The following is a 51,976-nucleotide window of genomic DNA, read 5'->3' as shown; positions in this document are numbered from 1 at the left end:
GTACCCGAACTCCGGCTCGGCGTTCGGGTACGCCGGCCGAGAACCGATCACGCCCCGCGGAGCCTCGCTCGGATCGACAGCCGGGACGGATGGGATAGACGGGACGGATGGGATAGTTGAGTCGGATGGGATAGTTGAGGCGGATGGAATAGATGGGATAGATGGGGCAGGCGCAGCGTCGAAGTCCCGATGCGCAGGGAAGGGGTACTGCGGCTCGCGCCCCCGGGTCTGGCGCGGCGTGTCCAGCGGGTCCGGCGCGGCCACGGGTGGCCACGGCATGCCTGGTGGCGGCTGTGGTTGCCGATACCGGGGACGCTCACCCGGACCCCCGTGCGGTCCCACCGCCGGCGATCGCGCCGGTACGGGCCCGTACGGCCGGGACTGGGGTTGGCTCGGCGGCACAGACGGCTGTGCTCCGGCCTGCGGGTGAGGCGCGGCCTGCCGCTGCGGTCCGGCCTGCGGGTGGGGCGCGGCCTGCGGGTGGGGCGCGGGCATCCGGGACGGCGGTTTGGCGGGCTCAGATCCCGCCTCCGGCGCCGGTGACCGTGCCTGCTGCGGGGAGATCCGCACAGCGGGACGTTCCGGGGAACGAGGTTGCGCCGCCGCGGGCGACCCGCCGCCGGAGGGTTTGGCCGGCCCGGGCGCCGCGCCATCCAATCGACGATCACCTGATACATGATCATCCTGCCTACGATCAACCGCCCGGCGCCCGATCGGTTCCGGGGGTTGGGGCCGCCGATGTTCAGCCTGGCGAGTTTCGACCCGCGGCGGTTCCGCGCGCGACGCCGACGGCACTACCGGCGCGGGTCCAGGTGTCGGACCCGGCGCCGCCGGTCGCACGGGTGCCGGAGTGGCGTTCGGACGGCTGCCCGTGCCGCTTGAGCCCTTCGCGCCGTCAGCATCGGCACGGTCAGGTTCAGGCTGGGAGGTCTGGCCGATCTCCGACCCAGGCCGGGATGGCCCACCGGCACGTTGACCGGTTGACGCCGCCGTCGCGCTGGTCGTCGCCTGAGGCGGTTGGGACGCAACCTGGCGCCGGGCCGGCGGCGCCTGGCCGCCGGCGGCGGGACGCGCGTGGGGCGACCCGACCGCACCCCGCGTAGCCGACGACCCAGCGGCACCCGAAGAAGCCGGGCTCCCCGGAGACGAGCGATGTGCCCCGGACTGTCCACGCGGGTCTGGCGCGCCTGCCCGGCGAGGCCCGGGCGTCTCGGTCGACCGGGCCGGCTCATCCGCGGGACGCACCGATGGACTCTGCGGGCGCATCGCACGGGACGGGGTCTGCGCCGGCGACGCCCCGGCCTCCCCGCCGGCATCGTCGTCCCGGTCTGTTTCGCGAGGCCGCCGCGCCGGCTGTTCGGTCATTGCACACGCTCCCGGGTCAGCTGGGCCGGGTCGGGGTCCGGCGAGTGGCCCAGGGACATAGTGGTCGACGCCGGAAACTGCCCGCAAACTGCCACAGCCCCGATCCGGCTGTGCCATGCGTTCGCCTGGCCAGCGCGTGCGCCCTGACCAGCCAGTGTGCCTGGACGGAACGGACAGAGCGCAGGTGTCCGCCCGACCCCGGGCCCCCCATCATCGTGCCGCAGACACTACGGGCTGGTCCGCACCTGCGCGGATCGCGGCCAACCCCAGAGCACTGCGGCGCCGACCACTATGGCTAGACTTCCTCCCCGATACGGTGCACCCGGATGGTGTTGGTCATCCCGGCCACACCCGGCGGTGTCCCCGCGACGACGACAACCAGCTCACCGGGCCGACAACGCTCCAGCTGCACCAGTGCGTTGTCGACCTGCCGGACCATCTCGTCGGTGCTGTGCGCGAACGGGACCAGGAAGGTCTCGACGCCCCACAGCAGCGCCAGCTGGCTGCGGACGGCCGGCACCGGCGTGAAGGCCAACAGCGGGATGGGGCTGCGGTACCGCGCGAGACGGCGCGCTGTGTCCCCGCTCTGGGTGAACGCGACGAGGTAGCGGGCACCCATGGCTCCGCCGACGTTCGCGGCGGCCTCGGCCAGCGCCCCGCCGACCGTGCGTGGGCGGGTCCGCAGCGGCGGAATCCGAGAAAGATCAACCTCGACCGTCTCGATGATCCGTGCCATCGTGGAGACCGCCTCGATGGGGTAGTCACCGACGCTGGTCTCCGCCGACAGCATGATCGCGTCGGCACCGTCGAGGACGGCATTGGCGCAGTCGCTGGCCTCGGCACGGGTGGGCCGGGGGGCGTGGACCATCGACTCCAGCACCTGGGTGGCCACGATCACCGGCTTCGCACGCTCGCGCGCCCATGACACGGCGCGTTTCTGGACCAGCGGCACGACCTGCAACGGCATTTCCACGCCGAGGTCACCACGGGCGATCATCAGGCCGTCGAACGCTTCGACGATCTCCTCGAGCTGGTCGACTGCCTGCGGCTTCTCAATCTTGGCGAGGACGGGGAGGCGCACGCCGACCTCGTCCATCACCGCTCGAACCTTTTCGATGTCGGCGGCCGACCGGACAAACGACAGAGCGATCATGTCGGCAGGCAGACCGAGCCCGAAGCGGAGGTCCTCGGTGTCCTTGTCGGTCAACGCGGGCACCCCGAGGGCTGCGCCCGGGATGTTCATCCCCTTGTGATCGCTGACCGGACCACCGATGGAGACCGTGGTGTGGACGTCGGTGCCGACCACGTCGGTGACGTCAAGCACCAGCCGGCCGTCGTCGACGAGGATGTGGTCACCCTTGGTGACGTCGGCGGTCAGCCCTGAGAACGTCGTTCCAACCCGATGCTGATCACCGACGACGTCATCAGTGGTAATCGTGAACTGTTGGCCGGGCAGCAGGGTGACCTGCCCGGACCCGAACTTCCCTAGCCTGATCTTCGGCCCCTGAAGATCGACAAGGATGCCGACACTGCGTCCGGCAGCGTCAGCAGCGGCGCGGATGCGCAGGTAGGTCTCGGCATGTTGGTCGTGGGAGCCATGGGAGAGGTTGAGACGGGCGATGTCCATACCGGCTTCGACCAGCGCCCGGATCATGTCGGGTGAGCTGGTGGCAGGACCGAGTGTACACACAATTTTCGCGCGACGAGACACGGGATAAGCCTAGGAAATGATGCCGGGGGCTTGGACACCGCCCCCACTATCGACTGAACGACACCTGGAACCTTTTACGTCTACAGGAAATAGGACCCAGCCACGCCACAAGCTGCGGTACGTGGTGCGACGGCGTACGGTCGACGTGTCCGCACCGCGGCGCAGCGCGTGGATACCGAACCGGACCAGGGCGTCGGCAAGGGAGCCGAGCGATCCCTACGAAGAGCTCTCCAATGGGTGCACAGGCCGGCAGGTCCAGGTAACTTCCCAGGTCACGGTGGGCAGACAGATGAGCGAAAACCCGGCGATCCACCGCCATCCATCCGGCGATGTAGACATCGCCCTCCCGCATGACGACCCCGACGCGACCGCGGTGAACGGTGACGACAGCTCGGATGAGGCGCTTCCCGACAGCGGAAGGGGACGCCCGGCGTAGGCACGCCGGCGATCCGCGCGTCGACCACGTGACGCCGTTGGTCCCGGGGCAACGGCCCGGACAACACCTGTGAAATGACCCGGATGGTCCGCGGGTGAAATCAGGCACACATGTGTGAAAACACCGCCCGACGTGACCGACGCTGCCCGGGCGCGGTTCAGCCGACGGCCGCGGTTTCCTGTTCGCCGCGATTGCCGACGGTCAGATCCTCGACCGCCGGCGCTGGAGCCTGGCCTTCGAACTGAGTGCGGTACAGCTCCGCGTACAGGCCGCCGCTGGCCAGCAGCTGGGAGTGCCGCCCGCTCTCGACTACCCGTCCACCATCGATCACCAGAATCCGGTCGGCGTCGCGAACCGTGGACAGGCGATGCGCGATCACCAGTGATGTCCGACCGGCCAGAGCGGTGGCCAGCGCCCGCTGGACCGCCGCCTCGGACTCGCTGTCAAGGTGGGCGGTGGCCTCGTCGAGAACGACGATCGACGGCTCCTTGAGCAGCAGCCGCGCGATCGCCAGCCGCTGCTTCTCACCGCCGGAGAGCCGGTAGCCACGGTCCCCGACGACCGTGTCGAGGCCGTCGGGCAACGCCCGCACAACGGATGCGATCATGGCCGCCTCCATCGCCGACCACATCTGCTCCTCGCTCGCCTCCGGACGGGCGTAGACGAGATTCGCCCGGATCGTGTCGTGGAACAGATGCGCATCCTGTGTGACAACGCCCACGGCATCGCGCAATGAGCGAAGAGTGACGTCGCGGACGTCATGGCCGCCGACCCGGACCGTCCCGGTACGTGCGTCGTACATCCGGGGCACCAGTTGACTGATCGTCGTCTTGCCTGCGCCGGACGGCCCCACCAGGGCCACCAGCTCACCGGGTGCGATGCGGAACGAGATGTGATGCAGGACGGGTTCAGGTACCCGCCGGTCGAGGATGGCCACCGACTCCAGCGACGCCAGCGACACCTCGTCCGCGGCCGGGTAGCCGAACCCGACGTCGTCGAACTCGACCGTCGCCGACCCGCGGGGCAGGTCGACCGCGTCCGGCCGGTCGGCGATGGCCGGGCTCAGGTCGAGCACCTCGAACACCCGCTCGAAGGAGACCAACGCGGTCATCACGTCGACGTTGACGTTCGACAGCTGGGTCAACGGCCCGTAGAGGCGGGACAGGTACGACGTCAGCGCGACGACTGTGCCGACCGCGAGGATGCCCTCGGCCGCGAACCGGCCGCCGACTCCGTAGACGATGGCGGTCGCCAGTGACCCGACCATCGTCAACGAGACGAAGAAGATCCGGCCGTACATCGCCTGGGTCACACCGATGTCACGGACCCGGGAGGCCTTGGCGGCAAAGCTGTGGTTCTCCGTCGACGGCCGGCCGTAGAGCTTGACCAGCAGTGCCCCCGACACGTTGAACCGTTCGGTCATCGTCGTGTGCATCTCGGCGTTGAGCCCGTAGCCCTCCCGGGTGAGCGCGGCGAGTTTCGGACCGAGCAACCGCGCCGGGATGACGAACACCGGCAGCAGGACCAGCGACACGATGGTGATCTGCCACGACAACGCGATCATCGCCGCAAGGACGAAACCGACGGACACGACGTTCGACAGGACGGCGGACAGCGTCCCGGTGAACGCCGACTGCGCGCCCAGGACGTCGCTGTTCAGCCGCGAGATCAGGGCACCGGTCTGGGCGCGGGTGAAGAAGGCGAGCGGCTGACGTTGGACGTGGTCGAAGACCCGGGCCCGCATGTCGAAGATGAGACCTTCGCCGATGCGAGCCGAGAACCAGCGTTGCGCCAGCGCCAGCAGCGCGTCGACGATGGCGATCGCACCGACCAGCGCCGCGAGCGCCTCCACGACGCCCACCCGCCCGGGAATGATTCCGTCATCGATGATCGATTTGAAGATGAGTGGCGTGGTGGCGCCCAGCGCGGCGTCGATGACGATCAGCACAAGGAAGCCGGCCAGCATCCGGCGGTACGGGCGTGCGAACCCCACGATCCGGCGCAGAGTGCCCGGCCGCAGTTTCTGGTGCGCGATCGAACGGTCACGCTGGAAGGCCCGTGCGCTGATGGGCGGCCCGCCGTCCGCGATTCTCATCAGTCCACCTTGGCGTCGATGTCATTACAACTACAACACTGTAAGCAGCCTGCGGCTACGGATCATTCCCGCGCCGGCGGCCCGTCATCCCGGCGGCACTGCCTCAGCTGACGTGCGGAGCTGGACATCCCGTTCGGCACGCAGCTGGGTATCCCGTTCGGCACGGCGCTGGTCTGGTCGGGAGCGCTCGCGGCTGTGCAGCAGCAAGGCCTTGACCTCGACGGCCAGGCCCCGGGGCGGGGCAAGCAGCGCGGCGGCGAGATCCTCCACCGCATCCGCCAGATCGACGGGGGCCGCGACCCGGTCCGCGAGTCCCAACATGTACGCCTGCGTGCCGGATACCGCCCGTCCGGTCACGCAGAGGTCCAGCGCCCGGCCATAGCCGACCAGATCGACCAACGTGTCCGATACCCCGAGCGCCGGAACGCGACCGTGCCGGATCCCGTCCATGGCCAGGTACGCGTCCGCACAGAAGACCCGCAGGTCGCAGGCGAGTGCCAGGCGCAGAGCGCCCACCGCCCACCCGCTGACGACAGCGATGCTGAACAGGTCGGGCCGGGACAACCAGTCGAGCGCGCGCTGGCGGTCGCCAACGAAGCCAGGGCTGCCAGGGCTGGCAGGGCAGTCACCGGCCATGCCGGGTCGGTCCCGGCCGCCGGCAGCGGTCGGGTCGACCCGGACATGATCAAACGGTGGCAAACCGCCGATGATCCGAAGAAGCACAAGCCGAATGCTTCCGGGCAGACATCTCCCGATATCGGCCAGCACTCCCACGGCGGGCACGGCGCGCGCGCAGGCGGCGCCGCGATCCTGACGATCGACGGTGACGGTCGCCCGCGAACCCTCGATCGTCAGGGTCAGACCGGCCGCCGCCAGATCGGCGGCGGCCGGTTGCAACATGATCAGACGCTCTTCTTCTTACTGCCGCGGGTTGCGCCGCCCCGGCCTCTCAGAGTTGTTCCGGACTCCGAGAGGATCCGGTGAACGAACCCGTACGAACGACCCGACGACTCAGCGAGGAGGCGGATGCTCTGACCCGCCTCATACTTCTTCCGAAGCTCTGATGCAAGCTTGTCGCGCTCCGCGCCGGTGATCCGGGTTCCTTTCCTAAGCTCGGCCAATGTGGCCCCCTCCGTGATAGATGATCTGCGAACCGATCTTCACTCAGTCGCGGTGAACGCGCCACTCGAAGCGCATGTGATCCATCACACTGTCCTCTTCACGCGCCCGACCAACCCCCCGGCTGCGCTCGGCTTTTCCCTTCTTCCCATCACCGGACCACCAACGCCCGGCCACGGGACCGATGGCTGTTTCGCCCACCGCAGCAGGAGAATCGGCACATCCACCAACGTCAGCGAAGGCCAGTGTCCCTAATCGCCCCTGTCTGGTCCGACAGTGACTTCGGCGCGTCGCGACGACCATCGCCGAATCCGCGCCGGTGAACATCGTGCACCACCCGAACCCGGCACCGTCGACCTGGCTACGGTGCACATGTGGGCATCGCGGCGGGCATGCAGCCATGAGAGCGCCTTTGCGGCCCGCCGTTCGATCGGGGAGCTCCGATCCGCGGGGATGTCGCAGCCGTCTGCCACGACTACCGTTCACCGGCGCAGACCCGACCGAGTTCGGCGAAATCGCAATCTGGATGGGGGCGCTGATTGCCTGTCTGGGCCTGACCGCGCTCCTGCGCGCCGGCGGAGGCGAAGCCGAACCGCTGCCGACGCTGCTCGCCGGCATACCGTTCACGGCGGACCGGCGCCCGCACATTTCGCCGACGTCCCTTCTCGCCCCGGCAGTCCTGGCCGTGGTCATCGTCGCCGCATGGCGAGACGTTCACATCCGGCTGCGGTGGGGCACGCTGCTCATCACCGCCTACGTGGCGTCGTTGGCATGGACGCTCGCGTTGGCTTCCGTGCACGGCCTGAGCGGCCTTGCCGGACCGCTGGGCAACGGGCCGGGCTACCTGTCGGATGTGGCCGCCGCGGACGCCGACCCGGTGGGCTTCCTGCGGAGTTACACCCACCAGGAGGCCCACCAGGGGGCCGCTTCCGGCAGCGGCACCCGGGCACATCCCCCCGGGCTGGTGCTGGTGCTGTGGGCGCTGACACGGCTGGGCATCAGGGCCCCGAGCGCGCTGGGAGTCGTGCTGACGGTCGTGGGCGCGGCCACCGTCCCGCTCGCCGCGATCGCGGTCCGGTCGTTGTGCCACGACCGGGCCGCCCGCCGCTTTGTGCCGGTGCTGGTGCTGGCACCGTGGGCGGTGTGGATACCGGCGGCGGACGCAGTGACCGCGACCCTGGCCGCCGCCTTCGTCACGCTCGGGGTGATCGGATCCGAACCGGGTAGACACCTGCGGTGGGCAGCGGGATGCGGCCTGGGAATCGGCGTGGCGACGCTCTGCGGCTACGCGGTGCCGTGGCTGGGAATCACGGTGGTGGCCACGTACTTCGTCCGGCGGCGACCACTGCTCAACGTGATCACCGGCGGCTGCGTCCTGCTGCCGCTGTCCGTGGCCGCGTTCCTGGGGTTTTCCTGGCCGGACGGGCTGGCGGTCGCGCGCGACCAGGTCGTCCACGCCACCACGCACATCCCCGGTAGCACCGCGGGTGTCCCGGCGTGGGTCGCCCGCGTCCCTCCCGGTCTCGCGGTCGTCCTGGCCGCCTGCGGACCGACGATCATTCGGGCGGCACGGCGGGTCCGGCTCACACCCGGCTGGCCCTTTCTGGTCGGCGCCGTCCCCGCGATCGGCTTCGGGATGGTGACCGGCCTGACCGGCGCCCATCCCGAGCGGTCCTGGTTGCCGTTCTACTGCTGGCTGCTGGTACCCGCGCTGGCACCGAGCCCACGCCCGCAGGGCCCGGGCGACATGACCCAGGCGGGCACCCTTCCGCTGGGCCTGACCACTGTCGGGGCCCTCAGCGCGATTGTCGCCCGCGCCTTCCTGCCCGGGGCCCTGTGACTGACCGGCAACGCGCCTGCCGGCCTCCTGGTCAGCCGGTCAGCCGGTCAGCCGGTCAGCCGGTTGGTGGACGATGTCCGGCTCCAGGTAGACCCTGCACGCGATCGGCACAGCCGCCCGCAGCGCCGCCTCGGCGCCGTCGATCGCGCGCGCGACAGCGGGCAGGGTCAGCTCGACATCCATACTGATCTTGGCTGCCACGAGGAGTTCATCCGGGCCGAGGTGCAGCGTGCGCAGATGAATGACCCGCGTGACATGCGGCGACCCCGCAAGAGCGCTACGGATGGTGGCGACCATCGCCGGAGTGGCCGCCTCCCCTACCAACATCGCCTGGGTCTCGACCGCCACGACCACTGCCACGGTCAGCAGCAGGATGCCGATCGCCAGCGTGCCCGCCCCGTCCCAGATCGGGTCGCCGGTTGCCAGCGTGAGACCCACGCCGGCAAGGGCGAACACGAGGCCCACCAGCGCGGCAAGGTCCTCCAGAAGCACCACGGGCAGTTCCGGGGCACGGGCGGCGTGGACGAACCCCCACCATGAGGCGTCACCCTTGAGCGGGCGGGCTTCGGCGATCGCGGTGCGCAGGGAAAACCCCTCCAGGACCGTCGCCACGAGCAGGACGACGATCGCCACCGCAGCGCTGTCGAGCTCGTGGGGGTGGCGCAGCTTCGCCACGCCCTCGTGGACCGAGAACAGGCCACCGATGCTGAACAGCACGATCGCGACGAGGAAGCCGGCGATGTAGCGCGAGCGCCCGTAACCGAACGGGTGTTCCTCATCGGCCGGACGGGTGGCGCGCCGCTGACCGAGCAGGAGCAGGACCTGATTGCCCGAATCCGCGACCGAGTGGATGGACTCGGCCAGCATCGACGACGACTGAGTGATGACAAACGCGACGAACTTCGCCACCGCGATCCCCAGATTGGCCGCCAGTGCGGCCAGAACCGCCTTCGTGCCACCTTCCGCGCTCACACGACCATCCTTGCTCAACGCTCCTGCTCGCTCCTGCACGACGCTCCTGGACAGCTACACCTGGTATGGCCGACGGCAGCGGGTTGCGGTTACCCGGTCAGGCGAGAGTGATCAACTCGGCGAGGTCCGCGGACCAGGAGTCCTCGACGCCGTCGGGCAGCATGAGCACCTTGTCCGGAGCCAGCGCCTCGACCGCGCCCGGGTCGTGGGTGACCAGCACCACCGCCCCTCGAAACGTGGCGAGGGCCGCGAGGACCTCGCCACGCGACGCCGGGTCGAGGTTGTTGGTGGGCTCGTCCAGTAGCAACACGTTCGCGGCGCTGCACACGAGCCCGGCAAGTGCCAGCCTGGTTTTCTCCCCGCCCGAGAGCGTGCCCGCCGGCTGGGCGACGGTGTCTCCGCTGAACAGGAAGGCACCCAGGATGCGGCGCAGCTCCACATCGGAGGTGCCCGGCGCGGCGGCGCGCATGTTGTCCAACACCGACTGGTTGGTGTCCAGCGTCTCGTGCTCCTGGGCGTAGTACCCCAGCCGCAGCCCGTGACCATGGTGGACCTCGCCGGTGTCCGGGGACTCGACGCCCGCGAGCATCCGCAACATGGTCGTCTTGCCGGCACCGTTGAGGCCGAGAATCACGACCCGCGCGCCGCGGTCGATGGCCAGGTCGACGCCGGCGAAGACCTCCAGGGATCCGTAGGACTTCGACAGGCCGGTGGCGGTCAGCGGGGTCCGGCCGCACGGCGCCGGATCGGGGAACCGGAGCTTGGCGACCCGGTCTGCGACCCGTACGTCGGCGAGACCCGCGGCGAGCCGGTCGGCCCGGCGGTCCATCTGGTGGGCCGCACGGGCCTTGGTGGCCTTCGCACGCATCTTGTCGGCCTGGGCCTTCAACGCGTCGATCTTCTTCTCGGCGTTGGCCCGCTCCCGGCGGCGGCGGCGTTCGTCGAGATCCCGTTGGGCCAGGTAGGTCTTCCAGTTGACGTTGTAGACGTCGAGGGCCGCGCGGGTGGCGTCGAGGTAGAAGACCTTGTTGACGCAGCGGTCGAGCAGGTCGACGTCGTGGCTGACCACAACCAGCCCGCTGTCGTGGGAGCGCAGGAACTCGCGTAGCCAGGCGATCGAGTCGGCGTCGAGGTGGTTGGTGGGCTCGTCGAGCAGCAGGGTCGCGTCGCTGTCACCGGCGCCGGCGAACAGGATGCGGGCCAGCTCGACCCGGCGGCGCTGGCCACCGGACAGCGTCTCAAGCTGCTGGCCGAGCACCCTGTCCGCAAGGCCCAGCGCGGAGCAGATCCGGGCTGCCTCGGCCTCGGCCGCGTACCCGCCGAGGGTGCCGAAACGCTCCTCCAGGCGACCGTAGCGGCGGATCGCCACGTCCCGTGCGGCATCGTCGACCAGCTCCGCCATTTCCAGCTGGAGCTTCTCCATCTCCCGCACGAGCACGTCGAGGCCGCGGGCGGACAGCACGCGATCACGAACGGTGTCGGCCGGGTCACCGGCCCGCGGGTCCTGCGGGAGGTAACCGAGGTCACCACGGACGTCGATCTTTCCGGCGAACGGCAGCGTCTCGCGAGCCAGCGTCTTGAGCAGGGTGGTCTTGCCCGCGCCGTTGCGTCCGACCAGCCCGATCCGGTCACCCGGCTGGATGCGGAACGACACCGCCTCGATGAGTGTGCGGGCGCCGGCCCGCAGCTCCAGATCGGACGCGATGATCATAGGTGCACGTGGCCTTCCGGGAAGACGTCAGCAAACGCGGCAGCAGGACGGCACGGCCCGCGTCACGGCCCCTCACGAAGCCGTGAACGTCAACGCCGGGAACTTTCAGGGCGACGGACCTGGACGCTGCGAACGTCACCACCGAACCCATACTCACAGAGTACGGATACCCGCGCCCGCGTCGGTGTGCCCCGGTGATCGGCGCCACCGGGTCATGAGAGGGTGGCGCAGGGCTGCGCCGGATTCCAGGTGGCGCGTGCCCCGTGCGCTCCAGTCGGCTGCCGCGGCCGCCGATCTCGACTTTCATTCCAAGGGGGACGTTCACACCATGTCGACGCTGCTGGTGACCGGAGCCGCCGGGTTCATCGGATCGAACTTCGTCCGCTACTGGCGTGAGCGGCACGCCGGCGACCGCCTGGTAGCGCTGGACGCGCTGACCTACGCGGGCTGCCGGGAGAACCTCAGCGACGTGTTGGACGCGATCACCTTCGTGCACGGCGACATCCGCGACCGCGAGCTGGTCGAATCGCTGCTGCGTGAGCACCACGTCGACATCGTGGTCAACTTCGCCGCCGAGTCGCACAACAGCCTGGCGATCATTCGCCCGGGTGAGTTCTTCTCCACCAACGTCATCGGTACGCAGACGCTGCTGGAAGCCGCCCGCACGGTCGGCGTGGCGCGCTTTCACCAGATCTCGACGTGTGAGGTCTACGGCGACATGGCCCTCGACGACCCGGGCGCCTTCACCGAGGACTCCCCCTACCTGCCCCGTACGCCGTACAACGCGGCCAAGGCCGGCGGCGACCACGCGGTACGGGCGTACGGCCTGACCTACGACCTGCCCGTGACCATCACGAACTGCTCGAACAACTACGGGCCGTACCAGTTCCCGGAGAAGGTCATCCCGCTGTTCGTCACCCGGGCGCTGCAGGGGGAAAACCTGCCGCTGTACGCCTCCGTGCGCAACCGGCGGGAATGGCTGCACGTCGCCGACCACTGCGCCGCGATCGACGTGGTTCTCCAACGGGGCCGGGTCGGCGAGACCTACCACGTCGGCAGCGGGGTGGAGGCCGACATCGAGACCATCGCCGACACCATCCTCGGCGAACTGGGCCTGCCCGCGTCGCTCAAGACGATCGTGCCGGACCGGCCGTCGCACGACCGGCGTTACCTGCTCGACTCGTCCAAGCTCCGGGCCGAGCTCGGCTGGGCACCCGAGATCGGCTTCGCCGACGGGATGAAGGAGACCGTGGCCTGGTACCGCGACAACGAGTCGTGGTGGCGCCCGCTCATCGGCCGCTCCCCCGTCTCCGAGACCGCCTGGCGCTGAGACTGCCTGGCGCGGAGACTGCCTGGCGCGGAGCCGGCACACCCCGACACCGGCACGGTCGTCGACTCCTCGCGGTCAGGCTGGCGCGCTCCGCGCCAGCCTGACCTGACCGCCTACTCGCTGCTGGCCAGCAGGCTCGCGCGCAGCATTGCCACGTTCGGCATCCTTACGAATACCTTTGTATTATTTGTTTGATATCCAGATTTAACCCAAATTTAACACTTGGCAAGACTGCTTTAATCTAATATTCAGTGCACACCAGCGGTTATTACGTTTTTCCGACCAAGAACGTCGACCCGAAGCAAGCCTTTCGCGTCTCAATTCACCATGGCACCCAGGGATGACATCTGGCGATCACGCGGATGCCGTTGTACACAATTAAGAATTCCGACTGCCCCGGCGCGTGAATCCGACGATGTGACGACCCGACAACCTGAGTCGTTCTTCATGTCTCACGCGATACAACCGAGACCCATCTACCAGCGCCGGAAAACGATTCAACGAGATCCCGCAAAGGATGATCGTTATGGCTTCTGGAAACGCCCGCCTCGGTATGTGGATGATCGGCGCACGGGGTTCCGTCGCCACCACCACCATGGTTGGCATGGCTGCTATACGTGCCGGGTTGACCTCGCCGGTCGGGTGCGTCACCGAGCTTTCGGACTTCCGTCCAGCGGCGCTCGCGCGCTTTGACGACCTGGTGTTCGGCGGCCATGACATCGCCACCGTCCCATTAGTGAAACGCGCCGAGCAGCTCGCGCTGGCCGGCGTCGTGCCCGTGCATCTCCTCGACCATGTCAAGGACGAGCTGGTTGCGGCCGACAAAGAGATCAAGCCTGGTGTCACGGACCTTCCGTCCGGGCGGACCCAGGCCGAGGCGGCTGCGGGGCTGGTGGCCGATCTGGTTTCGTTCCGACAACGACACCGGCTGGCACGCGTGGTAGTCGTCAATGTCGCGTCCACCGAGCCGACGCCCCCGGAATCAGCAGCCCATGCATCCCTGAGCCGTCTTCGGGAGGCGATGTCGTCGGCTGGATCGGTCGTTCCGACGAGTTCGCTCTACGCCTATGCGGCATTCACCGCGGGCTGTTCATACATCAACTTCACGCCGTCCGCAGGCGCTGGGCTGCCAGCCCTCGACGAGCTTTCCCGCGCCTGCGCCGTCCCCTACGCCGGTAACGACGGCAAAACCGGGGAAACCCTGGTCAAGTCCGCGCTCGCACCAATGTTCGCGCACCGCGCGTTACCGGTGCGTTCGTGGAGCGGAACGAACCTGCTGGGCGGCGGGGACGGCGCCACGCTGGCCGAACCGGCCCGAGCGCACAGCAAGACCAGATCGAAGTCGCGTGTCCTCGAATCCGTTCTCGGCCATCCGGTCGAGGGAATCGTCCACATCGACAACGTACCGGAACTCAGCGAATGGAAGACCGCCTGGGACCACATCCTGTTCGAAGGTTTTCTCGGTGTCCGGATGACGCTCCAGTTCACCTGGCAGGGCTGTGACTCGACGCTGGCCGCACCACTGGTGTTGGACCTCGTCCGTCTCCTCGGCCGGGCCCACGAGACGGGGCATGTCGGCCCCCAGGGTCAACTCGCGTTCTTCTTCAAGGATCCGGTTGCTACCGACGAGCACCGGCTGGTCATGCAGTACGAGGCACTCCGCTCCTGGGCGCGGTCACTGGGACCGCACCGATGACCGCGGTTGCGCATCTGGCGGCCCTGGTCGAGCTGGTGCGAGCGCCCGCCGCACTGACCGTCCCCGGGGATACCATCGCCGGCGCGGCGATCGTGGGCCGGCGGTTGGACCCGGCGAGCGTGGGTCTCGCCGCTGCCTCCATCTGCCTGTACTGGGGCGGAATGGCACTGAACGACATGGCGGACCGCGATGTCGACGCCGTGGAACGGCCACACCGGCCGATCCCATCGGGCCGCGTGACCCCGCGGACCGCTTTCGCACTGGCCACCGGCCTGACCGCAGCCGGGATCGGTATCGCAGGCCTGGCCGGTGGGCCCCCGGCGCTCATCGTCGCGGTTCCCCTGGCCGCCACGGTGTGGGCCTACGATCTTGCCCTCAAGTCCACCCCGCTCGGTCCCGCCGCGATGGCCACCGCCCGAGCCCTCGACGTCATGCTCGGCGCAGGGCCACACCAAAGCCGCCGTTGCCTCCCCGCAGCGCTCGTCGTCGCCGGCCACACCTACGTGGTCACCGAGTTGAGTCGACGGGAGGTACAGGGCAGCGGCAAGGCGCTACCGAAGGTCACCCTGGGCGCGACCACGCTGGTCATCGTGGCAACCTCGGCCGTCACCCGCCGTCGGGGTACCCGGCGCCACCAGATCGCCGGCATGGGCCTGCTGGGTGCCTACGCCGGGACCTTCGGCGCGGCTCAGGCCGCTGTCGTACGCGACCCGGGCGCGCGCCACGTCCAGCAGGCGGTCGGCGCGGGGATCCTCGGGCTGGTTCCACTCCAGGCTGCGATCACAGCATGCAGCGGCAGGCTTCGGGCGGCCGGCGCGCTGGCCCTGCTCTTCCCGGTAGCCCGGACCCTGGCCAGACGGGTGTCACCGACATGAATGGGCCGCTGCGCTTCGGCTACGGCACCAACGGCTTTGCCGACCATCGCATCGACGATGTCATCGCCGTGCTGGCCGGCATGGGCTACGACGGGATCGCACTCACGCTTGATCATCAGCATCTCGACCCGTTCGACGCCGACCTCGCCCGCCAGGTGCGGCGTGTCGGTGCCCGGCTCGCCGCGGCCGATCTCGCGGTCGTGATCGAAACGGGCGCCCGGTACCTGCTCGACCCCTGGCACAAGCACAGCCCCACCCTCACATCTCCCGACGGCCGGGAACGGCGACTGGACCTGCTGCGGCGGGCGGTCGGTGTCGGAGCGGATCTCGGCGCCGAAGCGGTGTCGTTCTGGAGTGGGACGGTGCCGGCCGGGGTCCCCCGCACCCTCGCCTGGGAGCTGCTGGTTGACGGCTGTGCCAGCGTGGTCACGGCGGCCGAGCAGGCAGGGGTCCAGCTCGGATTCGAACCCGAACCGGGAATGATGATCGAGGATCTCGCCGGCTACGAGCGCCTGCGAAACGCCCTCGGCGCGCCTGCTGCCTTCGGCCTCACCCTCGACATCGGCCACTGTCGTTGCCTGGAGTCCGCGCCTGTGCCCGAGTGCATCCTGGGGTCGGCGGACCGGGTGGTCAACGTGCAGATCGAGGACATGCGCCGAGGTGTCCACGAGCACCTGGAGTTCGGCTCAGGCGAGATCGATTTTCCCCCGGTCCTGGATGCGCTGATCAGGATCGGATACGGCGGTCTGGTATCGGTCGAGCTACCCCGGCACAGCCATGCCGCGCCGCTGGTGGCCCGGCGTTCCCTGGCCTTCCTGCGGCAGGCGTGCGCGCCAGGGCCACAAGTCCTCCCGGAAACGATCCATCCACGGTGAGCCTGGGAGGTGACATCACATGACAGCTGGCGACAGAGCAACTGGCGAGCGGGCAACTGGCGAGCGAGCGACCGGCGACGGGGGGCTGTCCGTCGACGGACTTGCCTCGACGCTCGCGCTCAGGCTCACCGGTGCCGGGCATGCGTGGTTGACCAACGCGGTCAACGCGGTCAGCGCCGTCGGCGGTTCCGCCGACACGATTGACCAGCTCTTCCCGGCGGTGCGTCGGCACTGCGGCCACGGCCCGCTGCTCGCGTCCACCGGCCCGGCCACCGGCCCGGGGCTGCACGGCTGGACCGTCGACGAGGCAGCCCGAGTACTGCTGCTCACGGTGCTGCCGATATCCGGCGACACACTGGCCGGCACAGTCGCGAGGTTGTACGAACGCGGCGACGCCGCCGAGCGCCGCGCAGTGCTGCGGGCACTGCCGCTGCTGGACGTCGGCCCGGACACCGTCGCGATCGTTCGGGACGCCCTACGCACGAACGACGCCACGCTGGTGGCCGCAGCACTCGGCCCGTACGCGGCCCGACACCTCGACGACGCCTCGTGGCGTCAGGGGGTGCTCAAGTGTGTCTTCCTCGGTGTCCGGCTGAGCGAGGTCGCGGACCTGACCCGGCGGGCGGACGAGGAACTCGTGCGGATGCTGGTCGCGTTCGCGCACGAACGCATCGCCGCCGGCCGGGATGTGCCGCCCGACGTGCTGGCTGTGGTGGAGAGCTTTCAACCCTGACCGATCTCGCCCTGACCGATCTCGCCCTGATCGATGTCGTTTTGATCGATGTCGTCCGTCGGAAGGCAGCGCATGCGTATTTTCGACCCCCACATCCACATGACGAGTCGAACCACCGACGACTATGAGGCGATGTACGCGGCGGGAGTCCGTGCCCTGGTGGAGCCGGCGTTCTGGCTCGGGCAACCCCGCACGTCCATCGGCAGTTTTGTCGACTACTTCGACGGGCTGCTCGGCTGGGAGCCGTTTCGAGCCGCCCAGTTCGGGATCGCACATCATTGCACGATCGCGCTGAATCCGAAGGAAGCCAACGATCCCCGCTGTAAGCCGGTTCTTGATCTACTTCCCCGGTACCTGGTGAAGGACCGGGTGGTCGCGGTCGGGGAGATCGGATTCGACTCGATGACCTCCGAGGAGGAGCGTGCCTTCGCCACCCAGCTCACGCTCGCTGTCGAACACGACCTACCCGCGCTGGTACACACCCCGCACCGCGACAAAGCAGCTGGAACATCGCGAAGCCTTGAGCTCATCGATGCATCGGGCATCGCGCCGGAACGGGTCGTACTCGATCATCTCAATGAGGTCACGGTCGGTCTGGTTGCCGGCACCGGCTGCTGGATGGGTTTCTCGATCTACCCGGATACCAAGATGGACCCCGACCGGATGGTCCGCATCCTCACCGAGTACGGAACCGAACGGATGCTGGTGAACTCGGCCGCCGACTGGGGACGCAGTGACCCGTTGCGCACCCGGGCCACCGGCGAGGCGATGCTCGCCGCGGGATTCGACGCCGACGACGTCGAGACTCTTCTGTGGCGCAACCCGGTCACGTTCTACGGCCAGAGCGGACGCCTGGAAATCGACGGCCTCGACGCCGTGGGCACCGACAGCACGGACAGCACCGACAGCGCGGACGGCACCGACACGGCCGCGCCCGCCCCTGCCGCGGACGCCCTGTTCGCCGGCAATTCGGTGCTGCGCGGTGTCCGATGACCCGGCCCATTGCACGATCATGCAGGTCAGGCCGGTGCCACGGGTCAGCCCGGTGCCACGGGTCAGCCCGGTGCCGCGATGTCACGTCCGCCCGGCGTGGATGAGGGGCCGTCACCATGCGCTTTCGACACCGCGACGGCACCGTCGTCCATCTGGCGTACTGCACGAACGTCCATCCCGCCGAAGATCTTGCCGGTGTTCGGGACCAACTGGTCAGATACGCCGAGCCGATCCGCGAACAGCTCGGCGTCGACCGGCTCGGGCTCGGGCTGTGGCTCGCCCACGATGTCGCCACGGCGCTGGACACCAACCCCGCCGACCTGGCCCGGCTGCGAGCCGAGCTGGTCGCCCGCGGTCTGGAGGTCGTGACCCTCAACGGCTTTCCCTACCGGCACTTCCACGCTCCGGTGGTCAAGCACGGCGTCTACACACCGGACTGGTCCCAGCCGGACCGGCTCGTCTACACCACCGTGCTGGCGCGCCTGCTCACCGGGCTGATGCCCGACGACGCGGCCCGCGGGAGCATCTCCACCCTTCCCCTGGGCTGGCGGAGCTGGTGGAATGACAGCCGCCGGGATGACGCCGCCCGCCAGCTCGCCGCGCTCGCCGACGAACTCGCCGACCTGGAGCACCGGACCGGGCGCACAGTTCGGGTCGGATTCGAGCCGGAGCCCGGCTGCGTGGTGGAGAGCACCGATGACGCCGTGCGCCGCCTCGCCGGCATCGACACCTTCGACACGTCCAGGCTTGGAATCTGCCTGGACGCCTGTCATCTCGCGGTGGGCTTCGAGGATCCGCAGGCCGCCCTGGGCAGACTCGCCGCGGCCGGTCTGGCGGTGGTCAAGGTCCAGGCGTCCTGCGCGTTGCATGCTCCTGATCCAGCCGCGCCGGGCGCCCGCGACATCCTCGGGGGGTTCGTCGAGCCCCGGTTCCTGCACCAGACTCGCGAACTGGCCGAGCCCGGACCGGACAACGGGTTCGGCGGCGGGTCCGACGTTGGGTCGGGCAGCGGGTCCGAGCGCCGCCTGCACGCCCGCGACGATCTACCCGACGCGCTCTACGGACAGCGCGCACTGCCCGCCCGCGGGCCCTGGCGTGTCCACTTCCACATCCCGTTACACGCCACGCCGGCAGGGCCGGTTGGCAGCACCCGGGACGTCCTGGACGATGTTCTCGCCAACGTGTTCGGTGGGCGACATGCGGTTACCGACCATGTTGAGGTGGAGACCTACACCTGGACGGTCCTACCCGAACGGGACCGCCCGACCGATGAGAAGTCCCTTGCCGCCGGGATCGCCGCCGAGCTGGACTGGACGCGGCGAGCGCTGGCCCGCCACGGGCTGGTGGAGGTGTCATCATGAGCGCGTCCCCGACGGCCCCCACCGCCGTGCTCGTCCTCGACGTCGTCGGGCTGACCCCGGCGCTCCTTCCGCACATGCCGCATCTGCGCGCGCTCGGCGCCGAGGGTTTCACGGCCACGCTGGACCCGGTGTTTCCCGCGGTCACCTGCTCGGTGCAGTCATCCATGCTCACCGGATTGCCACCACGGGACCACGGTGTGGTCGGGAACGGCTGGTACTTCCGGGATCTCGGCGAGGTCCTGCTGTGGCGCCAGCACAACGGTCTGGTCGCGGGCGAAAAAATCTGGCATGCCGCCCGCCGGCAGAACGGCGACTATCGGGTCGCGAATATCTGTTGGTGGTACGCGATGGGCGCGGACGTCGACATCACCGTCACGCCCCGACCCATCTATCACATGGATGGCCGCAAATCACCGGACTGCTACACCGTCCCCCCCGAACTGCACGACGAACTGACCGATCACTTTGGTCCTTTTCCGCTGTTCAAGTACTGGGGCCCGGGAGCGGGCCTACCCTCCTCGCAGTGGATCATTGACGCAGCCGGGCGAATCCTGGACCGCAGCCGGCCGGATCTCACGTTCGTCTACATCCCGCACCTCGACTACGATCTGCAGCGCTACGGGCCGGACTCCCCCCAGGCCGTGACCGCGGCCGGCAATGTCGACACGGCGCTGGCGCCACTGCTGACACAGGCCCGCGCCGCGGGCACCACCGTCGTCGCACTCAGCGAATACGGGATCACCGATGTGCGCGGAACGATCGACATCAACCGGATGCTCCGCCGCGAGGGTCTGTTACGCGTGTACGTCCAGGCCGGCATGGAGTACCTCGACCCGTGGACGTCGAAGGCGTTCGCCGTAGCCGACCACCAGGTCGCCCACGTCTACGTGGCGGATCCTGCCGACGTGGCGCGCGTGCAAGCCATGATTGCCATGCTGCCCGGGGTGGACGCCGTTCTTGACCGTGGCGCCCAGGCGACGTTCGGTATCGACCACGAACGCGCGGGCGAGCTGGTGGCGATCGCCGAACCCGACCACTGGTTCACCTACTACTACTGGCTCGACGACGACCGTGCCCCTGACTTCGCCCGCTGCGTCGAGATCCACCGCAAGCCCGGCTACGATCCCGCCGAACTGTTCCTCAATCCCGCCGACCCGTGGGCCAAGGCACGCATCGCGCTCGCGCTCGCCCGCAAGGCGGTCGGCCTGCGCTACACCATGGCGGTGATTCCGCTCGTCCCGTCCATGATCCGGGGAAGTCACGGCCGACTGCCCGACGATCCGGGCAACGGGCCGGTACTGCTGTGCTCCGACCCGAGCGCCGCACGGGAGCGTTACCGCGCCACCGAGGTGAAGGACCTTCTGCTGCGTCTGGCGGGAATGACAGAACCCAACCCGACTTCGCGGCACAGCACAGTAACGGCACAGTAATGGCACAGTAATGGCACAGTAATGGCACAGTAACGGCACAGTAATGGCACAGTAATGAAATAGTGACGGAATAGCGACGGGACAGCGGTGGCAGACGGTGGCAGACGGTGGGACAGCACAGTGACCGATACGGCGGGAGCGGGCATGTCAGCGAATTCTGACGCGAACACAGACGGCGAGGGAAGGGACGTAGGTGGATGGCTGGTTGATTTCCTAAGCGCGCACGGTGGGATTGCCGGTTCGGTACATTTCCGCAACGGGGACGATCTTGTGCTGGTCGCCGCTCACAATATCCCGCCGCAGGTTCAGAAGATTACCGCGGTCGTTCCCCGCGGCAAAGGTATGGCGGGCCTGGCGCTGGCCCGGGGAGAAGCTGTACAGACCTGTAACCTGCAGACCGACGACTCGGGCGATGTACGACCCGGTGCCCGGGAGGTGAACGCGAACGCCGCGGTCGCCCTGCCGGTTACCGATTCGGCGGGGCGGGTTCGCGCGATCGTGGGTATCGCCTTCGGCACCGAACGGGAGATCCCGACGCAAGAGATGATCACCCTGCTGGCCGGCTCGGCTGATCTGCCCACCTGACGGCGCCCGTCAGGAGCCATCCGGAGGCCGCTCCCACGCCATCGGGGAGCCCGCGGCCAGCGGGGTGGTGGTGGGGCCGGCGGACGCCACATCGGGGGTATCGGGGATATCGGGGATATGGCCGGCGGCCTGCATCCGGACGCGCCGTGCCCCTCCCGCCAGCCACCAGCGCGAGCGCACACCAAGGCCACGAAGGCGCCGGCGATGACGAAAGGCCGTCCAGGCGATCAGTAGGACGCCCAGAGCGACGAAGCTGAGCACGGTGTCGTGGGAGATGGCGGTAGCGAGATCAACCGCGTCGTCGCCGAGCGCGTAGCCCAGACCGACGACGGCCGCGGTGCGCAGGAACGTGCCAATGGCATCGCCGATCACGAACCGGAGCAGCGACATCCCGTGCCATCCGGTGGCCGCGTAGATCAGCTGGTTCGGGACGGGCAACCATGGTGCGAGCACCAGCGCACCGAATCCCCAACGCCCCGTCAGTCGGTCGACACGGTCGGCGAACTCGACGCTCCTGGGATGCCCACGGGTGATGAGATCGACCGCCGAGCGCCCGTACCGACGGCCCGCCCACCAGCCGAACGCGTCCAGCGGCACCCAGCCCAGCGTCGGCGCTGTGAGGGCAGCGACGAGACCGGCCTTGCCGGCCCGGGCGAATGCGCCGGCGGCGACCATGGCCGGCGAGGTGGCACCGAGGAGCTCGAGCAGGACCGGGTCGGTGCCGATCAGCTGTGGGATCAGCAGCACGCTGGCCGACGCCCATACCGTCTGGGCGACCAGGCCGCCGACGCACATGGCGTCCACCGGCCGTATCCGGGCCCACCACCGGCGCCCGGACGCGCGTGCCGGGTCAGCTGGCTCCGCGGCCATCACGACACATGCCGCGCTTTCCGCGGTTTTCGGGTTTTCCGCGGTTCCCGGGCTTTCCGCCGTGGCGGTTGCGAGCGGAGCCACGGTGTCACCCACCCCACTATGGTCGATCGGCCAGGCATGACGCGCCCGGGAATCCCGTGATCCGAGCGCACGGCCACCGAGGCCGCTGCGAGCCGACGGACGATTCTTCGCTCATCGTCGTAAATCAGTCACTCATCGACGTATGCTTCACAGCAAATGTGCCGTCCGAATCCGAGGAGGAGTGGCACCATGACAGCTGTGGCGGTGAACCGTGACCCGGTGGCGCAGAAGCCGCAGGACAGGCCGCTCGGTCGGCCGCTGGACATCACCGGCCTCGTCGAGTGGCCGCTGCCGGTCGGCCGGGTCGACTTCGACGAAGGTCTGGCCTACCTCCATGCCGTCGACCCCGGCGGCTACACCACCGACCACCTCGACCAGGCGACCACCGACCACCGACCACCGACCACCGACCACCGACCACCGACCACCGACCACCGACCACCGACCACCGACCACCGACCATGATCAGCGAAAGTTTGTCGCTGTGTACGCTTTCCGGGCCGGTACGCGTACCGACCGACAAGCAGACACCGATCAAGGATGCTGGCTGCTCGTGGCAAGGACGTGCGCAACAGTCCGGGACACGTAGTCGGCTCGCCGTGTCACATCGGCCCAGGTGAAGCGGAGTACGGTCCAGCCCAGCGTCGTTAGCATGTTCTGTCTGTGACGGTCACGGTACAGCGCGTCCGGACCGGCGTGAACGGCCACTCCGTCGGCTTCGACGTCGAGCCGTCGGCTCGGCCAGGCCAGATCGAGGCGGGCGACGATATGCCCGGCCGCGTTCCGGACCGGCCACTGAAGCTGTTCAGGGACCAGCCCGCCATCGGCGAGTAGCAGCCGTAATCGTGTTTCCAGCGGGGACTCGGCCCGGCCGTCGGCACACTGCCACCAACCCGACCGCGACGGCGCGCCATGCCGGCCGACGGCAAGGCTCCGGGCGGCGTGGAGATCGATAAGCTTGCCGGTACGCAGCGCCGCGTCCATGAGGGCGACGGCGTCATCCCGTCCGCGGCGCAGCACCATGTCGGCGAGCGTGCGGGGTGCCGAGGTCGTCGGAATGCCACAGACATCTGTGACTTGGGTCGATGGTAGGTCATTCCAGTGCAGTACGACGCCGTCGGGCTGCCTTCGCGCAGACCTGCGCGGCAACAGTAGGTGGACCGGTTCGTCGTGCCGCGCGGTCGGGAGGCAGCCGAACCCGAGCAGCCGCGCCGCGGTGATCTCGCACGCGACGGCATCCGGTCGGAGTAGCAGAGCCGCGCGAACCCGACTCCGAAGCGGGTGGGCTCCGGGCACAAGGTACGTGCCTCGGCCAGGGCGTTGCCACTGACCGGTCCGGACGAGGTGCGCGATCTGCCGGCGGGTCAGGCCCGCGGCCCGCGCCTGGGAACTGCTGATCATTCCGTCCTGCTTCCATACCTGACGAAGCAGCGCCGGAGGCGGACCGGGACAGGGGTCGACCATCGCCTGATCGTGCCGGGTCCGGCCATTGTGGCGCCATACCCGACCTGGATCTGTGGATAACCGTCGATGATTGCTTATAACCGCCGATAGCCACGATTCAAGATCGGCAGCTGTTTGTTGCTGGGTACGCTTTTCGGGCCGATTTGCGTACCTAACGACAAACTCGCGCCGATCATCGACCGCAGCATGGACCGCCTGTACTGCCGTCTGTGGACAGGACCTCGGCAGCGGGATGGGCTGGTCGCCTGTGGATCGTCGAACACTCCAGCGATCCACAGAGGCGCATACCGCAGTATGATCGAAGCATGTCTGCTACCACCCGCATCACGATCACGCTACCCAGCGACCAGGTCGCCGAGCTGAAAAAGATCACGGACAATGTTTCCGGATACGTCGCCGCAGCTGTCGCGCGCCAGATCCGACACCGGCTACTCGTCGACGAGCTTCAGCGCTACCAGGAGGAATCCGGCGCGTTCACGCAGGAGGAGCTGGCCGAGGCGCGGGCCAAACTCGACGCCGCAGACATCACCGAAGACACGGCAGCGTGACCAGGCGCATCGAAACGGTCATCCTGGACTGCGCGGGACTGTCCGCCTGGATCGCTCAAGATCGAAAGGTCGCCGCCATCCTCCAGATCTTCAGCGAAATGGAGTCCGACCTCGTCATCAGCGCCAACACAATCATCGAGGTCAGCCACGCGGGCGTGAACATCACTCGGCTGAACTGGCTGCTCTCGCGGATCAAGGTCGAACCGGTCACCAAGGAGACCGCGACGGCTTCCGCGCAGCTACTCAAGAAAGCCAATCTGCACGGCCACAGATACGCGATCGATGCCACAGTGGTCGAGGCTGCACTGCGGCAGCCTCGACCGGTCGCCATGCTGACATCGGATATCAACGACATGTCCAGACTCTGCGGCCATCAGGTACATCTGATCGCCGTCTGAATCAACCCCGTACACCGGCGTCAATCCCTCCAGGGATGATCACGGACGCTGCGCTCCTCCTTGACCCCCCTGGCCCGGCTGTCGTTTCAATCCCTCCAGGGATGATCACGGACCTGGCGGTGCCTGCGTTCTGGCGGTTCATCACACGTTTCAATCCCTCCAGGGATGATCACGGACCGGGGATGCGGGCGGATCTTCTACTGTTGGCGGGTTTCAATCCCTCCAGGGATGATCACGGACTTGATCAGAACCGGATTGATGCACGGCCCATAGACGTGTTTCAATCCCTCCAGGGATGATCACGGACCAACTCTCTCCCCCGACAGGCCCTCCCGGCGAGCTGCGTTTCAATCCCTCCAGGGATGATCACGGACCGCCCTCGTGGCGGCGCCTGTGGATCTCCGACTACACGTGTTTCAATCCCTCCAGGGATGATCACGGACCTGGCTGCTGCGCCACACCGGCAGTCCCCGCTTCGCGTTTCAATCCCTCCAGGGATGATCACGGACAGGACATGACTTCGGAGCCGCGGTAGCCGGTGTCGTGTTTCAATCCCTCCAGGGATGATCACGGACTCGAGCTCTTGCTGACGCCAGAACGCGCGGAGAACTTGTTTCAATCCCTCCAGGGATGATCACGGACAAGCGGCGGCAATGTGGGCAGAAGCCGGTCGCCTGTTTCAATCCCTCCAGGGATGATCACGGACTTTATACGACGCTTGGCCCGTTCCTCGCGAAAGTTTCAATCCCTCCAGGGATGATCACGGACTCGAGACCGGGCCGTTGAGTGCCGGCGGCCTCACCTGTTTCAATCCCTCCAGGGATGATCACGGACGGACCTGCTCGATCGGCTCACAGGTCGCGAGATCAGTTTCAATCCCTCCAGGGATGATCACGGACCTTGTGCAACGTGGCCCGTCCCGACGTCCGGGCATGTTTCAACCCCTCCAGGGATGATCACGGACTGGACCCTCAGGGCACCGGGACGGCCGGTGCCCGGTTTCAATCCCTCCAGGGATGATCACGGACTGGTTGCCCGGCAAGATGTCGGCCCAGGCGTCCTGTTTCAATCCCTCCAGGGATGATCACGGACTGACCTGAAGATCCTGACCCGGACCGCCTGATGCCGTTTCAATCCCTCCAGGGATGATCACGGACGCGAAGGTCAACGCCGAGATCTCGAAGCTGATTGCGTTTCAATCCCTCCAGGGATGATCACGGACAGGGCTGACCCGTGGTTTTCTCTCACGTTCCGCGTGTGTTTCAATCCCTCCAGGGATGATCACGGACTTCGGAGCGAATGGGCCCTCCTCGTCAACCCATGCAGTTTCAATCCCTCCAGGGATGATCACGGACCCATCGACCTGGGATGGACGCCCCGCCCGTTCACGTTTCAATCCCTCCAGGGATGATCACGGACACCGGGGTCGAGCAGGAGCCCGCGCCCGGTGCCCCAGTTTCAATCCCTCCAGGGATGATCACGGACCTATGCCCCCGACAGGGAAGCGCGTTTCCAAGCCTGTTTCAATCCCTCCAGGGATGATCACGGACAAGCGGATAGGTGATCCTCGGCAGGGAGACCGACTGGTTTCAATCCCTCCAGGGATGATCACGGACTCGCCGTGTTCCATGCACCCGCCGTAGGCGAGGGTTTCAATCCCTCCAGGGATGATCACGGACTCGCCGAAACAGGCGCCAAAGCGTGGGCCATCGCGTTTCAATCCCTCCAGGGATGATCACGGACCTGTCCCGGTCGTGGCACCGATCATTCTGCGGTCCTGTTTCAATCCCTCCAGGGATGATCACGGACGGTGGCTCGACAGCTCGGTGACCGTGGACTGCTGGAGTTTCAATCCCTCCAGGGATGATCACGGACATGTTCTCCGGGTACACTGCGCCCTTCTTGTTGCGGTTTCAATCCCTCCAGGGATGATCACGGACACTGGAAAAGGCGGAGCAGTCCGGGAAGGGGATGGCGTTTCAATCCCTCCAGGGATGATCACGGACGGTGGAGTTTCCCGACGGAACGCGTCCAGGGATCACGTTTCAATCCCTCCAGGGATGATCACGGACCTGGCCGTCCCCGTAGGGGGCGGCCATCCCACCATGTTTCAATCCCTCCAGGGATGATCACGGACACGGGCCACCATCCGCCCGACTCACCGGAGCGGTCACGTTTCAATCCCTCCAGGGATGATCACGGACTCCCGTCACCCAACACCATGTCCGAGCTGGTCTTGTGTTTCAATCCCTCCAGGGATGATCACGGACGCCAGCGCGTTGGCCTCAACCCCCCACGCCCGGCGTTTCAATCCCTCCAGGGATGATCACGGACGACATTGGGCAGCAGCCGGAACACCGCGCCGACGGAGTTTCAATCCCTCCAGGGATGATCACGGACCCCACGGTGTGGGAGCCGAGTGCCCCGGCGCGGTCGTTTCAATCCCTCCAGGGATGATCACGGACAATGAGGCCGCCGGAGCCTATCGAGACCTTCAGAGCGTTTCAATCCCTCCAGGGATGATCACGGACCTGGTGCTCCTCTGCCGGCCCGGAGGGCTGTCACAAGTTTCAATCCCTCCAGGGATGATCACGGACCCCACGTGGACGACCCGGATATCGGCCCGCGCTCGAGTTTCAATCCCTCCAGGGATGATCACGGACACCGCGATGACGATGGGTGCAGGCGCGCCGCTCGCGTTTCAATCCCTCCAGGGATGATCACGGACGTGATCCCACCTGCCCGATAGCCGTTGACCATGTTCGTTTCAATCCCTCCAGGGATGATCACGGACGCGTACTCGCCGTCAACGTCGTGGTGTTGTCATATTCGTTTCAATCCCTCCAGGGATGATCACGGACTGCAAACGGTGCGCAAGCGGACTATTGCGCTAGAAGTTTCAATCCCTCCAGGGATGATCACGGACATGCTGTAGTCTCATACCAGCATCGTAAAGTTCGGTTTCAATCCCTCCAGGGATGATCACGGACACACAGATTACAGCGTTGACGGTGATCATCCTCACCGTTTCAATCCCTCCAGGGATGATCACGGACTTTACTGGACAACAAAGATACTAAAAGAGACTCGGTTTCAATCCCTCCAGGGATGATCACGGACCCGGCCATAATTCAGAAGATGTGACAATATGGTTGTGTTTCAATCCCTCCAGGGATGATCACGGACTTGACTGTTCCGGTTTGGTGACATGGGTTCTGCACAAGTTTCAATCCCTCCAGGGATGATCACGGACTAGGTGCCGTTAGGTCGCAGCGTGACCGTAGTTCCGTTTCAATCCCTCCAGGGATGATCACGGACCCGCACCCGAGACACCCCCCGCCGTACCCACACCACGTTTCAATCCCTCCAGGGATGATCACGGACCCGGCTCGTGGGTGTCGTCCGGCCCTAGCAGGGAGGTTTCAATCCCTCCAGGGATGATCACGGACGAATATGATGTGGGTAATATTCAACAGAGTGACAGGGTTTCAATCCCTCCAGGGATGATCACGGACACGAAGATAAACTCGCAGGTCACAGGCGGTTTGCGGGGTCGATCCGGGGCCTGTTCTGCAGCGGTCCGGCGGTAGTGCAACGCCGCAGGTCAGAGCCTTGATCGTCATTCTAGAGGATGGAGTCCTGGTTGCCCGTCTCGCGTCCGAGCCACTCGGTCTCCACCAGGTGCGGCGACCGCGTCCGGTAGACCCGGATGCTGTCATAATCGAGATCAAGATGGGCGCGAAGGGCTGCGAGAAGCGCTCGGTACTGCGCGGCGGACAGCTCCCCTTCGAACACGCTGCGCTGTGTCCAGTTCAGATACTTGCGGCAGGTCTTGAGGACGACCGGGTTGCGTTCGGCCACGGTGTCGTAGACGAGCACGACGAACATGCGTCACCACCAGGGCCGGAACGGCTTGTAGGGGGTGTCCTCCAGACAGAGTCGGACAAGCTTGAGGGCCTCGAAGTGGATGAGCTCCTCGTAGGAGACCTTCCGGCGCAACGTCCGATGGTAGACGGTCGTGGCGAGCTCTTCACGGATCATGATGGCAACCTTCTTACGGCCGTCACGGCTGAGCGAAGCCTTGCCGACGTCGCTTTCGAAGTCGGAGGGACGCAGGGTTTTCTGCGCGGCGGCGCGGCGCAGCAGGCGTTCGGCGAACAGCGGTTTGAACGGTTCCGCCAGATCGAGAGCGAGGGTGTTGCGGCGGCGGTCGGTGTCGGCGTGCAGAAAGCCGAGCGCCGGGTGCAGCGGCGTGCAGCGGATTGCAGTGAGAACACGAGCGTAGACGATGCTGTTGACGTAACTGATGAAGGCGTTTCCGGCATTGGTCGGTGGGCGGCGGGTACGGCCGTCGAGGCGCAGCCAGGCCGGCAGGATCGTGTCGAACACGCCCCAGGCCGTCCGGCGGAAGTTCCCCTCGGCGCCCATAAGTTGCTCAGCACTGTGACAGTCCGGGAGCTGGGCGGTAAGGGTGTCCAGGGCGCGATCGAGATGTTCGGTGTCCAGCGCCCAGCGCACATTTGCCGCGGTGGTGGCTACCAGTGAGCGGGCGACGGCGACACGTCGCTCCGGGTCCGCGGTGAGAGCAACCTGGCAGCGGACCACCTGAGCCGACGACATGTCCTCATCCGGTGTCACGGCGCCCGCATAGTTGCCGTAGTGGTCCAGGATGTGGACCATCACGCCGTGCCGGCCCAGCAGCGACACGGCCGCGGTGTTGATGTCGACGTGGTCGAAGGCCACCAGGTCACGGACGTCGGTGATCGGGACGTGTACAGGGCTGGCGTCGGCCCGTTCGATGCGCAGGCTGTTGTCCTCGCGGCGGATGCGGCACGGTTCGGTCAGCCAGTAGGTGCGGCCGGCCGCGCTCATGCCTGGCGCCAGGATGCCCGACGGTGGTTGATCATATGAACTACCCCCAGCAGTAGTCGATGTAGGAGCAGCCACGGCAGCGCCGGCGCTCCAGTCGTGGCGGTATTGCCGGCGCGGCGATGACGGCTCGGGCCTGCCGCTCGGTCTCCAGCGCGGTGGCGCGCGCCTCGGCGTCCCAGGTCACGGTGACCGTCCGGCGGATCAACGGGTAGTGGACGGTCCCGCCTCGCACGTTGACCCCACGCCGTTCCAGGAGCAGACAGTAGTGGCGGACCTGGGCCTCATGGTCGGCTGATGGGGCGCGCGAGGACTTGGTCTCGTGGACGACCGCGCCGGTGGTGACCCAGTCGATTTTCGCCTCGCCAAGGTCGATGTCGCGGCGGCGAGTGTAGGTGGTGTCGTCCACGACCTCACCGAAGGCGACCAGATCGCTGGAAGCCTCCGGACGGTAGCCGCGCATGTAGAGCCAGAGCTGGCGTGGGCAGTGCAGCAGATACTTGATGTGAACCCCGCCGAGCCCACCGTCGACGGCGTCGCTCCCAGCCTTGCCAACGTCGCTGCCAGGGTTGATGTCGCTCACCGGACGGACGTCGCTCACAGGACGGTGTCCACGGACACGGCCGGTTCACGACCGCCGGCATCCTGGCCGGTGGTCAGGTCCAGCCCGGCATCCGATGTGTACGGCAGATCGACCACGGCCAGTTTCAGTGCCCGGTCGAGGTGGGCACGCTGGTCGCGCAACAGCCCGGCATACTGCCCGAACCGGATGGGGATGAGCAGCCCTTCGGCGAGTAACGGGTCACCGTCGCGTTTGTCTGACAGCGTCCAATAGTCGTCGACGTCGTCTTTGTGCAGGACATGCATGGTGTCGAAGCCCTCGTCGAGGCGTTCGGCGAACTCGCTGCGGTCCTCGAAGGGTTTGCAGAAGGTCAGGAATGCGGCGCTGAACTCCTCGCGCGCCTCACGCGCGGTCTGTGCCCACCGCCGACCCCAATCCGTGGCGTAGACGTCCGCCAGCCACGCGTCGATGGTGTGCTCCGAGATCCTCGGATCACCGGTCACGGTGCGTTGCATGGCTGCCCATGCCGCGCCCAACGCCTCCTCCTCGTAGGGCAGGTGGGCGGATACCGCGTGAACGCGGAACTCGACAGGACCGTCCGGATGGCATCCGCGCCGGTTGACTCGGCCGGCGCGTTGGGCGACCGCTTCGATCGGGGCGAGTTCGCTGGCCCCGCGGTCGAAGTCCAGGCACAGCGAGACCTCCAGCACCTGGGTCGACACGACGAGCCCGCCGCGCCCCTCCCGCACCGCCGGCTCGCCTGGCCCCCGCTCGGGATACCGGGCGCGGATTCGCTGTTCGATCGCGGCGCGGTCGCGGGCCTTGAACCGGGAGTGCAGCAGCAGGGCCGCGTCATCGTCACCTGGATGAACGTCGCGGACGGCCGGTGCCAGCGCATCGAACAGAGCCTGAGCGGTACGGACGGTATTGGCCACGACCAGGACGCTGCGCCCCTCGGTCAGCCAGCCAGTGATGGCCGCCAGGCTCGCCGGCGAGGTGATCGGCTCGTCGTCGAGGACGAGCCGATGGCGGTCGGGCGCGGTGCCCGCGGCGGCGTGTACGACCGTCACCGGTTGGCCGAGGCTGTCCCCGACCAGGAGGCTCTCTTCGACCAGCTCGATCATCGGTGGAGCGAGGGTCGCGGACAGCACCGCGATCCGACTCCCGAGTCGCGCCCACAGCTGCAGCGCCGCGCAGATCCGGCCGAAGGTGACCGGATCGTAGGCATGCAGTTCGTCCAGAACGAATCCACCTCACCGGTCAGGACGGCCGCGTCCCGGGGCCGGCTCGCGTGGGTCGGTTTCGCGTTCGGGAACAGTGCGTACAGGACTTTCCACCAGTCATAAGCCGGATGGTCCTTGGCCGCCATGGATGCCCGCACGACATCCCGCACGATCCGGGCCGCGACAGCGTCGAGATCCGCCGCGGTCACCTCATCGGGACGGTCGCGGCCCGCAAGGGTCGTCACCGCCCACGCACCGCTCCGCTGGATCGGATGATGCGTACAGGCCAGCACGTCCGTCCGTAACTGCTCGCCGGAATACGGTGGTCCGGTCACCGGATCCAGCCGAATCCCTGGTTCGTGTTGAGCCCCAGACCCCATTCATAAAGGGCGTCAAGCAACGAGCACGATGCCTGCACGCGCAGCTGGACGGTACTTCCGTGTCGAGGTGCACGTTGCACCAGGAACTTGCGTGGTGGTCCGCTCGACACAACGTCGACCTCGACGTCGTTAGGCAGACCCAGCACGTCCGCCTTGTGCCGCAGGTTGTGGCACAGCTGCTCCACATACCGCGGATCGTCGGGATGAATGAACCGGTCCTCGACCTTCACCAGCACCGGTGTCACCGTCGAAAAGACGGCTTCCCCCGAACTGTGATCGGGCGTCGGTTCGAGCTGCACACCCCGCACCCGCAACGCAACCGTGCCCCAGCGGATTTCCGTACGTCCGGCGATACCTGCCAGCAGTGCGGCGGCCACCCGTGGCACCGGTGAGCCGAACCAGACCGAACCGTCGCCGGATGCGCCGTACACGCCGGTGCGCCGGCCCGCGCCACGGAAACACGGTGACGAAAGACCCAGTGGACGCAGCGAACTGCCCGCATAGCCGTGGTCGTGCAGCTCGACCGCCAACGCCTCATCCTGGGCGCGGATCAGGTCGTAGGCCACCCCGCGCGCAGGGCTGAACACCTGCGGCCACGGAATGCTGTCCACGTCCGCGGCGACATCCACCCGAAATCTCATCCGACTCCCCCGATCCTGCATGCCGTGGTCTTGTCCGTGCTCGGCGCTGAACTCCCGTACCCGCCAAGCCGCCCACAGCGCCGCCCACGACGCCGCCCTCATCCATCAGGTACTGACGGACGACCGGGACGACAGCCTCCCACCCGCCGATCTGGCTCCGCACGTCGGGCGAGCGGATCATAACCATCGGATAAGACGCAGACCCGTCCGCGCTATCCGACCGACATCATGTACATAGTGCTATAAATCAGCAACACTCCGCTGTATGCTGTGAAGCAAACGTGCCGTCCGAACCCAGCAGGGAGTGGCACCATGACCAGGGTGATGGTGCGAGATGAACCGTCGACCACGCAGCCGGATGTGGATGGTCGGGCGTGCTCCCCGTTTACCGGTCTCGCCGGCGAGCCGCTCGGCGACGCCGATCTGCGGCGCTGGCCCTTCGGCATCGGCGCTGTCGAGACCCGCGACGGCGTCACGTTCTTCCACTCCCGCCACCCGGATGGCTTCACCCCGGACGACCTGCGCCGAACTCCGGCGGATGGCCGGCGGTACGAGCTGGTCGACGGCACCATCGTCGTGAGCCCGTCCCCGGGTTACGCCCATCAGCTCGCGGTCGCGCACCTGCTCGCCCGGCTCGTCAGCGCACAGACCGGGGCCGCTCGGGCGCTTCCCGCACCCTTCGATGTCACGCTGGCGACCGGCCGCGTCCTTCAGCCCGACATCGTCGTCCTGGCGCATCCCAAGGCGAAGATCCCGCTTCTCGCGGTCGAGGTGCTGTCCCGGTTCGGGCGGAGTTATGACCGACGGGACAAATTCGACGAGTACGAGACGGCCGGCATCCCGTCCTACTGGATCGTCGATCCGGACGTCCCGGCGGTCTTCGTCTTCGAACTCGCCAAGGGCCGCTACGAGCAGGGCCGCTACGAGCAGGTCGCCTATGCCGAGGGCCCGGCAAGGTGCACCGTAGAACGCCCGTTTCCGTTGAGCTTCTCCCCAGCCGACCTACTGGCCTGACAGAAGCAGGCCGGCACCCATGATCGGCACGAGTTTGTCGCTAGGTACGCGAATCAGGCCGAAAAGCGTACACAACAACAAACTCGCGCCGATCATGAACCGGGAACGTGTGCGAGGATGGCGGAACGGCGGAACGGCGGGACCGCCGGGTCAGACGTTGAAGCCGAGGGCCCGCAGCTGTTCGCGACCGTCATCGGTGATCTTGTCGGGACCCCAGGGGGGCATCCAGACCCAGTTGATGGTCACGTCGTTGACCAGCCCGTCCGGTCCGTCGGTCAGGGCCGAGCGGGTCTGGTCCTCGATCACGTCGGTCAACGGGCAGGCCGCCGAGGTCAGCGTCATGTCCAGGGTGACCGTGTTGTCGTCATGGACGTTGATGCCGTAGACGAGGCCCAGGTCGACGACGTTGATGCCGAGCTCGGGGTCGACGACGTCACGCATGGCCTCCTCGACGTCGTCGACGGCGGCCTTGTCCACCGCCGTCCCAGCCGTTTCAACCCCGGCCGTTTCAACCCCGGCCGTGTCGACCTCAGCCGTTTCAACCCCGGCCGTTGCCACTTCGGCCACGGTCGGGTCCTGTTCGGTCACGGTGGTCTCGCTCACCGGTCCACCTCCTGTTCCGGGATGCCGCCCACCGCCTGCGCGGTCGCGTCCTTCCAGGCCATCCACGACAGCAGGGCACACTTGACCCTGGCCGGGTATTTTGACACGCCCGCAAAGGCGACCGCGTCCTCCAGCACATCTTCGTCCGGCTCGACGGTGCCGCGCGACTGCATCAGTGCCAGGAACTCCTGGCCCAGCTCCAGCGCCTCGGCCACGGACCTGCCGATCACGAGATCGGTCATGACGCTCGCCGACGCCTGGCTGATCGAACAGCCTTCACTCTCGTAGGAGACGTCCGCGACCTTACCGTCGGACACCTTGACCCGTAGGGTCACCTCGTCCCCGCAGGTCGGGTTGACGTGGTGAACCTCGGTGTCGAACGGCTCGCGCAGCCCACGGTGGTGCGGGTTGCGGTAGTGGTCCAGGATGATCTCCTGGTACATGGAGTCCATTTTCACGTCCCGAAGAACCTCCGCACATGCCCCAGGCCTTCCACGAGTGCGTCGACCTCACCGCGGGTCGAGTACAGGTGGAAGGACGCCCGTGTCGTGGCCGGGACGCCGTAGCGCACGCAGACCGGGCGGGCACAGTGGTGCCCCACCCGCACGGCGACGCCCCGCTCGTCGAGCAGCTGGCCGACGTCGTGGGGGTGCAGCGGCCGGTTGTCGGATCCGGTGAACACGAACGAGATGGCGCCGCCCCGATCGACCGGGTCCGGCGGCCCGATGATCCGCAGGCCCGGCACGGTGGCGAGCTGACCGAGGGCGTAGGTGGTGATGTCGTGCTCATGGGCGGCGACCGCGTCCATACCGAGCTCGGTGAGGTAGTCGACCGCGGCACCGAGGCCTACAGCCTGGGAGATCATCGGTGTACCGGCCTCGAACCGGTGCGGGGGCACCGCATAGGTCGACGCCTCCATCGTCACCGTCTCGATCATCTCGCCGCCGCCGAGGAACGGCGGCATGACCTCCAGCAACTCGCCCCGGCCCCACAGCACGCCGATACCGGTCGGGCCGCACATCTTGTGGCCGGTGAAGGCGAGGAAGTCCACCCCGAGCGCGGTCACGTCGATCGGCATGTGCGGCACGGACTGTGATCCGTCCAGGACGGTCAGCGCGCCCACCGCACGGGCGCGGGCGACCAGTGTCGCCACCGGATTGACCGTACCGAGGATGTTCGACTGGTGCACGAACGAGACGACCTTCGCCCGCTCGGTGATCACCTGATCGAGGTCGGTGAGGTCGAGCCGGCCGTCGTCGGTGAGACCGATCCAGCGCAGCGTGGCCCCGGTCCGCCGGCACAGCATCTGCCAGGGCACCAGATTGGAGTGGTGCTCCATCTCGGTGATGACGACCTCGTCGCCCGGCCCGAGGCGGAAGCGCGCCGCCTCGGGGCCGGCGGAGGCCGCGTTGCTCATCGCGTAGGCGACGAGGTTCAGCGCTTCGGAGGAGTTCTTCGTGAAGACGACCTCGTCCCGCCGGGGTGCGCCGATGAAGGCCGCGACCCGGTCGCGGGCGGACTCGTACAGCGCGGTCGCCTCCTCGGCGAGCACGTGGATGCCGCGGTGGACGTTGGCGTTGTGCTGCTCGTAGTAGTCCCGCTCGGCGTCGAGGACACGGGTGGGCTTCTGCGAACTGGCCGCGCTGTCGAGGTAGACCAGCGGCCGGTTGTCATGAACGCGCCGCGCCAGGATCGGGAAGTCCTTGCGGATCCGCTCGACGTCATAGGCCAACCTCGGCTCGCCCGTCCCCCCGGTCCTCAGATCATTTGCAGGGACGGGCGCGTCCCTCACGTCGGTCATCGTCACGCCGCCGTCCCGGCCGGCTCGCTCGCCTTGACATACCGGTCGTAGCCACCGTCCTCCAGGACCGCGGCAAGCTCGGGGCCACCGGAGTCGACGATGCGCCCACCGGTCATCACATGGACGAACTCCGGCTTCACATACCGCAGGATGCGGGTGTAGTGGGTGATCAGCAGAATGCCGGTCTCCCCGGCCGCGCGGACGGACTCGATGCCGGCGGAGACGATCCGCAGCGCGTCCACGTCCAAGCCCGAGTCGGTCTCGTCCAGGATGGCGATCTTCGGCTTGAGCAACGCCATCTGCAGGATCTCGTGCCGCTTCTTCTCACCGCCGGAAAAGCCCTCGTTGACGCTGCGCTCGGCGAAGGCCGGGTCCATCTCCAGGCCCGCCATGGTGTCACGGACCTCCTTGACCCACGTACGCAGCTTCGGCGCCTCGCCGCGCACGGCCGTCACCGACGAGCGCAGGAAGTTCGACACCGACACGCCGGGAACCTCGACCGGGTACTGCATGGCGAGGAAGACACCGGCACGGGCGCGTTCGTCGACGCTCATCGCGAGGACGTCGACCCCGTCCAACGTCACCGAACCACTGGTGATCGTATACTTGGGGTGACCGGCGATCGAGTACGCCAGCGTCGACTTACCGGAGCCGTTCGGCCCCATGATCGCATGGGTCTCGCCACGGCGGATCGTCAGATCCACGCCGCGCAGGATCTCCCTCCCCTCGGTGGAATCGGTCTCCACCGAGACATGGAGGTTACGGATCTCAAGGGTCGACACTTGATCAGTCTCCTATATACCGCTGCCGCTGTATACCGCTGTATGCCGCCGTATGCCGCCGTATCCAGCTATGACGGCCCGACGTCGACGAGCACGTCGTCACCGTCGATCTGCACCGGATAGACGGGCACCGGCTCGGTTGCCGGCAACCCGATGGGTTTACCTGTGGCGAGGTCGAACTGCGAGCCGTGCAGCCAGCATTCGATCCTCGCGTCCTCGACCTCACCGTGGGAAAGCAGCACCTCGGCGTGGGAGCACTCGTCGCGGATGGCAAAGACCTGCCCGCCGGCCAGCGCCAGGCATACCGGCTGGCCGTCGACCTCGACGCCGAGCGCGGACTCCTCACGCAGGTCGGACAACGCGCACACGCGCTGGAAACCACCCACTAGACGACCCCGTCCAGCTCCGCCTCGACCGCCGCGGTGATCCGGTCCCGGAGAGACTCGATCTCGATCCGGTCGACGATCTCGGCGAAGAAGCCCCGGACCACCAGGCGCCGCGCCTCGTCCGCCGGGATGCCCCGCGCCATCAGATAGAACAGCGCCTCGTCGTCGAAACGCCCGGTGGCACTGGCGTGGCCGGCCCCGATGACCTCGCCGGTGGATATCTCCAGGTTCGGCACCGAATCCGCCCGCGCACCATCGGTGAGAACCAGGTTGCGGTTCAGCTCGTAGGTGTCGGTACCCACCGCATCCGCTCCGATCACCACGTCGCCGATCCACACCGCGTGCGCGCCGGCGCCCTGAAGCGCGCCCTTGTACGCGACCCGGCTACGACACGACCGCGGGCCGTGATCGACGAGTAGGCGGTGCTCCTGGTGCTGACCGGCGTCGGTGAAGAACAGCCCGTAGAGCTCGGCGTCCCCGCCAGGCCCGGCATAGGTGACGGTGGGCGACAATCGGACGAGATCGCCACCGAGAGTCACCGTGAACGAACGGAACCGGGCGTCGCGGCCGACCCTGGCCGCGTGCGCGGCGACGTGCACCGCACCCGCGTCCCAGTCCTGCAGCGAGACGAAGGTCAGTGACGCGCTGTCACCAATCGACAGTTCCACGTTACCCGCGAAGATAGCCTGCCCGGTGTGGTCGAGCACCACCGTGACCGAGGCGAACGCCCCGACCTCGACCACCAGATGGGCGTAGGCGATACCGCCGGAACCGTGCAACCGGACGATCACCGGGGTGTCGGGAGTCGCCTCGGCGGGCACAGTGACCACGACGGCATGCTCGGCCCGGGTCATCGCGAACGCCGACACGCGGTCGGCCGGAGTCAACACCCGCCCGACCCGGGCATCGTCGACGCCGACATGTTCGACCGTGACAGGCTCGGGTGCCTCGACATTCACGGCAAAGGTGGCGTCGGCGTCCGGGCCTGCGAGCAGGCCGCCCAGTCGGCGCAGCGGGGTGAACCGCCACTCCTCCTCGCGACCGGTCGGCAGCGGATGCGCCTGCGGGTCGCGGGAGCGCACCGGACGCGGTCGCCCGTCGGGCCGACCCGCCGACACCCCTGCCTTCGACCCGACCGGTGACCCGGTCGAGGACCCGGCCACCAGCACGGCCGCGGCCGCACCGGTGGATGATTCCTCGGCTGAACCGTCACGCGAACCGTTGTGGATGGGAGCGGTCACCATCAGCCGACCGCACCTTCCATCTGCAGCTCGATCAGCCGGTTGAGCTCGAGGGCATACTCCATCGGCAGTTCCCGGGCGATCGGTTCCACGAATCCGCGCACAACCATGGCCATGGCCTCGTCCTCGGAAAGCCCGCGGCTCATCAGGTAGAAGAGCTGGTCCTCCCCGACCTTGGACACGGTGGCCTCATGCCCGATTGAGGCGTCGTCCTCCCGGACGTCCACATAGGGATAGGTGTCGGAGCGGCTGATCGTGTCGACCAGCAGGGCGTCACACTTCACCGTCGCCCGTGAGTTGTGCGCGCCCTCCTGGATCTGGACCAGACCCCGGTAGGAGGTCCGGCCACCGCCACGGGCCACCGACTTGGACACGATGGTGGACGACGTCCACGGTGCGGCGTGCACCATCTTCGCGCCGGCGTCCTGATGCTGGCCGGAACCGGCGAACGCGATCGAGAGCACCTCGCCCTTGGCGTGCTCGCCGAGCAGCCACACCGCCGGGTACTTCATCGTCACCTTGGAACCGATGTTGCCGTCGATCCACTCCATGGTGCCGCCGGCCTGACACGCCGCCCGCTTGGTCACCAGGTTGTACACGTTGTTCGACCAGTTCTGGATGGTCGTGTACCGACAGCGGGCGTTCTTCTTCACCACGATCTCCACGACCGCCGAGTGCAACGAGTCAGAGGAGTAGATCGGCGCCGTGCAGCCCTCGACATAGTGCACGTAGGCACCCTCGTCGACGATGATGAGCGTCCGCTCGAACTGGCCCATGTTCTCGGTGTTGATCCGGAAATAGGCCTGGAGTGGAATCTCGACGTGCACGCCCGGCGGTACGTAGATGAAGGACCCGCCGGACCACACCGCGGTGTTGAGCGCGGCGAACTTGTTGTCGCCGACCGGGATGACCGACCCGAAGTACTCCTTGAACACCTCCGGGTGCTCCCGCAGGGCGGTGTCGGTGTCGAGGAAGATGACGCCCTGCTCCTCAAGATCTTCCCGGATCTTGTGGTAGACGACTTCACTTTCGTACTGGGCCGCCACACCGGAGACCAGACGCTGCTTCTCCGCTTCGGGGATGCCCAGTCTGTCATAGGTGTTACGAATGTCCGCCGGCAGGTCGTCCCAGGTTGCCGCCTGCTTCTCGGTCGACCGGACAAAATACTTGATGTTGTTGAAGTCGATGCCGGAAAGATCCGCGCCCCAGGTCGGCATGGGCTTGCGACCGAAGAGCTTCAGGCCCTTGAGTCGGAGCTGCGTCATCCACTCCGGTTCGCTCTTCTTGGCCGAGATTCCGAGGACGACCGCCTCTGACAGGCCGCGCTGGGCGGTAGCCGCATACGCGTCCGTGTCGGACCAGCCGAACTTGTAGGAACCCAGACCCTCCAGTGCTTCGGGGACTGTGGCCTCCGGGCGCGCGATCTGACGATCGTCGCGCGCCCTTTGGCCCTCGAGTCGACTGTCGATCTCGGTCTCGGGAATTGTGGTCATATGACAGGCCCCTCCGAGGAGGTGGGAGTGATGGGGTTCATTGCGGTGGACGTACTGGCGGTGGACGTACTGGCAGTGGAGACGGGAGCGGGGTCCAGGGGAACATGCGTCGTGCACACCCCATCACCATGCGCGATTGTTGCGAGCCGCTGGACGTGGGAGTCGAGCAACCTCGCCAATGCGGCGGTCTCAGCGCCGCAGAGTTCGGGAAAGCGCTCCGCAACGTGCTGCACCGGACAGTGGTGCTGGCAGATCTGGATGCCGGTCGGCAGTGGTGAGGCACTTGCCGTGTAGCCGGCGGCGGACATGGCCGCCGCCAGCGCCGCCGGTCGGTCCGCCGGGTCAGCCTCGGCCACCGCCGGCTTGACCCGGCGTTCCAGATCGGCGGCACGCGCCTCGGCGAACTCCGTGACACCTTGGTGACCCGCGACGTCCGCGAGGAAGCTCAGCGCGCTGGCTGCGAGATCCTCGTAGGCGTTCGGGCCCGCCGCGTGCCCGGCGGCGGTGAGCTGGAACAGCCGGGCCGGACGCCCGCGGCCACGGGGGGCCGCGGTGCGCGCCGAACGGGTCGTGATCGTGTCTTCGACGAGCATCGCGTCGAGATGCCGACGGATCGCCGCCGGCGACAGGCTGAGATGAGCCGCGAGCGTGACCGCGGTCGAGGGACCGAGTTCCAGGAGCAGGCGCGCGACACGGTCACGGGTTCGGCCGTCGGCCACCGCACCGCTGGAAGTGTCGGGCATGCTTTTCACAACACCACTGTGCCTTATTTCCCGTCAGAGGTCGAACGGGTCGGCGCGCCGGGCCGACGCGATCCGTCGCAATACCTGACCATCGTGGCATCTGACCTGGGCACGGACCGCACGGTCGAGCCGAGCGTCTGATGCGCCACATCCCCGGTCCAGGCCCCGGTCCACGGCCCCGATCCACGGCCCCGATCCACGGCCCCGGGCCACGCAAACCCCGTCGGCATCCGCTACCACTGGCAGACCACGCTCATCAGCGCATCACCACGAGTGAGAGGTCGTCGCACCGGCCAACTCCTGACACGCTGCGACGGGAGGCGAACAGCGTCTCCGGTTCGTTCGACGTGACCTGGACGGAGAGCGTGACCGAGGCCGACGCAGGCGCTGGCGCTGGCAGGGACTACGCCGCGGAGTTGGGACGCCGGCTGCGGGCGGCCCGTCACCGCCGCGGCATGTCCCTCCTTGATGTCCAGACGCGGACGAACGGACGCTGGACGGCGGGCACCCTCGGCGCCTACGAACGTGGCAGCCGCGCGCTGCGGGTGCACCGCCTGGTGGAACTGGCCGACCTGTACGACATGGCCGCGATCATGCTTGTGCCGCCGCCACCGTCGGCCCGCTCCGACCTGGTAGGACTGCCGCCGCTCGCCATCGACCTGCACCGGCTGCGCAAGCTGCCACCGACCCGCACCGGGCCGCTACGGCGCTGGATCGCAATCGTCCAGGTCCTGCGTGCCGACAGCTCCCGGGACGTGCTGCGCCTGCGGCGAACGGACCTGCCCGCGCTGGCCCGGCTGTACAGCACGACCCCGCTGCTCCTGCATGAACGCTTCGGTGCCTGGGGGGCGCTCGCCGACCCGGACACCACACAACGTCCCCCGTCGCCCCGCGGCCAAACCCCACCCGCGACGCGTGCCGCACACCGTGCACGCGGTGGTCCGTAGGATCGCCGATGTGGCGGAGGACCTGGCAGTCGAGGTTGTCGACCTGGTCAAGACCTACCGGCCACGTTCCGGCCAACCCATCCATGCAGTCAACCAACTATCACTGAACGTAACTACCGGTTCAGTGACGGCGCTGCTCGGCCCGAACGGTGCCGGTAAGACCACCACGATCGAGATCTGCGAGGGTTTCCGCCATCCGGACTCGGGCCACGTGCGGGTGCTCGGCCTCGATCCCCGACGCGACGCGGCCGCCCTGCACCCCCGGGTGGGAGTCATGCTCCAGGCTGGCGGGGTCTACCCGGGCGCCCGTGCGCAGGAGATGCTCAGCCTGCTCGCCGCACATCACCGCAATCCGCTGGACGTCAGGGTCCTGCTCGAGCGGGTCGGCATGTCCGGCTCGGCCCACACGCCCTACCGGCGCCTGTCCGGCGGGCAGCGCCAACGGCTGTCCCTGGCGATGGCGTTGGTGGGGCGACCCGAACTCGTGTTCCTGGACGAGCCCACCGCGGGTCTGGACGTGCAGGCCCGCCGGGCCACCTGGGACCTGGTGACCGAGCTGCGCGGCAGCGGGGTGACGGTGGTGCTCACCACCCACGCCATGGACGAGGCGGAGCACCTCGCGGACCACGTTGTGATCATTGACCACGGCGGGATGCTCGCGGCGGGTTCCCCGGCCGAGTTGACCCGGGGGGGCGCCGAGGGACAGCTGCGGTTCCGGGCGCCGATTGGTCTCGACATCGACCGCCTTGTCCTGGCCCTCCCGGACGGCACGGTCGCGACGGAGGACCCTGCCGGCCGCTACGTGGTGCACGGCCGGATCGACCCGCACCTGTTGGCAGCGGTGACCGCATGGTGCGCGAGCAACGGTGTGCTGGCCGAGGATCTCAGAGTCGAACAGCGCAGTCTGGAGGACGTGTTCGTGGAACTCACCGGTTCGGGGTTGCGGCCATGACCGGCACCGGCACCCCGTCCGAGGCGACGGCACCGGCGACGGAGACGGCACCGGCACCGGCACCCGGACAGGTACCGGCCGCCCAGCGTCCACTCGACCTTCGCCCGGCACCTGGCGCCGCGCGCTGGTCAACCATGCTCCGGGCCCAGACGATGCTCGAGGTGAAACTGACGCTGCGCCGCGGGGAATCGGTACTGCTCACTGTGATCATCCCAGTTGGCCTGCTGCTGTTCTTCACAACCGTAAACGTGCTGCCCACCGATGCCGGTGCTCCGGTGGATTTTCTTGTCCCCGGCATCCTGGCTCTCGCGGTCATGTCGACGGCGTTCACCGGACAGGCGATCGCAACCGGATTCGAGCGATCCTACGGTGTGCTCAAACGGCTCGGCGCGAGCCCCCTGCCCCGGTCGATCCTGCTCGCTGGCAAGACGCTGGCCGTTGTCAGCGTGGAGATCATCCAGGTCCTGCTGGTGATCGCCGTGGGATTCGGCGTCGGCTGGCACCCGCACGGTTCGCCGTTGGCGGTGGGGTTGCTCCTGCTGGTGGCGACGGTTGCCTTCTCGGGCCTCGGCCTTCTGATGGCGGGCACGTTGCGGGCGGAGGCGACCCTGGCCGCGGCCAACGGCGTCTACCTGCTGCTGTTGCTCGTGGGCGGGATCGTCGTCCCGCTCTCCCGGTTGCCTGGTTGGCTGGCCGGCGTTGGCAAGCTGCTGCCCACGGCCGCGACATCGGACGGACTGCGCGCGATTCTGCGGGACTCCGCCGGTCTGCCCGTCGCGGACCTCGCCATTCTGCTCGCCTGGGCGGTCGGTTCACTGGCCCTCGCGGCGCGGACGTTCAAATGGGAATAATCTTCTACGAACGGTAGTATGACCTGCGATGAGCGGATGGAAGAAAGTACCGACGGTGAGTCCCACTGTCTTCAGCCTGCTCACCCGGATTTCCGTCGCCCTGCTCGCGCTGATTGTCGTCACCGGCGGCGCGGTGCGGCTGACCGGGTCCGGGCTTGGCTGCCCCACCTGGCCCACCTGCGGTGACAACTCGTTCGTCACCCGGCCGGAGTATTCCGCGCACGGCTGGATCGAATTCGGCAATCGTCTGCTGACCGTCGCCGTGGGGCTGGTGATGCTGCTGCTGCCGCTGGTATCGCTGCGGCTGGCCGAGCGCCGCCGCGACCTCGTCGCGCTCTCGTTCGGCCTCTGGCTCGGCTTCCTCGGCCAAGTGGTGCTCGGTGGGTTGACCGTCCTGTTCAAGCTGCACCCCGCGCTGGTGGCCGGGCATTTCCTGCTGTCGATGCTGCTGTTGGTGGACATCGTCGTGCTCGACCGCCGGGCCCGTCAGGGCGCTGGCCCGGTCCTCCCGGTGGCCCGGCCCGAGCTGCTCTGGCTCGCCCGGGTGCTCACCCTGGTCGCGGGCGCGGTGCTGGTCCTCGGCACTGTGGCCACCGGCACCGGTCCGCACAGCGGGGACTCGTCCAAGGCCAGGCGATTCGGGTTCGACATCACCACTGTCGCGCAGTTGCATGCGGACGCTGCGATGGTGCTGGTGGGACTCGTGATCGCCACCGTGCTCGCCGTCCGTCCCGGTGGCGCGCCGGCCGAGGCCGTGCGTGCGAGCAGCGCGCTCGCCGCCGTTGTCATCGCCCAGGCCGGAGTCGGGTTCACGCAGTACTTCACCGGTGTGCCCGTCGGCCTGGTGGAACTGCATATCGCCGGGGCCACCGTGCTGTGGATCCTCACCCTGCGGGTCTGGCTCGCGATGAAGGAATCAGCCTCAGCGGTAGGTAAAAAAGGTCACCATCACGACGAAAATCCCCTACCCAGGTCAACTGGTGAGCGCCGCGACCGCGACCGCGACGAACAGGAGCGTCAGATAGGTGATCGAGATGTGAAACAGCCGCATCGGCTGGATCTCCCCCCCGCGGCGAACCTGCCAGACCAGCCGGTGGGCCTCGGCCAGAAACCACCCGCCGAGCACCGCAGCCACGACCAGATACGGCCATCCCGTATGGGCGACGGGGACGAGTAGCAGGGAAGCAGCCACCATGGCGTAGGAGTAGCCGAGCATCCGTCTGGTGACCACCGCGGGGGACGCGACGACCGGCAGCATCGGGATACCTGCGGCGGCGTAGTCGTCCCGGTATTTGATCGCAAGCGCCCAGAAGTGCGGCGGGGTCCAGAAGAAGATCACAGCAAACAGCAGAACGGCGGGCCAACCGACCGTTCCGGTCACCGCTGACCAGCCGATGAGAACCGGGAAGCAGCCGGCCGCGCCGCCGATGACGATGTTGGACGGGGTACGCCGCTTGAGTCCCAGGGTGTAGACGAAGACGTAGAACACGATCGCCCCGTCAGCGAGCAGCGCCGAAACCCAGTTGACGGCGAAGCCGAACAGGGCTGTGGCTGCCACACCGAGCAGAATCCCGAACCGCAGTGCCTCAGCAGGGGTGACGCTCGCCTGTACGAGTGGCCGCCGACGTGTCCGCGCCATCATCTGGTCGATGTCGCGGTCTATATAGCAGTTGAACGTGTTTGCGCTGCCCGCCGCGAAGGTCCCGCCGACCAGCGTCGCGAGCACCAACCACAGGGACGGCAGGCCGTGCTCGGCCAGCAGCATCACCGGTACGGTTGTGATCAGCAGCTGCTCGATGATCCGGGGCTTCGTCAGGCCGAGGTAGGAGCGGGCCAGCGCCCCGGCCGGGCGCCGGGACTTCGCTGGACCCGCAGGCCCACCGGACTCCGGCTGCGCGGACATGTTCCGCTCCGGCAGACTGGAAACCGACGTAGACGCGGCCAAGGCGGACAGGACGACCTCGCGATCGGCGGGAGATGGAGGGCACCCGCACAGGCTCGGGCCCCGCGACCGGGGCTCACAACGTGGTTCTACGACGTGTCGGAGTCTAGCCGTCGGGTGTCGCGCCGGGCGCCCTACCCACGGACAGACAAGATTTTTCTCTCAAGTAACGATCACAACACACGACGTAGTCAACCAGTGGACTCACGCGATCTTCAATCACTCAAGGCTTGCGTTGCTGCACATTAGATGAAGAAATCGTCAAGTAGAAGTAACGGAAGGATAGTGTTCTCGCTAACTTTCCCGCGCCGCCACGAGTATCCGGACACTGGGATGAGGCGACCGCGAGAGGGTAGGGGCATCATGGCGGCACGGCGCCAGGGCTTGTGCGGCGGTGCCCGGTCAACAGGCCGTGGCCTGTCTGCAGGTGCTGCCGCGGTGGTCGCCACAGCCGTTCCCGGTGCCGTAGCCGTTCCCGGTGCCGTAGCCGTTCCCGGTGCCGTAGCCGTTCCCGGTGCCGTAGCCGTTCCCGGTGCCGTAGCCGTTCCCGGTGCCGTAGCCGTTCCCGGTGCCGTAGCCGTTCCCGGTGCCGTAGCCGTTCCCGGTGCCGTAGCCGTTCCCGGTACGGCGCAGCGCGACAGTGCCAGACCATGTACCAACGCCCGTGGAGAGGACGTCACAGCGCGATGACCGACCCCTTGGCTCAGCTTTCCACCGCCGGAGTGGCGGTCTGGCTCGATGACATCAGCCGCGATCGCCTGCGTACCGGCAACCTCGCCGAACTGATGCGCACCCGCGCCGTCGTCGGCGTCACCAGCAACCCGACAATTTTCCAGAAGGCGATCAGCAGTGGCTCCGCGTATGACGAGCAGATCCGCGATCTCGCCGTCCGCGGGGTGGACGTCGGTGAGGCTGTCCGAGCGATCACGACGGCCGACGTCCGCGCCGCCTGTGACGTGCTGCGTCCCGCATATGAAGCCAGCGGCGGCGTAGACGGCCGGGTGTCGATCGAAGTGGACCCTCGGCTGGCCCATGACAGCGAACGCAGCGTGGCCGAAGCCCGGGCGTTGTGGTGGTTGGTCGACCGACCGAACCTGTTCATCAAGATCCCGGCTACCCTGGCCGGCCTATCGGCAATCACCGCGACGCTCGCCCAGGGCATCAGCGTCAACGTCACGCTGATCTTCGGACTGGACCGTTACGACGCCGTCATGGATGCGTACATGACCGGCATCGAACAGGCCGGGCAGGCCGGCCATGACCTGTCCAACCTTGCGTCGGTCGCTTCGTTCTTCGTCAGCCGGGTTGACACGGAAGTGGACCGCCGGTTGGAGAAGATCGGCACCGACGAGGCCAAGGCACTGCGGGGCAAGGCCGCGGTCGCCAACGCACGGTTGGCCTACGAGCGTTATGAAAAGGCCTTCGCGACCTCGCGCTGGTCGGCCCTTGCCAAGGCCGGTGCCAGGCCGCAGCGACCGCTGTGGGCGTCGACATCCACGAAGGACCCGGCGATGCCGGACACGATCTACGTCGCCGAGCTGGTCGCCCCGGGCACGGTCAACACGATGCCCGAGGCAACGCTGCACGCGTTCGCCGACCATGGGGTGGTCACGGGTGACACGATCAGGCCGCACTACGACGATGCCCGTGCCGTGACGGCCCGCATGACCGAGCTCGGTATCTCGCTGCCCGACGTGGTCGAGGTACTTGAGCGCGAGGGTGTGGAGAAGTTCGAGGACTCCTGGAACCAGCTGCTCACAGCCGTGCACGAGAAGTTGGACGCGCAGCGCTGACTGCCGCGCGGCGATGATTCTGGACCTGCCCACGACAATTCCGGACAGCACGATAATTCTGGACAGACAGAGGGGGTTCGGGTGACACCAGCGGTGAGCACCAACCCACTGCGGGACCCGCGCGACCGCCGCCTGCCACGGCTGCCTGATCCGTGTGCGCTCGTGGTCTTCGGAGTTACCGGTGACCTGGCCCGCAAGAAACTGATCCCAGCCATTTACGACCTGGCAAACCGGGGTCTGCTGCCACCGGGTTTCGTACTGCTCGGGTTTGCCCGGCGCGACTGGAGCGACGGTGATTTCGCGGACATCATCCGGGAAGCCGCGGAGAAGGGCGCTCGGACGCCGTTCCGCGAGGAGGTGTGGGAACGCCTCGCACCCTCGATGAAGTTCGTCCCCGGATCGTTCAACGACGACGCCGCGTTCGACATCCTCGCCCAGACCCTGCTCGACCTCGAGGAAACCCACGGGGTTCCGGGAAATGCGGCTTTCTACCTGTCCATTCCGCCGTCGGCATTCCCGGTCGTCCTCAAGCAGATGCAGCGCACCGGTATGGCGAACAACGAGGCGTCCGGCGGCTGGCGGCGGATCGTGGTCGAAAAGCCCTTCGGGCACGACCAGGAGTCGGCCCGCGCGCTCAACGAGCTCGTCGACGACGTCTTCACCCCCGAAGACGTGTTCCGCATCGACCACTACCTGGGCAAGGAGACCGTCCAGAACCTGCTGGCAATGCGGTTTGCCAATACCCTGTTCGAACCGATCTGGAACTCCCACTTCGTGGACTCCGTTCAGATCACAATGGCCGAGGACGTCGGTATCGGCTCGCGCGCCGGGTTCTACGACGAGACCGGCGCGGCCCGCGACGTTCTGCAGAATCACATCCTGCAGCTGCTGGCGCTCACCGCGATGGAGGAGCCGGTGAGCTTCAACGCCGATGCCATCCGGTACGAGAAACTCAAGGTCCTGCGGGCGATCTCGCTGCCGACCGACCTCGCCGCCTACGCTGTCCGTGGCCAGTACGAACAGGGCTGGCTCGCCGGCCGGCGAGTGACGGGCTACCTCGAGGAAGACGGCGTCCCCGCGGATTCGCGGACGGAGACCTACGCCGCCGTCCGGATCGGAATCGAAACCCGCCGGTGGGCCGGTGTTCCGTTCTACCTGCGCACCGGCAAACGGCTGCCGCGCCGGGTAACCGAGATCGCGGTGTTGTTCAAACCGGCGCCGCACCTGCCGTTCGACGCCACCGATACCACCGAGCTCGGCCACAACCAGCTGGTGATCCGGGTCCAGCCGGACGAAGGCGTGACGTTGAAATTCGGGTCCAAGGTGCCGGGCTCCGCCATGGAGGTCCGCGATGTCGCCATGGACTTCCTGTTCGGCGAGGCGTTCACCGAGTCACTACCCGAAGCCTACGAAAGGCTCATCCTCGACGTGCTTCTCGGGGATGCGACGCTGTTCCCGAACAACGCCGAGGTGATCGAGTCCTGGCGGGTGATCGACCCGATGGAGGACTTCTGGGCCGGGACCGTCCCGTTCCGCTACCGGTCGGGCACCTGGGGACCAGCAGCCGCCGACGAGATGCTCGCCCGCGATGGACGCCGCTGGAGGCGGCCATGAGGCCGGCGACCACGATCACTGCCCCGTCGACGGCCGAAGGGCCGCCGACCCGGACGGCGCAGATCGCACGGACAGCACGGAGGCGGCCATGACAACTCTGTGGGACACGACCGGCACCGATGTCGTCAAGGCGTTGGCGGCCGAACGACGCTCAGCCGGGGCGCTCGCCTTCGGTCTGGCGCTGACCCTTGTGGTCGTGGTGGACGAGAAGCACGTCAGCGTGGCCGAGAGCGCCGCGACCACGGCGGCGGCGGCCCATCCGTGCCGCCTGCTCATCGTCGTCCGGCGCCAGGTCGACGCCTCCAACTCGCGACTGGACGCCGAGGTCTCCATCGGTGGCCGGCTCGGGCCGGGTGAGGCCGTGGTCATGCGGATGTTCGGACGCCTCAGCCTGCACGCGGAGTCGGTGGTCCTGCCGCTGTTGGCACCGGACGCGCCCGTGGTGACCTGGTGGCACGATGTTCCCCCGGACCGCATCGCCTACGATCCGCTCGGGGTCTTCGCCGACCGGCGGGTCACCGACGCGTCCGTGGCGGAGGATCCGATCGCCGCGCTGCGCCAGCGGGCGGCGGACTTCGCGCCCGGCGACACCGACCTTGCGTGGACGCGGCTGACCGCCTGGCGGACCTTGATAGCCGCCGCGTTCGACTCGCTCATCGAGAAGCCGCGAGCGGTCACCATTGTCGGAGGGGACGTCGACCCCAGTGTCCGTCTGCTGTCCGGTTGGTTCTCCGACCGCCTGAACCTGGCGGTCAACCTGGAGACGAAGGCACACCGTGGGCTCGCCGAGGTACGATTTGATCTTGATGACGGCGAGCTGACAGTCGCCCGACAGGACTCCCGCACCGCGGTACTGAAGCGGCCCGGCCAGCCCGACCGGGCCGTGCCGCTGACCGAACGCGGCCTCGGTGATCTCCTGGCCGAGGAGCTACGCCGGCTTGACCATGACGGGCCCTACGCCGACGCTCTGGCGGCCTGGAGTGGAATCGGAGGTCTCGCGTCCCGTTCCCCGGTCCGCGAACACATCTGGCGCGACCCGATGACGGGCACCGCGGCCAGTCCGACAACAGCAGGCACGGCGAGCACAACGGGGATGGCGGGCACGACGGGCACGATCGCGGGGACGGCTGGCTGATGGGCGCGCCACCGCAAGTGATCATCCATCCTGACGCGGACCTGCTCGCCGCCGCGACCGCGGCCCGGCTGATCATCAACCTCCAGGAGGCACAGGCTGCCCGCGGCACCGCGTCGGTGGTACTCACCGGTGGCGGTATCGGCACGGCGACGCTTCGGGCGGTCCGCGACAGCCCGATCGTCGCAGCGGTCGACTGGGCACGGGTCGACGTGTGGTGGGGCGACGAGCGGTTCGTTCCCCTCGACTCGACCGACCGCAACGACGGCCAGGCCCGAGCGGCCATGCTCGACGCGCTGCCCCTTGACCCGGCCCGGATCTTCACGATGGGCGACCCGGGCAGCACAGCCGACGCTGACGCGGCCGCGACCACCTATGCGCGGCTCCTCGCCGGACGCGCGACCGCCGGCTCCCCTGCGCCCGCCAGGAGCACGGCCGACACCACGGCGGCGGCCCCGGCCTTTGACGTGCTGCTGCTCGGCATCGGACCGGACGGCCACGTGGCGTCGATCTTCCCGGGCTCCCCGGTCGTGGACGCCCGGGCAACGACTGTCGCGGTCCGTGACTCCCCTAAACCACCACCGGTCCGGATCACCCTCACGTTCCCCGCCATCCAGGCGGCCCGTGAGGTCTGGGTCCTCGCCGCCGGCGAAACAAAGGCCGACGCGGTGACCCGGGCACTCGCGGGCGCATGCCCCATGGAGATCCCGGCGGTGGGTGCCCAGGGTCGGGAACGGACCCTGTGGCTGCTGGACCGTGCCGCGGCGGCCGGAGTTCCCGCGCTGGCCATGCCGGCTCCGGGCCGGTAGGCCGGCTCCGGGCCGGTAGGCCGGCCGGGTCGGGACCGCCGGGTCGGCGTGGTACCGACCGGTAGACGTTGCGACCGGTACCACGCCGAGGCTCACGGTCGAGCCGATCTTCACGGTCAGGCGGTGCCCCGCAGCTTGGCGAGGGCCTCGGCCAGAATCGCCTCACCGTCCTTTTCGTTACGCCGTTCCCGGACATAGGCGAGATGGGTCTTGTACGGTTCGGTCTTCGGCGGCGCGGGCGCGTTGTCGCGGTCGCGGCCCGCCGGGAACCCGCAGCTGGGGCAGTCCCAGGTCTCCGGAATCGCAGCCTCGGCGGCAAACGACGGCTTGGTTTCGTGATCATTGGCGCACCAGAAGGAAATCCGCTGCCGCGGGGCGGTCTCGCCCCGTTCAGCCTCCCCCATCGGTCCCGCTCCTACCCGACTTCCTCGGATGGCGTTACCACCTGCCACGGTCCGTCTACTCCTTTGTCTCGTCCCTCTGTTGACTCCGGACCCGGCCCCCAGCGTCTGCCGGTTCGGCCTGACCGAGTGTAAGACGAGATGGGTCGACCTCGTCGCACCCACCACCGCCGGTCATCCTCACGACGGTTTCAGGTCACTGTAAGCGAACCTCTCACGCAATACCCATGGATACGCCGGTGGGATCACCGTTGTCGAGCGAGCCCAGCCGCAGGAAACCGCGGACGTTGACGCTGTGCATACGCGGCACAACGGTAACGGCCAGCGGGATAACCGCGACGTCGGTGAGCAGCTCCCGTTCCAGATCGCCCCACCGGGTGTTGGCAGTAGCAGCGTCACGCTCGGCGAGCGCATCGTGTAGGGACAGGGTGATCCGTTCGTTACGGTATCCGCCGTCGGCAGGTCGGGGCCCCGACCACGCCGGCTCCAGCAGGGGCTGGAACACGGTACGCCCGGCGTTGCCGAACCACTGTGGTGTCACTGTGGTGAGGGCGAGGTCCCAGGTCTGGCTGTCGGGGGCTACCGCGGCACGCGGGTAGTCGGCGGCAGCCACAGCGATGACCCGCAGTGTCACGCCCGCCCGGGCGAAGCCCGCCGCCAGCGCGGTCGCCACGGCCGCGTCCGACGCCGAGTCGGTGGTGAGAAGGGTCACGGTGGTGAGCGGACCCCCGGGCGCGGCGCGCGTCCCGTCTCGGCACCGCGTCGCATCACCGGTCGACCCGAGGGTGGGGTAGGGATCCCGCGGCTGGTAGCCGACCATCGGGGCCGCCAACAGCTGCGCGGTGGTGGTGGCGGTGACCGGCCCGCCGAGAGCCGCTGCGACACTGGCGCGGTCCACACAGTAGGCGAGCGCCACCCGGACGGCGCTGACGCGTAGCGCGGCGGAGGCGGGGCCGTGCAGCCCTACGGTGAGCGCCACGGTGGATCCCGGGCCGTCCGTCGACAATCTGCCGTCAACGCGGGCGTCGAGCCCCGCCACGTCCCCAGCGGGAACGGAGCTGTCGAGGGCCATGTCGGCCCGTCCGGCTTCGATCTCGGCCTGGGCGGCAGCGGCGTCGATGTTGGTACGCACCGTGACGTGATCGGCAAGTGCCGGGCGGACCCCGTCCGATGACGCGATCCACGCCGGATTGCGCGACAGGCTATATGCCTCGTCGTTCACCGCGGCGCCAAAGTGGTAGGGACCGTCGGAGATGAGGTGCTCAAAGTAGCTGGATGAATCCGGTGGGTAGGCAAGAGCTTCCAG

At 67.7% G+C, this 51,976-nt stretch carries 47 protein-coding genes, 1 pseudogene and 1 CRISPR repeat array; of the genes and pseudogenes, 23 read left to right on the top strand and 25 right to left on the bottom strand.

Annotated elements, in window-relative coordinates; all coding sequences use genetic code 11:
* Window positions 1-1,660 precede the first annotated feature (1,660 nt).
* On the bottom strand, window positions 1,661-3,076 hold the full coding sequence (gene pyk, locus U9983_RS06535) for a pyruvate kinase (protein WP_322750022.1): 1,416 nt from the start codon (window positions 3,074-3,076) through the stop codon (window positions 1,661-1,663).
* A 289-nt stretch (window positions 3,077-3,365) separates the two neighbouring features.
* Between pyk and U9983_RS06530 the strand changes: the two genes are divergently transcribed.
* A complete protein-coding gene (locus tag U9983_RS06530; RefSeq protein WP_322753155.1) occupies window positions 3,366-3,512 on the top strand; it encodes a hypothetical protein in 147 nt (48 codons plus the stop codon).
* Between the two features lie 157 nt (window positions 3,513-3,669).
* Here the strand turns inward: U9983_RS06530 and U9983_RS06525 are convergent, their stop codons facing one another.
* The 3 genes from U9983_RS06525 to U9983_RS06515 all read right to left on the bottom strand — a co-directional run bounded on the left by U9983_RS06525 (window position 3,670) and on the right by U9983_RS06515 (window position 6,728).
* On the bottom strand, window positions 3,670-5,607 hold the full coding sequence (locus tag U9983_RS06525; protein ID WP_322753154.1) for an ABC transporter ATP-binding protein: 1,938 nt from the start codon (window positions 5,605-5,607) through the stop codon (window positions 3,670-3,672).
* Between the two features lie 84 nt (window positions 5,608-5,691).
* Window positions 5,692-6,507 (bottom strand): enoyl-CoA hydratase/isomerase family protein, encoded by an 816-nt coding sequence (locus U9983_RS06520; protein WP_322753153.1) that lies wholly within the window; start codon window positions 6,505-6,507, stop codon window positions 5,692-5,694.
* A gap of 2 nt (window positions 6,508-6,509) precedes the next feature.
* Complete coding sequence (locus tag U9983_RS06515) at window positions 6,510-6,728, bottom strand: helix-turn-helix domain-containing protein (protein WP_131766260.1); 219 nt, start codon at window positions 6,726-6,728, stop codon at window positions 6,510-6,512.
* A 524-nt stretch (window positions 6,729-7,252) separates the two neighbouring features.
* Here U9983_RS06515 and U9983_RS06510 point away from each other — a divergent pair.
* Window positions 7,253-8,566, top strand: coding sequence for a hypothetical protein (locus U9983_RS06510; protein ID WP_322753152.1), 1,314 nt, complete (start codon window positions 7,253-7,255; stop codon window positions 8,564-8,566).
* A gap of 39 nt (window positions 8,567-8,605) precedes the next feature.
* On the opposite strand, the gene U9983_RS06505 is transcribed toward U9983_RS06510, so the two are convergent.
* A complete protein-coding gene (locus U9983_RS06505; RefSeq protein WP_322749202.1) occupies window positions 8,606-9,538 on the bottom strand; it encodes a cation diffusion facilitator family transporter in 933 nt (310 codons plus the stop codon).
* A 97-nt stretch (window positions 9,539-9,635) separates the two neighbouring features.
* Complete coding sequence (locus U9983_RS06500) at window positions 9,636-11,249, bottom strand: ABC-F family ATP-binding cassette domain-containing protein (protein WP_322753151.1); 1,614 nt, start codon at window positions 11,247-11,249, stop codon at window positions 9,636-9,638.
* 328 nt (window positions 11,250-11,577) lie between these two features.
* Here U9983_RS06500 and rfbB point away from each other — a divergent pair, with 328 nt between their 5' ends.
* The 9 genes from rfbB to U9983_RS06455 all read left to right on the top strand — a co-directional run bounded on the left by rfbB (window position 11,578) and on the right by U9983_RS06455 (window position 21,127).
* Window positions 11,578-12,579: a dTDP-glucose 4,6-dehydratase gene (gene rfbB, locus U9983_RS06495; protein WP_322753160.1), complete on the top strand. Its 1,002-nt coding sequence runs from the start codon at window positions 11,578-11,580 to the stop codon at window positions 12,577-12,579.
* Between the two features lie 526 nt (window positions 12,580-13,105).
* Window positions 13,106-14,275, top strand: coding sequence for an inositol-3-phosphate synthase (locus U9983_RS06490; RefSeq protein WP_322753150.1), 1,170 nt, complete (start codon window positions 13,106-13,108; stop codon window positions 14,273-14,275).
* Window positions 14,272-15,150, top strand: a complete 879-nt coding sequence (locus U9983_RS06485; protein WP_322753149.1) for an SCO3242 family prenyltransferase — start codon at window positions 14,272-14,274, stop codon at window positions 15,148-15,150. The genes U9983_RS06490 and U9983_RS06485 overlap by 4 nt, the downstream gene beginning before the upstream one ends.
* Window positions 15,147-16,025 (top strand): sugar phosphate isomerase/epimerase family protein, encoded by an 879-nt coding sequence (locus tag U9983_RS06480; RefSeq protein ID WP_322753148.1) that lies wholly within the window; start codon window positions 15,147-15,149, stop codon window positions 16,023-16,025. Before U9983_RS06485 ends, U9983_RS06480 begins: the two co-directional genes overlap by 4 nt.
* Window positions 16,026-16,044: 19 nt before the next feature.
* Window positions 16,045-16,758: an EboA domain-containing protein gene (locus tag U9983_RS06475; RefSeq protein WP_322753147.1), complete on the top strand. Its 714-nt coding sequence runs from the start codon at window positions 16,045-16,047 to the stop codon at window positions 16,756-16,758.
* Between the two features lie 72 nt (window positions 16,759-16,830).
* Complete coding sequence (locus tag U9983_RS06470; RefSeq protein WP_322753146.1) at window positions 16,831-17,751, top strand: TatD family hydrolase; 921 nt, start codon at window positions 16,831-16,833, stop codon at window positions 17,749-17,751.
* 116 nt (window positions 17,752-17,867) lie between these two features.
* On the top strand, window positions 17,868-19,112 hold the full coding sequence (eboE, locus tag U9983_RS06465) for a metabolite traffic protein EboE (protein WP_322753145.1): 1,245 nt from the start codon (window positions 17,868-17,870) through the stop codon (window positions 19,110-19,112).
* Window positions 19,109-20,542, top strand: coding sequence for an alkaline phosphatase family protein (locus U9983_RS06460; protein ID WP_322753144.1), 1,434 nt, complete (start codon window positions 19,109-19,111; stop codon window positions 20,540-20,542). The genes eboE and U9983_RS06460 overlap by 4 nt, the downstream gene beginning before the upstream one ends.
* A 144-nt stretch (window positions 20,543-20,686) precedes the next feature.
* On the top strand, window positions 20,687-21,127 hold the full coding sequence (locus U9983_RS06455; RefSeq protein ID WP_322753143.1) for a GAF domain-containing protein: 441 nt from the start codon (window positions 20,687-20,689) through the stop codon (window positions 21,125-21,127).
* 9 nt (window positions 21,128-21,136) lie between these two features.
* On the opposite strand, the gene U9983_RS06450 is transcribed toward U9983_RS06455, so the two are convergent.
* Window positions 21,137-22,081 carry a DedA family protein gene (locus tag U9983_RS06450; RefSeq protein WP_322753142.1) on the bottom strand — a complete coding sequence of 315 codons (945 nt, stop codon included), beginning with the start codon at window positions 22,079-22,081 and terminating at the stop codon, window positions 21,137-21,139.
* A gap of 189 nt (window positions 22,082-22,270) precedes the next feature.
* Here U9983_RS06450 and U9983_RS06445 point away from each other — a divergent pair, with 189 nt between their 5' ends.
* Entirely contained in the window at window positions 22,271-22,546 is a 276-nt protein-coding gene (locus tag U9983_RS06445; protein WP_322753141.1) for a hypothetical protein, read from the top strand.
* Between the two features lie 69 nt (window positions 22,547-22,615).
* Here the strand turns inward: U9983_RS06445 and U9983_RS06440 are convergent, their stop codons facing one another.
* Window positions 22,616-23,482 (bottom strand): type IV toxin-antitoxin system AbiEi family antitoxin domain-containing protein, encoded by an 867-nt coding sequence (locus U9983_RS06440; protein ID WP_322753140.1) that lies wholly within the window; start codon window positions 23,480-23,482, stop codon window positions 22,616-22,618.
* 368 nt (window positions 23,483-23,850) lie between these two features.
* Here U9983_RS06440 and U9983_RS06435 point away from each other — a divergent pair, with 368 nt between their 5' ends.
* Together U9983_RS06435 and U9983_RS06430 are read left to right on the top strand one after the other, a co-directional pair.
* Complete coding sequence (locus U9983_RS06435) at window positions 23,851-24,093, top strand: hypothetical protein (RefSeq protein WP_322753139.1); 243 nt, start codon at window positions 23,851-23,853, stop codon at window positions 24,091-24,093.
* Complete coding sequence (locus U9983_RS06430; protein ID WP_322753138.1) at window positions 24,090-24,491, top strand: PIN domain-containing protein; 402 nt, start codon at window positions 24,090-24,092, stop codon at window positions 24,489-24,491. Before U9983_RS06435 ends, U9983_RS06430 begins: the two co-directional genes overlap by 4 nt.
* A 17-nt stretch (window positions 24,492-24,508) precedes the next feature.
* Window positions 24,509-28,006: direct repeats of the CRISPR family, unit length 30 nt; unit sequence GTTTCAATCCCTCCAGGGATGATCACGGAC.
* Between the two features lie 109 nt (window positions 28,007-28,115).
* Here U9983_RS06430 and cas2 read toward each other — a convergent pair.
* The 5 genes from cas2 to cas6 all read right to left on the bottom strand — a co-directional run bounded on the left by cas2 (window position 28,116) and on the right by cas6 (window position 32,166).
* On the bottom strand, window positions 28,116-28,379 hold the full coding sequence (gene cas2, locus U9983_RS06425) for a CRISPR-associated endonuclease Cas2 (RefSeq protein WP_322753137.1): 264 nt from the start codon (window positions 28,377-28,379) through the stop codon (window positions 28,116-28,118).
* Window positions 28,380-28,382: 3 nt separating this feature from the next.
* Window positions 28,383-29,363 (bottom strand): type I-B CRISPR-associated endonuclease Cas1b, encoded by a 981-nt coding sequence (gene cas1b, locus U9983_RS06420; RefSeq protein ID WP_322753136.1) that lies wholly within the window; start codon window positions 29,361-29,363, stop codon window positions 28,383-28,385.
* A gap of 40 nt (window positions 29,364-29,403) precedes the next feature.
* Complete coding sequence (locus tag U9983_RS06415) at window positions 29,404-29,934, bottom strand: CRISPR-associated protein Cas4 (protein ID WP_416211295.1); 531 nt, start codon at window positions 29,932-29,934, stop codon at window positions 29,404-29,406.
* 23 nt (window positions 29,935-29,957) lie between these two features.
* Window positions 29,958-31,154, bottom strand: coding sequence for a hypothetical protein (locus tag U9983_RS06410; protein ID WP_322753159.1), 1,197 nt, complete (start codon window positions 31,152-31,154; stop codon window positions 29,958-29,960).
* A gap of 322 nt (window positions 31,155-31,476) precedes the next feature.
* On the bottom strand, window positions 31,477-32,166 hold the full coding sequence (gene cas6, locus U9983_RS06405; RefSeq protein ID WP_322753134.1) for a CRISPR-associated endoribonuclease Cas6: 690 nt from the start codon (window positions 32,164-32,166) through the stop codon (window positions 31,477-31,479).
* Window positions 32,167-32,478: 312 nt separating this feature from the next.
* Here cas6 and U9983_RS06400 point away from each other — a divergent pair, with 312 nt between their 5' ends.
* Window positions 32,479-33,180: a Uma2 family endonuclease gene (locus U9983_RS06400; protein WP_322753133.1), complete on the top strand. Its 702-nt coding sequence runs from the start codon at window positions 32,479-32,481 to the stop codon at window positions 33,178-33,180.
* A gap of 150 nt (window positions 33,181-33,330) precedes the next feature.
* Here U9983_RS06400 and U9983_RS06395 read toward each other — a convergent pair whose 3' ends face one another.
* The 8 genes from U9983_RS06395 to U9983_RS06360 form a co-directional block, all read right to left on the bottom strand.
* Window positions 33,331-33,783 carry a metal-sulfur cluster assembly factor gene (locus U9983_RS06395; RefSeq protein ID WP_416211294.1) on the bottom strand — a complete coding sequence of 151 codons (453 nt, stop codon included), beginning with the start codon at window positions 33,781-33,783 and terminating at the stop codon, window positions 33,331-33,333.
* Complete coding sequence (sufU, locus tag U9983_RS06390) at window positions 33,780-34,241, bottom strand: Fe-S cluster assembly sulfur transfer protein SufU (protein WP_322749672.1); 462 nt, start codon at window positions 34,239-34,241, stop codon at window positions 33,780-33,782. Before sufU ends, U9983_RS06395 begins: the two co-directional genes overlap by 4 nt.
* On the bottom strand, window positions 34,238-35,545 hold the full coding sequence (locus tag U9983_RS06385; protein ID WP_322753158.1) for a cysteine desulfurase: 1,308 nt from the start codon (window positions 35,543-35,545) through the stop codon (window positions 34,238-34,240). Before U9983_RS06385 ends, sufU begins: the two co-directional genes overlap by 4 nt.
* Before the next feature lie 41 nt (window positions 35,546-35,586).
* Window positions 35,587-36,366: a Fe-S cluster assembly ATPase SufC gene (sufC, locus tag U9983_RS06380; protein WP_322749671.1), complete on the bottom strand. Its 780-nt coding sequence runs from the start codon at window positions 36,364-36,366 to the stop codon at window positions 35,587-35,589.
* Between the two features lie 68 nt (window positions 36,367-36,434).
* The gene (locus U9983_RS06375) at window positions 36,435-36,752 is read right to left on the bottom strand and encodes a non-heme iron oxygenase ferredoxin subunit (protein ID WP_322753132.1); all 318 of its coding nucleotides are present in this window, start codon (window positions 36,750-36,752) and stop codon (window positions 36,435-36,437) included.
* Window positions 36,752-37,996 (bottom strand): Fe-S cluster assembly protein SufD, encoded by a 1,245-nt coding sequence (sufD, locus tag U9983_RS06370; RefSeq protein WP_322753131.1) that lies wholly within the window; start codon window positions 37,994-37,996, stop codon window positions 36,752-36,754. The genes U9983_RS06375 and sufD overlap by 1 nt, the downstream gene beginning before the upstream one ends.
* Window positions 37,996-39,486: a Fe-S cluster assembly protein SufB gene (gene sufB / locus U9983_RS06365; RefSeq protein WP_322753130.1), complete on the bottom strand. Its 1,491-nt coding sequence runs from the start codon at window positions 39,484-39,486 to the stop codon at window positions 37,996-37,998. Before sufB ends, sufD begins: the two co-directional genes overlap by 1 nt.
* Entirely contained in the window at window positions 39,483-40,229 is a 747-nt protein-coding gene (locus U9983_RS06360; RefSeq protein ID WP_322753129.1) for a transcriptional regulator, read from the bottom strand. Before U9983_RS06360 ends, sufB begins: the two co-directional genes overlap by 4 nt.
* A 365-nt stretch (window positions 40,230-40,594) precedes the next feature.
* Here U9983_RS06360 and U9983_RS06355 point away from each other — a divergent pair, with 365 nt between their 5' ends.
* From U9983_RS06355 to U9983_RS06340, 4 genes and pseudogenes are all read left to right on the top strand, one after another.
* Entirely contained in the window at window positions 40,595-41,176 is a 582-nt protein-coding gene (locus U9983_RS06355) for a helix-turn-helix domain-containing protein (protein WP_322753128.1), read from the top strand.
* Between the two features lie 10 nt (window positions 41,177-41,186).
* A complete protein-coding gene (locus U9983_RS06350) occupies window positions 41,187-42,128 on the top strand; it encodes an ABC transporter ATP-binding protein (RefSeq protein WP_322753157.1) in 942 nt (313 codons plus the stop codon).
* Window positions 42,125-42,979 (top strand): ABC transporter permease, encoded by an 855-nt coding sequence (locus U9983_RS06345; protein ID WP_416211293.1) that lies wholly within the window; start codon window positions 42,125-42,127, stop codon window positions 42,977-42,979. The genes U9983_RS06350 and U9983_RS06345 overlap by 4 nt, the downstream gene beginning before the upstream one ends.
* Before the next feature lie 28 nt (window positions 42,980-43,007).
* Window positions 43,008-43,808: pseudogene (locus U9983_RS06340) on the top strand (COX15/CtaA family protein); the annotation flags it as partial.
* A 144-nt stretch (window positions 43,809-43,952) separates the two neighbouring features.
* On the opposite strand, the gene U9983_RS06335 reads toward U9983_RS06340, so the two are convergent.
* Both U9983_RS06335 and U9983_RS06330 read right to left on the bottom strand, forming a co-directional pair.
* Window positions 43,953-44,882 (bottom strand): heme o synthase, encoded by a 930-nt coding sequence (locus U9983_RS06335; protein WP_322753127.1) that lies wholly within the window; start codon window positions 44,880-44,882, stop codon window positions 43,953-43,955.
* Between the two features lie 400 nt (window positions 44,883-45,282).
* Window positions 45,283-45,573: a hypothetical protein gene (locus U9983_RS06330; protein ID WP_322753126.1), complete on the bottom strand. Its 291-nt coding sequence runs from the start codon at window positions 45,571-45,573 to the stop codon at window positions 45,283-45,285.
* 34 nt (window positions 45,574-45,607) lie between these two features.
* On the opposite strand from U9983_RS06330, the gene tal reads away from it, so the two are divergent.
* The 4 genes from tal to pgl all read left to right on the top strand — a co-directional run bounded on the left by tal (window position 45,608) and on the right by pgl (window position 50,269).
* Window positions 45,608-46,714, top strand: coding sequence for a transaldolase (tal, locus tag U9983_RS06325; RefSeq protein WP_322753125.1), 1,107 nt, complete (start codon window positions 45,608-45,610; stop codon window positions 46,712-46,714).
* An 81-nt stretch (window positions 46,715-46,795) separates the two neighbouring features.
* Window positions 46,796-48,328, top strand: coding sequence for a glucose-6-phosphate dehydrogenase (gene zwf, locus U9983_RS06320; protein WP_322753124.1), 1,533 nt, complete (start codon window positions 46,796-46,798; stop codon window positions 48,326-48,328).
* 88 nt (window positions 48,329-48,416) lie between these two features.
* Window positions 48,417-49,463 carry a glucose-6-phosphate dehydrogenase assembly protein OpcA gene (locus U9983_RS06315; RefSeq protein WP_322753123.1) on the top strand — a complete coding sequence of 349 codons (1,047 nt, stop codon included), beginning with the start codon at window positions 48,417-48,419 and terminating at the stop codon, window positions 49,461-49,463.
* A complete protein-coding gene (gene pgl, locus U9983_RS06310; protein ID WP_322753122.1) occupies window positions 49,463-50,269 on the top strand; it encodes a 6-phosphogluconolactonase in 807 nt (268 codons plus the stop codon). Before U9983_RS06315 ends, pgl begins: the two co-directional genes overlap by 1 nt.
* Before the next feature lie 116 nt (window positions 50,270-50,385).
* Here the strand turns inward: pgl and U9983_RS06305 are convergent, their stop codons facing one another.
* Both U9983_RS06305 and U9983_RS06300 read right to left on the bottom strand, forming a co-directional pair.
* Window positions 50,386-50,721, bottom strand: a complete 336-nt coding sequence (locus U9983_RS06305; protein ID WP_322750802.1) for an RNA polymerase-binding protein RbpA — start codon at window positions 50,719-50,721, stop codon at window positions 50,386-50,388.
* 163 nt (window positions 50,722-50,884) lie between these two features.
* Window positions 50,885-51,976 (bottom strand): ABC transporter substrate-binding protein (locus tag U9983_RS06300; RefSeq protein ID WP_322753121.1); only part of this gene is annotated, 1,092 nt, incomplete at its 5' end.

Source organism: Protofrankia sp. Cas3 (assembly GCF_963555955.1).
GTDB lineage: Bacteria > Actinomycetota > Actinomycetes > Frankiales > Frankiaceae > Protofrankia.
The sequence above is the reverse complement of the archived record's forward strand: the minus strand, read 5'-3'. Positions and strand labels throughout refer to the sequence as shown.

Coding starts and splice junctions, on each gene's coding strand:
- U9983_RS06530 (WP_322753155.1), top strand. CDS start 3,366: ATGAGCGAAAACCCGGCGATCCACCGCCATCCATCCGGCGATGTAGAC.
- U9983_RS06525 (WP_322753154.1), bottom strand. CDS start 5,607: ATGAGAATCGCGGACGGCGGGCCGCCCATCAGCGCACGGGCCTTCCAG.
- U9983_RS06520 (WP_322753153.1), bottom strand. CDS start 6,507: ATGTTGCAACCGGCCGCCGCCGATCTGGCGGCGGCCGGTCTGACCCTG.
- U9983_RS06510 (WP_322753152.1), top strand. CDS start 7,253: ATGGGGGCGCTGATTGCCTGTCTGGGCCTGACCGCGCTCCTGCGCGCC.
- U9983_RS06500 (WP_322753151.1), bottom strand. CDS start 11,249: ATGATCATCGCGTCCGATCTGGAGCTGCGGGCCGGCGCCCGCACACTC.
- rfbB (WP_322753160.1), top strand. CDS start 11,578: ATGTCGACGCTGCTGGTGACCGGAGCCGCCGGGTTCATCGGATCGAAC.
- U9983_RS06490 (WP_322753150.1), top strand. CDS start 13,106: ATGGCTTCTGGAAACGCCCGCCTCGGTATGTGGATGATCGGCGCACGG.
- U9983_RS06485 (WP_322753149.1), top strand. CDS start 14,272: ATGACCGCGGTTGCGCATCTGGCGGCCCTGGTCGAGCTGGTGCGAGCG.
- U9983_RS06480 (WP_322753148.1), top strand. CDS start 15,147: ATGAATGGGCCGCTGCGCTTCGGCTACGGCACCAACGGCTTTGCCGAC.
- U9983_RS06475 (WP_322753147.1), top strand. CDS start 16,045: ATGACAGCTGGCGACAGAGCAACTGGCGAGCGGGCAACTGGCGAGCGA.
- U9983_RS06470 (WP_322753146.1), top strand. CDS start 16,831: ATGCGTATTTTCGACCCCCACATCCACATGACGAGTCGAACCACCGAC.
- eboE (WP_322753145.1), top strand. CDS start 17,868: ATGCGCTTTCGACACCGCGACGGCACCGTCGTCCATCTGGCGTACTGC.
- U9983_RS06460 (WP_322753144.1), top strand. CDS start 19,109: ATGAGCGCGTCCCCGACGGCCCCCACCGCCGTGCTCGTCCTCGACGTC.
- U9983_RS06455 (WP_322753143.1), top strand. CDS start 20,687: ATGTCAGCGAATTCTGACGCGAACACAGACGGCGAGGGAAGGGACGTA.
- U9983_RS06445 (WP_322753141.1), top strand. CDS start 22,271: ATGACAGCTGTGGCGGTGAACCGTGACCCGGTGGCGCAGAAGCCGCAG.
- U9983_RS06440 (WP_322753140.1), bottom strand. CDS start 23,482: ATGATCAGCAGTTCCCAGGCGCGGGCCGCGGGCCTGACCCGCCGGCAG.
- U9983_RS06435 (WP_322753139.1), top strand. CDS start 23,851: ATGTCTGCTACCACCCGCATCACGATCACGCTACCCAGCGACCAGGTC.
- cas2 (WP_322753137.1), bottom strand. CDS start 28,379: ATGTTCGTCGTGCTCGTCTACGACACCGTGGCCGAACGCAACCCGGTC.
- cas1b (WP_322753136.1), bottom strand. CDS start 29,363: ATGAGCGCGGCCGGCCGCACCTACTGGCTGACCGAACCGTGCCGCATC.
- cas6 (WP_322753134.1), bottom strand. CDS start 32,166: ATGAGATTTCGGGTGGATGTCGCCGCGGACGTGGACAGCATTCCGTGG.
- U9983_RS06400 (WP_322753133.1), top strand. CDS start 32,479: ATGACCAGGGTGATGGTGCGAGATGAACCGTCGACCACGCAGCCGGAT.
- sufD (WP_322753131.1), bottom strand. CDS start 37,996: ATGGTGACCGCTCCCATCCACAACGGTTCGCGTGACGGTTCAGCCGAG.
- sufB (WP_322753130.1), bottom strand. CDS start 39,486: ATGACCACAATTCCCGAGACCGAGATCGACAGTCGACTCGAGGGCCAA.
- U9983_RS06360 (WP_322753129.1), bottom strand. CDS start 40,229: ATGCCCGACACTTCCAGCGGTGCGGTGGCCGACGGCCGAACCCGTGAC.
- U9983_RS06345 (WP_416211293.1), top strand. CDS start 42,125: ATGACCGGCACCGGCACCCCGTCCGAGGCGACGGCACCGGCGACGGAG.
- U9983_RS06335 (WP_322753127.1), bottom strand. CDS start 44,882: ATGTCCGCGCAGCCGGAGTCCGGTGGGCCTGCGGGTCCAGCGAAGTCC.
- U9983_RS06330 (WP_322753126.1), bottom strand. CDS start 45,573: ATGGTCTGGCACTGTCGCGCTGCGCCGTACCGGGAACGGCTACGGCAC.
- tal (WP_322753125.1), top strand. CDS start 45,608: ATGACCGACCCCTTGGCTCAGCTTTCCACCGCCGGAGTGGCGGTCTGG.
- U9983_RS06315 (WP_322753123.1), top strand. CDS start 48,417: ATGACAACTCTGTGGGACACGACCGGCACCGATGTCGTCAAGGCGTTG.
- pgl (WP_322753122.1), top strand. CDS start 49,463: ATGGGCGCGCCACCGCAAGTGATCATCCATCCTGACGCGGACCTGCTC.